Consider the following 44,496-nt stretch of genomic DNA (forward strand, 5'->3'; position numbering starts at 1 on the left):
GTCTTCGGCCACCTCGGGCCGGGACGGCGGATTCGCCTGGCCGCGGCCGGCGCGGCGGATTCACCTGCCGCGGCCGGCGTGGCGGATTCACCTGCCGCGGCCGGCGCGGCGGAGGCGGTGAGCAGGATGCGGGCCGCCTCGGCGGCCGGGGGCCGGTCGGCGGGATCGCGGGCCAGGCACCAGCGGTAGAGCCGGTGGATCTCGGCCGGCACACCGTCGATCTCCGGCAGCGGGTCCGGTTCGACGTGGACGTTGGCGCGCAGCATCCCGGTCTGCGCCTCGGTGGCCCAGGGCAGCCGACCGGTGAGCGCCCGGTACAGGAGCAGGCCGAGCGCGTACACGTCGCAGGCCGGCAGCACGTCGCCGGCCGCCAGCCGCTCCGGGGCGAGGTAGGCCGGCGTGCCGAGCAGCCGCCCCTCGAAATCGATTTCCGGATCGCCGACGGCAGCCGCGATGCCGAAGTCGAGCACCTTCGCGCCGGTGGGGGTGAGCATCACGTTGGCCGGTTTGATGTCGCGGTGCACCAGCCCCTGGGCGTGCGCGGCCTCGAGCGCCGACGCCACCTCGGCGCAGACCCGCAGGGCGGCACGGGGTGGCAGTGGCCCGGCGGCCAGCCGTTGTTCGAGGGTGTCGCCGCTGAGCAGCTCCAGCACCACGAACGGAACCTGCGCACCGTCGAGAACCGACTCTCCGAAGTCGTAGACGCCGGTGACGTGCGGGTGCGACAGCCGGGCCGCCGCCTTGGCCTCGGCGCGGATGCGCTGCCGGGCGTTGGCGTCCGAGCCGACGAGCACCTTCACGGCGACGTCCCGTTCGAGCACCTCGTCGTACGCCCGGTGCACCGCGGACATGCCGCCGCTGCCCAGGCGCTCCAGAAGTCGGTAGCGGCCCGCAAGCAACTCATTACGCTGCACGACGGACAGCCTGCCGTACCACCCGGGTCAGCCACCAGCCGGGTATCGAGATTGTCGAATGGCGGTGGCCGAGCGCACGTCGACAGTTCGATCACGAAGGCCGCACGGCAGACGCGGTCAGCCGTCGGTCGGCCGCCAGGCGAAGCGGGGCTGGCGCCGCTCGGTGACCGCCGCGACCCCTTCCCGGGGCTCGCCGGTGGTCGCCACCTTCCGGTGCCACCAGGCGATCCGAGCTGGTCCGGCCCGGTCGTCGATGATCTCCTTGGCGGCGGCGACGCTCAGCGGCGAGCGCTGGGCGATCGTGGCGGTGAGGTCGTCCACCCGCGCGACGAGCCGGTCGCCCGGCAGCACCTCGTCGACCAGACCGATCCGCAGGGCGCGCTGGGCGTCGATCAACTCGGCGGTGAACAGCAGGTGCTTCGCGGCGGACGGGCCGACCAGCCGGGACAGCCGGCGGGTGGTCGGCGCCGGATAGACCAGCCCGAGCCGGGCCGGGGGTACGCCGAACCGGGCGTCGTCGGCCGCGATCCGCAGGTCGCAGGCGACCGCGAGTTGGGCTCCGCCCCCGACGCAGGCACCCCGGATGGAGGCCACGGTCGGTTTGGCGAAGCTGGCGAGCCGCTCCTCGGCGGCCACCGCGATGCTGGTGTCGCCGGCGTCCAGCAGCTCGGCCAGGTCGCCGAGGTCCGCGCCGGCGCAGAAGGCGTCGCCCGCGCCGGTGAGCACCAGCGCCCGTACGTCGGGGTCGGGTTCCAGGTGGTCGAGCAGTTCGGGAAGCTGCCGCCACATGGCGGCGGTCATCGCGTTGCGGCGGGCCGGGTTGTGGATCGTCACGGTCGCCACCGGTCCGGTCACCTCGACGGTCAACTCCGCGTCCGACACGTCCACCTCCATCCGCGCCGGCCGTCCGACGCCACCGACCTGCCCCCGGCGTCGTACGCCGTGCGGCGACCATAACGGCGCGGACCCGGCGGGCGCCGTCGAGGGGTCGCCGCCGGGCCGCGCGACGGTCAGGTCTCGGCTGAACTGGCTCCCGGGCATCGGCACGGGCCGGCTCGGATGGGCGCGTGACGAGGGAACCGACGTGGAGGGCCGCGCGTCCGACGGACATGAGACCCGCCTCGACAACCGGCGTCACCATCGCGCTGCTGGTCGCCCTCCTGTCCGGCTGCACCAGCACCGACCGCGGCGGCAACCCCCCGGACCAACCGCAGGGCACTTCCGGCCCGGCCCCGACCGGCGTGGCCACCGATGTCCCACCGACCATCGCCTCCCCGGGCGCCCCCACGCCCAGCGGCGCGGCCCCCCGGGTGATGCTGCGGCGCTCCGGCGGTTTCGCCGGGCGCGGCGACGCCGTCACGGTCGAGCCGGACGGCCGGTGGACGGCCGTCGACCGAGCCGGCAGCCGGCGTACCGGCCAGCTCGGCACCGCCGACCTCGGCCGGTTGGTTGGGCTCGTCGCCGACCCCCGCCTAGCCGCCGAGGCACGCCAGACAGCCGCCCCGAGCGGATGCGCGGACGCGTTCAGCTACCGACTGACCGTCGGCGCCATCGAGACCGGGTACGTCGACTGCCCGAGCGAGGTGACCCCGCCACCGGCCACCCGCGCGGTGGTCGAGCTGGTCCTGCGGGCCACCGACTGATGCCGGTGCTCAGACCAGGTAGTCCGCGGGCAGGCCGGTGCCCCGCAGCTCCGACGGCAGGTGCGCCACGTCGTTGAAGGCGACCAGGTTCGGCGGGCCGGCCGGCCCGTACCGGATCACGGTCAGCCCCGCGTTGTGCGAGTTCAAGCCCAGCCACCGCCGCTCGGGCGCGTCGAGCGCGTGCCGGACCAGCCAGCCGATCAGGAAGTTGTGCGTCACGATCAGCTCGCGGACCGGCTCGTCATCTGCGTCACCGTCGACGGCGGGCCCGGCGAAACGCCGTACCGTCGCCGCCGTCACCCGCGGCCCGTCGACCCGCGCGGCCGCCGGAAACTGCGCCAGAAACTCGGCGTACGCGGGCGGCAGGTCGGCCGGATCCGTGTCGTGCGGGAGGTGGTCACCGGCCAACTCCGTCGCGTACACCGGAACCCCCGGCAGCGACGCGGCAACCAGCTCGGCGGTCTGCGCGGCCCGGAGCAGCGGCCCGTGGTGAACGGCGGCGAAGCGGCGGCCCCGCAGTCGCTCGCCGAGCAGCGTGGCCTGCCGCCGGCCGCGCGCCGACAGGCCGGAATCCGGCTCCCCCGGCTCGGCCGGGTCGGACCCAGCGGGCTCGGTCAGGTCCTGCTCACCGTGTCGGGCCAGGTACAACAGGCGGGTGATCATGCCCCCACCCCAACACACCGAAAGGCGCGGGGTCGACCCCGCGCCTCCGGTCCCGCAGCGGTGCGCCGACTAGGCGCGCGGGAACATCTGGCCAATACGGATCCGGTTGCCGAACGGGTCCCGGATGCCGAAGTCGATCCCGTACGGGCGCTCCGTCGGCTCGTCGGTGATCTCCACGCCCTTCGCCACGAGATCCTCGTGCGTCTTGCGGGCGTCGTCGGTGGTCATGAAGAGGTACCCACCGAGGGCACCCTTGGTGAGCAGCTCCCGGACCTGCTCGGCGGTGGCCGGGTCCAGCGCCGGCGGGCCCGGCTTCTCCAGCAGGATCTCGCGCTCCGGGTCGCCGGGCAGGTTGACCGTCAACCAGCGCATGAAACCGAGGTCCTGGTCGGTGTTGACCTCCATGCCGAGCTTGTTCACGTAGAAGTCGAGCGCCTCGTCCTGGTCGAGGACGTAGATCTGGGAGCGGCTGATCGCGTTCATCGTCATGGCAATCACGCTAGCCGTGCACCGTGACCTGCTGCTTATCCAAAACTGCTGGGTCTGGTCCAGGCCTTGGCGAAGCACGACGGCACGTTGGTCGGTGTGGCCCGCCGGCGGAAGCTCGTCGGTGACTCCCCGACGATCTCCCGGAACGTCCGGCTGAACGTGCCCAGGCTGCTGAAGCCGACCGCGAAGCAGATGTCGGTCACGTCCCGCCCGGTCTCCACCAGGAACGACATCGCCCGCTCCACCCGGCGACGTTGCAGGTAGCGGTGCGGGGTCTCGCCGAACGTGGCCCGGAAGGTCCGGATGAAATGGGCCTCCGAGACGTGCGCGATCCGGGCCAACGCCGGAATGTCCAGCGGCTCGGCGTACGCCCGGTCCATCGCGTCCCGGGCACGCAGCATCGCCCGGTTCGACTCCTCCACGGCGCGACTCATCAGGCCTCGTCTCGCTCTGTCCGCTGGCAGGCCCAGGTTACTTGCGCTCGCGGCGGGGCGGCTCTCCGGCCGGTCCGGTGCTGCGCTCGACTCAAGTCGTCGACCCGGCTGCCGTCAGCCCCGGCTGACCTCTGCTCATTGGTCGCGTGCGAATTTCCCGGCCACGGCGTGCTCGGTGTGCGTCACCACTCCGTCCTCCAGCAACTCCTTCAGCCGTTGCAGATTCGACTGCACCTCGCCGGCCGGAGGTCTCCCCATCAGAGCGAGGCCGACGCGGCCCAACCTCCCGAAAGGTGTCTTTATCACCTCACGGACCTCCGTCTGCCCGGCCTCGGGCCCAGGCCTGAAAGAGACTTCCCAGCAGGTGCTCAGGCCGGTCGAAGCTACCGTCTCGTAGCGAATCAACTCGTTCGCGCGCTCCTCGAGCACCCTTATCGTCCACTTGATTGGAATACCCAGCGGGCCCTGGATCGTCCACCGAGAGACGCCCGGCCCGGTCTCTTCCACATTCATGACGTCACCCAGGAAGCGCGGGAGATTCGTGAAGTCCCGATAGAACCCGAAGGTGTCCTCCACGGTGCGCCGAATCGTCACGCAAGCCTCGGCCGCATTGAGGTCCCGGAGTGCGCGTGAACTCCGCTGCATGGTGATCTCCCGTTGGTTCGGGCAACTCTGCCTCGTGCTCGACGGGGCGAGTACCCGGCTCGCCCCCGTCGACCCCCTACCGCCCGGTCTTTCCCGGCGGTCTCAGTCGGTGCTCGATCGTCTCGCGCCGACCGCCCGCAGGTGGGCCAGCGCCTGCATCCAGGACTGGATCAAAGTGGTTTCGTGGTAGGCGATGGCGTGGTCGGCGCAGAACTGGCGGATCAGTGGCTGGGCGTGGCGCAGGTTCGGTCGGGGCATGCTGGGGAAGAGGTGGTGTTCGATCTGGTAGTTGAGCCCACCGAGCAGTGCGTCGAGGAGTCGACCGCCGCGCACGTTGCGTGAGGTGAGGACCTGCCGGCGTAGGTAGTCGAGGTCGTCGGCCTCGGTCAGGATGGGCATCCCCTTGTGGTTCGGGGCGAAGGAGCTGCCCAGGTAAAGGCCGAAGAGCGCCTGATTGACCAGGATGAACACGATCGCCTGCGGAACGCTCAGGACCAGGAACACGGCACCGAGGTAACCGGCGACGTGCAGGACGAGCAGTCCGGCCTCCACCGGTCGGTGCCGGATCCCACGGCGGGTGATGATCGCCCGGACGCTGGCGGCGTGCAGATGCAAACCCTCGACCATCAGCAGGGGGAAGAACAGCGCCGCCTGGTGCCGGACGAACAGCGCCCGCAGGCCACGCTGCGTCGCGGCCTGCCCCGGGGTGAAGGACAGTGGCACCACATTGATGTCGGGGTCGTGGCCCTCGGTGTTCGGGTGGGCGTGGTGACGGTTGTGCTTGTCGACCCACCAGCCATAACTGATCCCGGTCAGCAGGTTGCCACAGACCAGACCAACCACATCGTTCGCCCGGCGAGAGCTGAAGATCTGCCGATGCCCGGCGTCGTGACCAAGAAACGCCAGTTGTGCGAGGAGTCCCGCGACGACGGCGGCGGTGGCGGTCTGCCACCAGGACGGCCCGAGCAGGACGAACACCACCCCCATCACCCCGAGGCTGCCCAGCACCACCGTCACCCGCGCCGCGTAGCGGCGGGGCTGCCGGTCGAGAAGGCCGGCGCCTCGAACCAGGCGGGAGAGATCGGCGTATTCACTGCCCCGGTCACTGCGGGCACCAAGATCCGTATCGCTCACCCTCGCCACTCCTCATCAGCCACGCCGGACAGCTCGCCGGCTGCGCCCTCAGCCACGACCAAGCAGGTACACGACCTCCCGTGGTGCCGTGGAGGTCGAAAAGCGAACCGCCGCTGATGGGTCCAGTCTCCCTGACAGCGGGCTCTCGCAGGAGGGAACCGCAGCTCAGGGCGACAGGTCAGTTCGGATCCAGAACACTCATCCTCGCCTTCGAAGACGCCGCTCGAGAGCCGGTCGAGGGTGCGGGCGAGGGCGCGCGGGTCCGAGACCCGCCCGCCCCCAGCGATTCCGGCACAGCAGCGCGCGTCCGAGCTGCCGGCCCAGCGCTCGTTACCGCCGTCGGCGGCTGGGCTCCGGGATGTTCGCCTCAACCTCTTCGTGGCGGACCCGGTCGTCGACGGCCTGGTCCTGGACCACCTCGTCCTTGGCCAGACGAACTCGCTCGACGGGCACCTGTTCCTTGCCGACCACCGGCCGCTCGGCCCGCAGGGTCATCTCCTGCTCGCTCTCGCCGATATCGGCGCGCGCGTTGCCCGCGTTCGCCGCGGTGATCGGCTCGCGCTGCACATAGGCCTCGTCGTGCTCAACGGGCACCGTGGTGTGCACATCTTCGGTAACCACATACTTGTGCAGCACCGCCTTGCCCGCCGGCTGGCTTTCCGTGCCGACACGCAGCCGCTCCTCCGAGCGGATCACGTCGCCACCGCTCTGCGGAGCCTGTCGCGGCGCCTGCTGCTGAATCCGGTAGTGCGCAAACAACTGCGCGGTCTGGTCGGCGTTCAGCGGCTGGTCGGTGTCCGGCTGCACGGTCGGTGCGCTCTTAACCATCGCCTTGTCGTAGGCGACCATCAACCGCCCGTCCTGCATCCGCGCGTCACCCAACGGAGCCATCGACTCGTGATGACCCATGACGCCAGTCTTCACACTGACCCACGTCGGACGCCCCTCGGCGTCGGCCCACACCTGGCCGACCTTACCGATCTTGGCACCGGAGCGGTCCTGGACGTCCTGCCCGTACAGCGAACGCACCTGCTGATCAGTGAGTCGCATCGGTCGTCCTTCCTCTCGCGTGTCAACCCGCCGCGTACCCGGCCACGTCCACGCCATGCACCACCCCTGATCTCGGCTGACGGCGCTGGCCGGGTGTCAGTCGGGGTGAACGTGCCCTGCTGGCATAACCGCCGACAGATCGGGTAGTCCCGGCCGACCTGCCGCCGGTGCGCGGCCGATGCGCGGAGACGAGGTAGCTATGGCGGCGTCAAACCCACCGGCGGGTGCTTCCCCCAACCAACCGATCCATCCCATTCCTCACCCGACGAGCGAATCCGGAACCGCTGTCAAGACCAGCTCCGCAGCCGCATTCGCGCTCGTGTTCGGAGTCGCCGCCCTGTTCAGCGTCCTCACCGTGATCCTGTCAGCGGTCGGACTACTGCTCGGGATCATCGGCATCATCCTCGCCATCATCGGAATGCGAATGTCGCGACGCCCCGGTGTCACCGGCCGCGGACTCGCGATCGGTGGCCTCATCCTCAGCATCCTGGCGGTGCTGGTAGCCCTCGCGTTCGCCGCTGGAATCACCACCTTCCTCAACAACGAGGACGCCGTGGACCGGCTCGACCGCCGCGTCGAAGACCTCCGCGACAAATTGCCTCGCTGAGCAGAAATCCCGGAAGGCTGCGGCAGCTCGCCGAGACGCGGAAGGACCACAGCCTCGTCCTTCCTTCGCGGCAGAGCCGGTCGGGAGAAGCCTGGTGCAATTGGAGCCCCCGGCCGGGATCGAACCGGCGACATCTCGCTTACAAGGCGAGTGCTCTGGCCAGCTGAGCTACAGGGGCGCGTGCGTCGTGGTCAGCATAGCGAGTGACGTCCGGATATCCCGCTCGCGAGGGCTCCCGAGCACGGGAAACGTCAACAACCCGACGCACGCCGGTTTGGCGCGGCGTCGATTGATGTGTGACCGTGCCCGACTGACCGGAATGCGTAGGTGATGGGCCACGTTCGGCCCTCCCCGCCTTGGCAGCGCGGGGAAACCCGTTTACGGTGCAGTGACACGGACGACATCCAGGCCGCCCCCCGCGGCCGGGCCACCGTTCGCTGACCGGCACGGACACGTGCCGGTCGCTCCTTCACTCGGATCGTCCGGCACGTTCCTGCCGGTGAAAGGAAGCGCTTCACCATGGCTACGGTCACCTATTCCAAGGCGTCCCGGATTTACCCGGGCCAAGAGCGTCCCGCCGTCAACGAGCTGGACCTCGAGATCGGCGACGGGGAGTTCCTCGTTCTGGTCGGCCCCTCCGGTTGCGGCAAGTCCACCAGCCTGCGGATGCTCGCCGGCCTGGAGGACGTCGACGCCGGTTCGATCTACATCGACCAGCGTGACGTCACCCACCTCCCCCCGAAGGCCCGCGACATCGCGATGGTCTTCCAGAACTACGCCCTCTACCCGCACATGACGGTGTACGAGAACATGGCGTTCGCCCTCAAGCTGCGCAAGACCTCCAAGTCGGAAATCGACCGGCGGGTCAAGGAGGCGGCCGGGCTGCTCCAGTTGGAGGAGTACCTGAGCCGCAAGCCAAAGGCGCTCTCCGGTGGTCAGCGTCAGCGTGTCGCGATGGGTCGGGCGATCGTCCGCGAGCCGCAGGTCTTCCTCATGGACGAGCCGCTGTCGAACCTCGACGCCAAGCTGCGTGTGCAGACCCGTACCCAGATCGCCTCGCTGCAGGCCAAGCTGGGGGTCACCACGGTCTACGTCACGCACGACCAGGTCGAGGCCATGACCATGGGCCACCGGGTCGCCGTGCTGCTCGACGGTGTCCTCCAGCAGGTGGACACCCCGCGGGCGCTCTACGACACCCCGGCCAACGTCTTCGTCGCCGGCTTCATGGGCTCCCCCGCCATGAACATCAAGACCGTCCCGCTGAACGAGCAGGGCGCCGAGTTCGCCGAGCTGCACATCCCGCTGACCCGCGAGCAGGTCGCGGCGGCCCGCGCCGAGGGTGGCGACGGCAAGGTGACCGTGGGCTTCCGCCCGGAGGACTGCGACCTGGTCAGCCCGACCGAGGGCGGCATGCCCGTCGTCGTCGAGCTCGTCGAGGACCTCGGCTCGGACGCGAACGTCTACGGCCACGCCGCGCTGGGTGGCAACTCGGAGCGGTTCGTCGTCCGCACCGACCGGCGCACCATGCCGAACATGGGTGACACCGTGTTCGTCAAGCCGCGCACCGGCCGCAGCCACGTCTTCCACGCCGCCACCGGCAGCCGGATCTGACGTAACGCCGCACCGGAAGGGGCGGTCCGCTTCGGCGGGCCGCCCCTTCCGTCGTACCGGCGGTCGGTTCTCACCCCGCGGAGCCAGCGCGGAGATGGCTCTGTGGAATGACTCGGCTCGGCAGGTCGCGCTCGTACCGTCACGGCTTCCCGACCCGAGGAGACGCCGTGCCCACCGTTCCCGCCACCTCCGCCGCTCACCCCACCGGGCGTTCCCGGCCGTACCGGACGGCCCGCCTGGCCGGCCGCAGCCTCGCCTACTGCGCGACGCTGGTGCCGGTCGCCCTGTTCGCGCTGGTGACCGCCCCGCTGGGCGGAGCCGGTGCCGCCGTCGCACGGTGGCGGGCCCTGCGTAGCGGGCTGCTCGGGATGCCGCCGTCAGCCACGCCCGGCCGACGAACCGGTCCCGTCGCGGTGCTGGGCCACGCGCTGCTCAGCCTGCTCCTCGGTGCCGTGGCGCTGCTGCCGCTCGGCGTGGAGCTGCTGACGGTGTTGCGCGGCGTGCTGTACGGGGTGGTGGACCCCGGCCCGTACACCCATTCCTGGGGTGGTCCGACCCGGGCCGGAGCGTGGCTGGCGCACTTCCTCGTCGGCCTGCCGCTGTCCGCCGCCGGGCTGGCCGCGCTGATCGGCATCGCCGCCGTGCACCAACGGCTGACCCGGAGCCTCGACGGGGAACCGCGTCCACGCTGGCTGATCCCGACCGCGCTGCTGATGGCGTTGGCCGGGGCGCTGCTCTTCGTCGCGTGGACCCGTCAGATCTGACGGAACGACGAGGCCCCCTCCCGCTGGTGCGGGAAGGGGCCTCGTGGACGTCGTTACAGCTCGACGGCCCGCCGGCGGGCGACCTCGGCCAGGGTGACCGCGGCGGCCACGCTGGCGTTCAGCGACTCCACCTCGGAGATCATCGGAATGCTGACGGTCAGGTCACAGGTCTCCCCGACCAGCCGGGACAGCCCGCGCCCCTCGGAGCCGACCACCACCACCAGCGGACCGACCGCGGCCTCCAGGTCGTACAGGTCGGTGTCGCCGTCGGCGTCCAGGCCGACCACCATGAAGCCGGCCTCACGGCACGCCTTCAACGACCGGGTCAGGTTGGTCACCTGCGCCACCGGCACCCGCGCGGCCGCTCCGGCGCTGGTCCGCCAGGCGGTCGCGGTGATCCCGGCGGCCCGCCGCTCGGGTACGAAGACACCCTGCGCGCCGAACGCGGCGGCCGAACGGATCACGGCACCCAGGTTGCGCGGGTCGGTGACGCCGTCCAGCGCGACCAGCAGCGGCGCCTGCTGCTCCAGGGCGGCGGCGACCATGTCGTCGAACGGCTGGTACGCGAAGGGCGGCACCTGCAACCCGACGCCCTGGTGCAGCACCCCGCCGGTCATCCGGTCCAGTTCGGCCCGGCTGATCTCCAGGTTGGCGATGCCTCGGTCGGCGGCGGTCCGGATGATCTCGTTGATCCGGTCGTCCATGTCGATGCCCTGCGCGGTGTAGAGCGCCGTTGCCGGCACCTGGGCGCGCAGCGCCTCCAGCACCGGGTTGCGCCCGACCAGCAGCTCCGGGGTGTCCTTGGAAGGGTTCGACTTGCGCCCCGGCGCGACCCGCGGACCGGTCCGGCCGGCGGGCTTACCACCCCGACCGGCGGCACCACCCCGACCGGCAGCGCCACCCCGGCCGCCCGGCACACCCCGGCCGCCGCCCTTGCCCCAGGTGGTGTCCTTGCTGCCCGGCTGACCGATCTTCGGGGGACGCCCCTCCTCGGCCGCCGCCCGACGCTCCTTGTCCTGCTTCCAGGCGGTGCGCTGGGGCAGCTTCTCGGTGCCCGAGTAACCCTTGTGCCACGGTCGCTCGTCGGCGGGCAGCGTGCGCCCCCGCCCGGCGAGGGAGTCCTTGTTCTTGCCGCCGGAGCCCTTGGGGGCACCCGCCTTCGGCGTCAGTCGCCGGCCACGGCGCTGTGAGTTGCCGGCCATCAGTCCTGCTCTCCAATAGTCCAACGGGGGCCCTGGGGGGTGTCCTCGACCACCACGCCGGCCAGCTTGAGCTGGTCGCGTACCGCGTCGGCGGCGGTCCAGTCCTTGCGGCCCCGGGCCTGCGCGCGCTGCTCCAGGGCCAGCGCGATCAGGGAGTCCACCACGGCACGCAGGTCATCCGAGCGGCCGCCACCGGTCCAGGCCGGGTCGAGGGGGTCGATGCCGAGGATATCCAGCATTGCCCGCACCGCGGCCAGGGTGGTGCGGACGGTCACATCGTCGCCGGCGCTGAGCGCCGTGTTGCCGTCCCGGATGTGCTGTTGCAGCACGGCCAGGGCGGCGGACGTGTTGAGGTCGTCGTCCATGGCGGCGACGAAGCCGGCCGGAAGCTCGCCGAACTGCCCGGCACCGACCTGCTCGGCGGCTCGCTGCACGAAACCCTCGATCCGGCGGTACGCGGTGGCCGCGTCGCGCAGCGAATCCTCCGAGTAGTCGATCACGGAGCGGTAGTGGGCGGCGGCGTAGTAGTAGCGCAGCTCCACCGGCCGCACCCCCAGCGACTCCACGTACGCCAGGCCCAGCGCGTTCCCCGCCGACTTGCCCATCTTGGCCCCGCCGATGTTGAGCAGCCCGTGGTGCACCCAGTAGCGGGCGAACGGCAGCCCGGCCGCCTGGGACTGGGCGATCTCGTTCTCGTGGTGCGGGAACGTCAGGTCCAGTCCGCCGCCGTGGATGTCGAACTCGGCGCCCAGGTACCGCCAGCACATGGCAGAGCACTCGATGTGCCAGCCCGGGCGACCCAGCCCCCACGGCGACGGCCAGTAGGCGTCGGCCGGCTCCTCCGGCTTGGCGCCCTTCCAGAGCGCGAAGTCGCGCGGATCCCGTTTGCCCCGGTCGGGGGCGTCGCCGGCCGACTGCATCGCGTCCGGGGACTGACCTGACAACGACCCGTACGCCGGCCAGGACGCCACGTCGAAGTAGACGTCACCGGAGCCGTCGGTGGCCGGGTAGGCGTGCCCGTCACCGATCAATTTTGTGATCAGCTCGTGCATCTCCGGGATGTGGCCGGTGGCGCGCGGCTCGTAGGTGGGGGCCAGCACGTTCAGCGCCCGGTACGACTCGGCGAGGATCAACTCGTTGGCGTACGCGATCGACCAGAACGGCCGGCCCTGCTCACCAGCCTTGACCAGGATCTTGTCGTCGATGTCGGTCAGGTTGCGGATGAAGGTGACCTCGTAACCGGCGGCCAGCAGCCAGCGGCGCAGCACGTCATAGTTGACGCCGGAGCGAAGGTGGCCGATGTGCGGCGGAGACTGAAGGGTGAGACCACACAAGTAGACCCCCACCTTGCCGGCTTCCCGCGGGACGAAGTCCCGCACCGATCGGGTGGCGGTGTCATACATGCGTAGCGTCACCGTACAAGGGTAGCCGTCCACGCCTGTCCGGGTCCGCCGGTGCCGGGTCGTACGCTGCCAGGCGTGGATGCGACCGCACGCTCCGGTGAACCACCCGCCCGCGCCGGCAACTCCGACGCCGACGCGGGCCTGGCCGACGCGGTCGCGGGTCCGGTCGTTGCGACCGTCGGGCGGGGCGGGGAGATGGCGCAGACGCTGGACCGGGGACTGCGGCTGCTGCACCTGGTCGCCGACGCACCGGGCGGGCTGACCGTCACCGAGGTCGCGACCCGGCTCGGCATCGGCCGGGCCGCCGTCTACCGGCTGGTCGGTCCACTGACCGGGCACGGGATGCTGCGCCGCGACGCCGACGGGCGGCTCCGCCTCGGCGCCGGGGTGCTGCACCTGGCCCGACGTGCCCAACCCCTGCTCGCCGAGGGTGCCCTGCCGGCCCTGCGTCGGCTCGCCGAGCAGGCCGGTGCGACCGCGCACCTGACCGTGGTCGAGGGTGGAGAGGGCGTCGCACTGGCCGTGGTCGAGCCCAGCTGGACGTCGTTCCACGTCGCGTACCGCACGGGGGCGCGGCATCCGCTGGAGCGGGGGGGCGGCAGGGCGGGCCATCCTGGCCGGCCGCGCCGGGGTGGCGGAACCGGTGAGCAGCAGTGGCGAGTTGCAGTCCGGGGCGTACGGGGTGGCCGCGCCGGTGCTCGGCGTACCCGGGCTGGAGGCGAGCGTCGGCGTGGTCGCGCTCGCCCCGTTGGACGTCGGCCTGGTCGGCCCCCAGGTGTTGGCCGCCGCCACGGCCGTCGCCGCCGCCCTCCGCTGACCACCCGATCAACTGCCCGAGGCTTTGATCAACTCGGGTTCATGGAAAGCGGGGCGTCGCAGCGCTCGCGACAGCCCGATTTCCATGAACGCGAGTGGATCAAAGCCGCTGCCATACCACGATCGGCAGGTGGTCTCGCGGTTGTCCACAGGTGCCGCTGAGGGCTCAGGTCGGGTTGTCCACAAGGGTTTCGACGGGTGGGAGGCGTTCGGCACGCTGCTCGACATGCCACCTCGTCCGCACCGACCCGACGCCCTGACCTGGCAGGTCTTCCGCGGCTCCGACGCTGTCCGGGACGGCCTTCTCAGCGAGCATCAGTTGCGCAGCGCCGCGTGGGTGCGGCTACGCCACGACATCTACGCCGACGCGCGACTGGAACGCGACCACGCCCTGGCCTGTCGCGCCACCCTCCTTCGGCTACCGCCCGGCGTGGTGGTCGGGGGCCCGTCGGCCGCCTACCTGCACGGCATCGAACACGCCGCCACCTTCACCGATGACGTGCACGTCGTCGTGCCCCGGCAACTGCGGGTCGGCGCACAGCGTGGCCTCCGCGTACACGTCAACGCCTTCACCCCGCCCTTCGACATCGGGCCGAGACAGCCGGCCGAGTTCCCCTCGGGCGCCAGCCGGCCGACGAGCACGGCCCGACCACCGAGCGCGTCGCATCCACCGAGCACGCCCCGGCGAAGCACGGCCCGCCCTCCGATCACGGCACGTCTGGCGGGGCAATTACCGAACGTCGGGACGTCCCCACGCCCGGCCGGGCCGCCGCCCCGACAGGACGCCGTGGTGGCCGAGCCGGGCAGCACCGTGGCACCCGGCCACGGCCTGATGCCGGCCCCCACGCTGACGCCCGTCTGCGGTCCGGGTGGACCGATTCCCCGCTCCGACCCCGGCCGGGCCGCCTGGGAGACGGCCGTCTGGCTCGATCCGGTCCGCGCGGTCACGATCGTCGACTCGCTGCTCGGACAAGGGTTGACCGACCGCGCCGCACTGACCGGGATCGCCGCGCGCAACGCGAATCGGCCTGGCGGACGACGCGCACAGTGGCTCTTCGATCTGACTGACGCCGGAGCCCAGTCCCCGCCGGAATCGCAGTTGCGGGTGCGGTTGGTACTCGGCGGGCTGCCGCGCCCCAGCGTCCAACATCCGGTACGCCTGCCCAACGGCGTCGTACTGCACCCCGATCTGGCGTGGCCGGAGTATCGGGTAGCGGTCGAGTACGACGGACAATGGCATGCGGACGCGGATCAGCTGCACCGCGACCGCCGGCGGCTGAACCTGCTCGTCAGCGCGGGTTGGCTGGTGCTGCATGTGACCAGCCGACGCCTGCACGCCGAGTTCCCGGCAGTGCTCCGCGAGGTGCGCGCCGCTTTGGTCGCCCGCGGCTGGCGTCGGTGATCCCCCGGACCCGACCAGGCGGAATCATCTCGCGTTCCTGGAAACCGTGCTGTCCCGCGAGGGTTGACACCCCGTCCTCAAGGAATCCGAGTCGATCAAGGTTGGGGCCCGGTCGACCGTGGTCGACCGGGCCCCGAGGCGGTGCCTTACGGGCGGGCGCTCGGCTTGAGCGGGGTGTTCACCGCCGCGTAGGCGTCGACGATGCCGTACCCGTAGAAGCCGTTGAAGTTGACCCCACCGGCGCAGTACGCGTCGTAGGTCTCGTCACGGCCCTCGTTGCGGTACTGCTGCAGGCGCGGCTCCGGGCAGGCGTGCTCGGCGGCCGTGCGGTAGAGGTGCTGCTCGACCAGGTCCGGCGACATCCCGAAGCCACCCCGGCTCTGCGGCTTGCCGTACCGGCTGACGATCAGCGCGGCCACCCCGGCGGCGTGCGGGGACGCCATCGAGGTGCCCTGGAGATAGGTGTAGTAGCCGCACTCACCGTTGGCCTTGCACTGCTTGAAGACCTCATTGGCGATCCGCGGGTCGATGTTGCCGTCCGCGTCCACCCGGGGGTCCGGGATGGTCGGCGAGATCGGCTCCTCCTGGAGCACCTTCAGCGGGTACGTGGAGAGGATCATGTTGGCCGGGCTCCGGGAGGTGTCCGTGCCGAAGCCGTCCCGGAACCAACCGCCCGGCGCGGCGACCGAGATCTGCTCGGTGCCGTAGTTGGAGAAGTCCGACTTCTTGCCGGACGGGCCGACCGACGACACCCCGATCACGTGCGGGCCCTCGGTGGGCATGTCCCAGCAGCTCTCGTTGTCGATAGGCCGGGGGTACGGGACGGCGCCGTAGTCGGGGCTCGTCACGTCGGTGCGGGGTGCGCCCAGGTCCTCGTTGTTGTTGCCGAGCGCGCCGACCAGGGTGACGCCCTTGTTGTGGGCGAAGACCAGGGCCCGCTTCATCGCCTTGATGATGGCCCGCTGCTCGGCCTGGTCCTCGGGAGAGTCCGCCGGGTTGGCGGTGCAGTTGTAGAGCCACGGGTCGACGTAGAACGACATGTTGACCACGTCGATCCCGGTCCGGCCGGCGTAGACGAGGGCGTTGACGACCGGGTCGAGGAAGAAGTAGCCGGAGTCCTGGCCACCCTTCAGCTCGACCAGCGAGACGTTCGGGGCGACACCGGAGAGGCCGAAGCCGTTGGCGGCGGCGCCGATGGTGCCCGCCACGTGGGTGCCGTGCCCGCCGTCGTCGGTGCCCACCGCGTCGAGGCAGCTCGGCACCTCGCAGGGACCGTCCACGTCGGTCAGGTCCGGCGCGAAGTTGCGCGACAGCGCCCAGTTGAAGTTCGGCGCGATGTCCGGGTTGCTGGCGTCGACGCCGGTGTCCAGCACGCCGACGGTCACCCGACGGTCGCCCGGCTCGATCTTGCGCGCCTTGTCGGCCCGGATCATCTCCAGGCCCCACAGCTTCTCGTCGAGCGGGTCCAGCTTGGCGCCCTTCCGGGCAGCGGCACCGGCGGCGGCCGTGGCGGCCGTCAGGTGCTCCTGCTCGACGCGGTCCAGCTTCGGCTTGCGGCCGATGGCCTTCTGCTCGGCGGCGCCGATCAGGCTCGGGGCGGCGGTCGCCCGGGTCGCGAAGTCGGCCCGGTCGCTGGTCACCTGGAACATGCCGACCTCGTCGGACCGGGACACCACCGTGCCACCGGCTGCCCGGATCGCGGCGACGGCCGTGTCGGCGGCGACGCCGTCCTCCGCGACGACGGTGAAGGTGCGGGAGTTGCTCGGCGCGGCGCTGGCTGGTACGCCCAGGCCCGCTGCCGTAATTGCCAGCACTGCCGCGGTCGCGACGGCGCCGGCGGTGAAGCGCTTGCTCACCACATCGGATCCTCTCGTTGAGGGACGTGGCAGCCATCACACAGCACCCGGCGGGTTTATGCCAGGTGAACGTCCGTTATAGCGGTGAATCTCTCGTTCATCCGCCCGGCTCGATAGACGCTTCCACCCGGTCGGACGGCCTCGCCGGTAGATCGGCGAGCGCTGCCGGCAGGTCGGCCAGGGTGGACACCTCGGCGTCCGGTGGGCGTCCGGCCGGGCGCGGCAGGCCGTGCCGGTTCAACCACACCGAGCGCAGGCCGGCTCGCCGGGGCGCCACCACGTCGTGCTCCCACGAGTCACCGACGTACACGATCTGCGCGGCCGGCACGCCGGCCGCCGCGACCACCGCCGCGTAGAACTCGGGGGCGGGTTTCTTGGGCACGCCGTTCTCGTGCGCGTACACCTCGAAGGCGAACTGGCCGGCGAGCCCGCAGCGTTCGGCGCGGCTGTTGCCGTTGGTGGCGAAGCCCAGCGTGTACCGGGAGCGCAGGGCGGTCAGCGCCGTTGGCACGTCCGGGAAGGGCCGGGTGAGGGCGAACCGCCGGGCGAAGAAGAGGGCGGCGGCCTCGTCCAGGTGGTCGTCGTTCAGGCCGGCTCGGGCCAGCGACCGGGCCAGCGCGGCACGGCGGATCTCGGCGACCGGGGCGGCGCTCAGCTCGCCGAAGACCGCGCCCCAGTCCGACTCCAGTTCGGCGAGGGACACGTCGGCCGCCACCGGCGTGCGCCGCCGCATCTCGTCGAGGACGGCCATCAGCCCACCGGTCACCGCCGGGCGCAGATCGAGCAGGGTCTCGTCGGCGTCGAACACCACGGTGGTCAGCACGGCATCCACCGTCTCACCGAGCGTTGGCCGCGAGCGCGGGCTCGGGCGTGGCAGGCACGGGCGTTGTGCGTAGTTCGTCGAGGCGCACCAGCGCGACCCCGGCGACGATCAACGCGCCGCCGAACAGCTGCCAGGCGGTGGGCAGCTCGTCGAGGATCAGCCAGGCGATCAGCACCGCGAAGAGCACCTCGGTCAACCCCACGAACGACGACAGCCGGGGGCCGAGGATCCGGGTACCGGCGATCCCGGCCAGGTACGCGACCACGGCGGCGACCAGGGAGAGTCCGACGATGGGCAGGAGCCAGGTGGTGCGCTGCCCGGCGAAGGTGACCTCGCCGAAGGTGGCGTGCAGCGGCAGCAGACCGGTCAGCCCGATCAGGAGCAGCACGGCGGCGCCGACGGCCATCCCGCCGCTGGCCATCGCCACCGAGGGCAGCCGTGGATCGACCCGACCGGCGAGCACGAAGTAGCCCGCCAGTCCGAGCGCGGCACCCAATCCCCAGAGCACGCCCACCGGGTGGAGGTCGGCGGTGCCGGCGAGGTCCAGCACGAACACCAGCCCGGCCAGGGCGGCCACCGAGCCGGCCACGGTGAGCCGGCGGGGACGCTGCCCGTGACGCAGCCACATCCAGCCCACGACCAGGATGATGCCGAGGTATTCCAGCAGCAGCGCGACGCCGACCGGCAGGTAGCGCACGGCGTTGAAGTAGCAGACCTGGGCCAGCGCGACCCCGAGCAGCCCGAACATCGCGATCGCCGTGGTGTTCCGGCGCAGCACGCCCCACCTGCCCCGCAGCGACAGCAGGGCGGGGATCGCCAGCACCAGGGCGGCGATGCCGACCCGGGCGATGACGGCGGACTCGGCCGACCAGCCGGCCTCGATGAGCGAGCGCGCGAAGGTGCCCGAGGTGGCGAAGGTGACCGCGGAGAGCAGCGCCAGCGCGACGCCTGCGGCGGGTCGTGGTTGCATCTCGCGCTCCTCGGGACAAAGGGTGTCATGGGCAAACTATCCTTGTGCCCATGACGCTAGGCGGAGCCCGTGACAGGAGTCAAGTTGCTTTTCGCTCATGACACCGAATGCTCACTGATCGCCGCGGCCGCGCTCGTCAACACGGCGGGCCGCGACGGCGAGTTGCTCCCCGACGTCGCCGCGCTGGACGCGTTCTTCGTCCGGCACGCCTACAGCGGGCGGCACGAGCACACCGACGACGAGTTGCGCGCCGTGCGGGAGCTGCGGCCCCGCCTGCGCCGCATCTGGTACGCCGAACCACCCGAGATCGTCGCCCTGGTCAACGGCCTGCTGCTGGAGCACAGGGCGCTGCCGCAGCTCATCGAGCACGACGACGAGCCGTACCACCTGCACGCCGTACCCCGTGATGCCCCGCTGGCGACCCGCATCGCGGTGGAGGCGGCGATGGCCATGGCCGACCTGGTCCGCACCGGCGAGCTGCGTCGGCTGCGGATCTGCGAGTACCCGGACTGCGACAATGTGGTCGTCGACCTGTCCCGCAACCGGTCGCGTCGCTTCTGCGAGGCCGGCTGCGGCAACCGTGCCGCGGTGACCGCCTACCGGGCGCGCAGGGCCGCCGGCCGCTCCTGATCGGTCCACTCCTCGGCCCGCAACTCGTACTCCACCTCCCCGTGCTCGGTCCCCGGAATCGGGTCGTTCCACTGGAGGTGGAAGGTGCGCACGTAACGCAGCCCCGCCTTCGCCATCACCCGCCGGGACCGCTCGTTGACCGCCATCGTCTCGGCCCACACCCGGCGCACCCCGACCGCCTCGAAGGCGTACCGGACCAGCGCCCGGGACCCCTCGGTGGCCAGGCCGCGCCCCCACGTCGAGCGGCGCAGCCGGTAGCCCAACTCGGCCTCGGCGCCGTCCGCCGACGGGTCGAGCGCGAACCAGCCCAGGAAGTCGCCGGTCGCCCGGTCGAGCGCCGCCCACCGGCCGAGCCCCGGATGCCGCTCGTACTGCGCGAGGAGCTTCGGCAACTGCTCGTCCCGAACCGTCGCCAGCGGCGTTGCGACGCCACCGGCGAGGAACCGCATCACCTCGGGATCGCTGTCCAGCTCGACCAGCGCGTCCACATCGCCCATCGTCAACCGCCGCAGCCGCAACCGCTCGGTCGCTGGAGGAACCACCAGGTCATCGCCACCCATGACGGGATCATCCCGCCGGCCGGCGGCACCGTCGAGCCGTTTACCCCGTCGCGGGCGAGGCGGTCGCGTCAGCGCGGGGGCGCGGCCACGAAGAGCCGCCAGGAGTACGCGTCGACGGCGAGCACGGGTCCGTCCGGGTCCTTGCTGTCTCGCACCCCGACCACGTCCCCCAGATTCGTCGCCACCTCGACGCACTGGTCGTTGGAACCACTCCGGCTGCTCTTGCGCCACCGGGCTCGGGTCAACTCCACGACTCCGCCACTTCCCTCAGCAACTCGATCGACTCCTGCGGTGGCAACGCCTGCCCGAGGGTAGCTTCCCAGGTCCGTTGTAGACGCAACAGATCCGCAGGCCGATCAAGCTCCTGACCACCGATCTGGGCCCCCAGGTAGGCAAGGTCGCTGTGGTCGGCGACGGTGGCAAGGATGAACGGCCCATTCAAGCCGGGATACTCCTCCGCCGAGCGAGGCACGACATGCAGTTGAACCCGCGGGTGCTCGGTCGCCAGGCGCGCCAGGTGCAGAGCCTGCTCGCACATCACCTTCCGACCGCCGACGCGACGCCGCAGCACCAACTCGTCGAGCACCGCGACGAGGTGCGGGGGTCGATCCTCGTAGAGCACCCGCTGGCTGTCCATCCGGTCCGTCAGCCGACGCTCAACCTCGTCGGCGTCGAGCAGTCGGTCCGATTCGAAGATGGCGCGGGCATAGCCTTCGGTTTGCAGCAGCCCAGGGACGTGCAGCGGGTCGAACCATCGCAGCGCCCGCGCCTCCGCGAGGATCGCACGCCAACCCCGCAGCCAAACCTGGGCTTTGTCTAGGCTGACCAGCTCCGTGGACATGCGGCCGAAGAGGCCGCCGGTTTCCAGGGCACGGTCGACGAGTTCCAGGTACTTGGCGGTGGGCGGCTGTTGGCCCAGCTCGACGGCGCTGACGGCGCCGCACGGGACCGCCCGCTCCCCCGGCCGGGCGGTCCCACCGGCGGGGGCGGGCGAGCGGGGTGATGCCCCAAACGATTCAGCTCGACAGGAAGGCCCCAGCATGTCCCGGACCTCCCCGGACAACCGCGCCACGAGGCCGTGCCGACCGCACCTGCCGTTGCGCCCGCTCTGGCTCTGCCGGGTCTGCGCCGCGCCCTGGCCGTGCCCGGTCGCGCGGCTCACCCTCCGCCAGGAGTACGCCCACGACCGGATCGCGTTGAGCATCTACCTCTGCACGGTCCTGCACGACGCGGCGGCCGACCTGTACCGGCTCAACCCGCACGACGGCCCGGACCGGGCAGCGCTGTACGCCCGCTTCCTCGGCTGGGCGGCACCGCGCGGCGACCCGGACTCAGGGGTGGGTCATTCGGAGTAGGTCCAGGGTTTCGTCCAGCTGGGTTTCGGTGAGCTTGCCGGAGTCGACGTGACCCCGGGAGATCACCACCTCGCGGATCGAGGTCTGCTTGGCCAGCGCCTCCTTGGCGATCGAGGCGGCCTCGTCGTACCCGAGGTAGCGGTTGAGCGGGGTGACGATCGACGGCGAGCCCTCGGCGTACGCCAGGCAGACCTCGGCGTCCGCGACAAGGCCGGCCACCAGGCGGTCGGCGAACAGTCGACTCGCGGCGGCCAGCAGCCGGATCGACTCCAGCAGGTTGCGGCCCATCACCGGGAGCATCACGTTCAGCTCGAAGTCGCCCTGCGAGCCGGCGAAGGCGACCGTCGCGTCGTTGCCGATCACCTGGGCGCACACCTGCCGCATCGCCTCGGCGACCACCGGGTTGACCTTGCCCGGCATGATCGACGAGCCGGGCTGGAGGTCGGGGATGCGCAGCTCGCGCAGCCCGCACGGGGGCCGGAGCCCATCCAGCGGATGTCGTTGGCCACCTTGTACAGGCCGACCGCCACGGTCCGCAGCTGACCCGACGTCTCCACCAGCGCGTCCCGGGCGCCCTGCGCCTCGAAGTGGTTGCGCGCCTCGGACAGCGGCAACCCGGTCGATTCGCGCAGCTTGCCGATGACGGCGGCGGCGAAGCCGAGCGGGGTGTTGATCCCGGTGCCGACGGCGGTGCCGCCCAACGGCAGCTCCGCCAGCCGGGGCAGCGAACCCTCCAGCCGCTCCACGCCGTAGCGGACCTGGGCGGCGTACCCGCCGAACTCCTGCCCCAGCGTGACCGGGGTGGCGTCCATCAGGTGGGTACGCCCGGCCTTCACCACCGTCTCGAACTCCGACGCCTTGGCCTCCAACGCCGCGGCGAGGTGATTCAGCGACGGCAGCAGATCCTCCACGATGAACTGGGTGGCGGCCAGGTGGATCGACGACGGGAAGACGTCGTTGCTCGACTGGGACGCGTTGACGTGGTCGTTGGGGTGCACCGGCGAGCCCAGCTCACGGCTCGCCAGGGTGGCGATCACCTCATTGGTGTTCATGTTCGACGAGGTGCCCGAGCCGGTCTGGAACACGTCCACCGGGAACTGGTCGTCGTAACCACCGTCGGCCACGTGGGCGGCCGCGGCGGCAATGGCGGCGGCCACGTTCGCGTCGATCACGCCCAGCTCGCCGTTGACCTCGGCCGCCGCGCCCTTGATCTGCGCGAGCGCCTTGATCTGGGCCGGCTCGATGCCCCGCCCGGAGATAGGGAAGTTCTGCACCGCACGCTGGGTCTGTGCCCGCCACAACGCCTCGGCGGGCACCTCCACCTCGCCCATCGAGTCGCGTTCGATCCGGTAACCGGTCGCCTCTGGAGTCGTCACGCGTACCATCCTGCCGCGCCCATGGCCGACTCGCAGATGATCCGTCAGCCCAACTCGTTGAGCAGCCGTTCCACCTCGTGCTGGTTCGGCGACTCGACCTGCCGGTACAGCGCCAGCGCCCGGGTCAGGTGAGCACGGGTCTCCGCCGGGTCGGTCGATCGGAGGCAGCGGGCGATGCCCTCCAGGGCTCGTGCCTGCTCGTAACGAGCCGCCAGGGCGGTGGAATCGACAAGCACCCGGCGGTGCAGGTCGAGCGCGCTGGTCACGTCCCCCTGGTCGAGCATCGCGCGGGCCAGCAGGTTGCGTGAGGCGCACTGCCCGATCCGATCGCCGACCTCGATCATCGCGACCAACGCCTCCCGGTGCAGGGCGGCGGCACGTTGCGGCTCTCCGGCGACGCGCTCCATCACCCCGGTCTCGTTGAGCACCTCGCCCTCGCCGAACCGATTGCCTCCCCGGCGCTTCAGGTACAAGGCGACGCGCAACAGGCGACGGGCCGGACCCAGGTGGCCCATCCGGTGCCGGACCATGGCGAGGTGCCCGATCGCGTTGTCGGTCTGCCGTTCGTCCTTCGTCTGCCGGGCCAGCAGGAGGTGCAGCCGGACCAGGCGCAGCGCCTCGTCGTACCGACCCCAACCGATCAACGTGTAGGACAGGTTGTTCAACAGATTGGTCAGCTCATGCGCGTCGGCGAGGCCGCTGATCATGCCGAGTGCCTCGTCGAACTTCGCCTTGCCCTGCCGGAAGTCACCGTTCGCGGCATACGAGATGCCCAGGTTCCACAGCGTGCTGAGCACGTCGCCCCGTAGCCCGAGCCGCCGACGCAACTTGAGCGCCACCTCCATCGACGTGATCGCTTCCGGGAAGCGGGCCAGCCGGAAGTACGCCGAGGAGAGGTAGTTCAGCATCGCGGCGACCGCCGCCTCGTCGCCCAGCCGTTCGGCGACCCGAAGCCCGATCGTGTGTGTCTCGATCAGCTCGTCCAGGTGCCCGCCGTCGAAGTTGAGCCGCCAACAGGCCCGGGTCAGCTGCCAGCACTGAACCGGGAAGCCCTCCTCCTCGGCCAGCCGGACCAGGGCGGTGAGCCCCGCGAGGTTCTCCTCGAACCACGCCCGCCCCTCGGCCACCGGCACGGCCACCAGGTCGGGCCGAGCGGGCGCACCGGCGGGAATGTTGCGGCGACTGCCGGCCGCCTCGATCGTCCGAGCGATCGCCAACGTGACGGAGAGGTGATAGTTCAGCAGCCGTTCCACGGCGGCTCGGCGCTCGGTCTGCCGCTCCGGGCCGACGAGGAGCAGCCGGGCGTACTCGCGGAGCAGGTCGTGCAACCGGTACCGGCCCGGCTGCACCTCCTCCACCAGGTGCGCGTCGACCAGCTCGTCCAGCAGATCCTGGGTGGCGGCCAGGGGCAGCTCGGCGAGGGCGGCAGCCACCCGGCCGTCCAGCCGGCCGCCGGGGTGCAGCCCGAGCAACGGAAACAGCCGCTGCGCTGGCGGCGAGACCTGCGCGTACGACAGGGCGAACGCCTGCCCCACCGAGCGCTGCCCGGCCGTCAGCTCGGCCAGCGCGCCCGTCCCGGCGAGCAACCGCTCGGCGAGGTCGCGACCCGCCAGTTGGACCGGTGCGCCAGGCGGGCGCCGGCCAGGCGGATCGCCAGCGGAAGGTGACCACAGCGGCGCGCCACCTCGGCTGCCGCCTCTGGTTCGGCGGTGATCCGCTCCACGCCGGCCACCCGAGCGAGCAGCTCGATCGCCTCGTCGGCGTCGAGCACGGGCAGCGACGACGGCCGACCCTCGTCCAGCCCGACCAGTCGGCGACGACTGGTGATCAGGACCAGGCAGTGCGAGCCGTTGGGCAGCAGCGGCGCCACCTGGTCGGCGGTGGCCGCGTTGTCCAGCACCACCAGGGCGCGCAGGCCGGCCAGCTCCGTGCGCCACAGCGCCAACCGGTCGTCCAAATTTTCCGGCATCCGCTCGGCCGGTACGCCGAGCTGGCGCAGCAGGGCAGCCACGGCCGTGGTCGGCGTCAGCGGTCGGCGTTCACTGTGTCCATGCAGGTCGATGAAGAGCTGGGCGTCCGGGTAGCGGTCGGCGAGAGCGGTGGCGACGTGCACGGCGAGCGTCGTCTTGCCGCTGCCGGCCATCCCGTCGATCAACTGGATCCGGGTGCCGTCCTCCTCGATCTCCTTGACCAGGCGGGCCAGCGTCTCCTGCCGACCGGTGAAGTCGCCGATCGCCCGGGGCAGTGAGCGGACCGGGCCGACGGGCCGGGTTTCCCGGCCGGCCAGTGCCAGGTCACCGGCGAGCACCCGCTGGTGCAGCTCCTGCAGTTCGGCGCCCGGTTCGATGCCCAACTCCTCGGCGTAGAACCGTCGACCCTCTCGGTAGACCGCGAGCGCGTCGGCCTGCCGGCCAACCGAGGACAGGGCGAGCATCAGTTGGCCGCGCAGACGCTCCCGTAGCGGATGCTGGTCGACGCTCTCGGTCAGCTCCTCGATCAGCTCGGCGGCCCGCCCGAGGCGCAGCTCGACCTCGACGCACTCCTCCAGCACGGTGAGGCGCTGCTCGTCGAGCGCCTGGGCGCGACGGCGGATGCTGCGACTCGGGATGCCGCCGAGCGCCGGTCCCCGCCAGAGGGCCAGGGCCGCACGGAACCGCTCGCCCGCGTCGCCCAAACGGCCGGCCGCGACGGCGGCGCGGGCTGCCTCCACCGTGCGGGCGAAGACCTCGGCGTCCAGGTCGCTCGGCGTCGTACGGACGCCGTACCCGGCCGGGTCGGTGATGATGGTTTCCGGGGCCAACTCGAGTTCGGTGAACCGCCGACGCAGCCGCGACACGCAGGTCTGCAACTGGGCCCGGGCGGTGGCCGGCGGGTGTTCCTCCCACACCGCGTCGACCAGCTCCTCGACCGGCACGAGCCGACCGCAACGCAGCAGCAGCATGGCGAGCACGATCCGGTCGCGACCGGCGGTGACAGTGGACTCGCCACCGCCGATCCGCAGAGGCCCCAGGATCCCGAACCGCATCTACTCCCCCGCATCAGTGCCGCAACTTCCAGCAGAGTAGCCCGGCGATCACAGATCGCCTCCGTCAGGCGATAGTGATCTGAGAGCGGATCGACAGCGGCGCGCCGCAGACTCGCTCGGGGTTGTCGGTGACGGCATCCGACGGGGGGCGGTGCGCCCGCCCCACCCCAGCGGGGCGGGCGCACCGATGTCGGTTGAGCACGGACGACAGGAGGGGCGTCGGGCGATCCGCCCGGCGCCCCTCCGCGTACCTGTTGGTCAGCGGCGGCCGACGGTGAGCACGGGCTTGGTGACCTCGGCGAAGAAGTCGTTGCCCTTGTCGTCGACCACGATGAAGGCGGGGAAGTCCTCCACCTCGATCTTCCAGACCGCCTCCATGCCCAGCTCCGCGTATTCGAGCACCTCGACGTGCTTGATGCAGTCTTGGGCGAGACGGGCGGCGGGGCCGCCGATCGAGCCGAGGTAGAAGCCGCCGTGCTGCTGGCAGGAGCGGGTCACCTGCCCCGACCGGTTGCCCTTGGCCAGCATCACGTACGAGCCTCCGGCGGCCTGGAACTTCTCCACATAGGCGTCCATCCGGCCGGCGGTGGTCGGGCCGAAGGAGCCGGAAGCGTACCCCTCGGGGGTCTTCGCGGGGCCGGCGTAGTAGACCGCGTGGTCGCGGAGGTACTGCGGCATGGGCTCGCCGGCGTCCAACCGCTCAGCGATCTTGGCGTGGGCGATGTCGCGGGCCACGACCAGCGGGCCGGACAGGGACAGCCGGGTCTTCACCGGGTACTTGGACAGCTCGGCGCGGATCTCGTTCATCGGCCGGTTGAGGTCGACCCGGACGACCAGCTCGGCGTCGAGGGAGTCGTCGGTGACGTCGGGCAGGAACCGCGCCGGGTCGGTTTCGAGGCGCTCCAGCCAGACGCCCGACGGGGTGATCTTGGCGACGGCCTGCCGGTCGGCCGAGCAGGAGACGGCGATCGCCACCGGGCAGGAGGCGCCGTGCCGGGGCAACCGGACCACCCGCACGTCATGGCAGAAGTAGCGGCCGCCGAACTGCGCGCCGATGCCGAAGTTGCGGGTCAACTCCAGCACCTGCGCCTCCAGCTCCAGGTCACGGAACCCGTGTCCGCTCATCGAGCCGGCGGTGGGCAGCGCGTCGAGGTACTTGGCGCTGGCGTACTTCGCGGTCTTCAGCGCGTACTCGGCGGAGGTGCCGCCGATGACGATGGCCAGGTGGTACGGCGGGCAGGCGGCGGTGCCGATCAGCCGCAGCTTCTCCTCCAGGAACTGCATCATCCGCGTCGGGTTGAGCAGCGCCTTGGTCTCCTGGTAGAGGTACGACTTGTTGGCCGAGCCACCGCCCTTGGCCATGAACAGGAACTTGTACGCGTCGGGGTGCCCGTCCGGGTCCTCGGCGTACAGGTCCACCTGGGCGGGCAGGTTGCTGCCGGTGTTCCGCTCGTCCCACATGGTCAGCGGCGCGAGCTGCGAGTAGCGCAGGTTCAGCCTGGTGTACGCCTGGTAGACGCCGCGCGAGATGGCCTCGGCGTCGGCCCCGTCGGTCAGCACGTGCCGGCCGCGCTTGCCCATCACGATCGCGGTCCCGGTGTCCTGGCACATCGGCAGGACCCCACCGGCGGCGATGTTGGCGTTGCGCAGCAGGTCCAGTGCGACGAACCGGTCGTTCGGCGAGGCGGCCGGGTCGTCGATGATCGACCGGAGCTGGGCCAGGTGCGCCGGGCGCAGGAAGTGCGCGATGTCGTGCATCGCCTCGGCGGTCAGCGCCGTGAGCGCGGCCGGCTCCACGGTGAGGAACCGGCGGCCCCCGGGGCCGTGTACGACGTCCACGCCCTCGTCGGTGACCAGGCGGTAGTCCGTCTGGTCGGGGCCGGTCGGCAGGAGGGGGGCGTACGAGAATGCGGCGGCACTGCTCATGAGCGGCAAGCCTAGGGCAGACCGGTCGATCATTCCCACCCGCCGGGCTGGCTCTGGGACGCCGCTCTCATCGGGCTGGGTCCGCGACGCTCCGGCGTCGTCTCGAGCACGGCCGCACAGCCGGGGCGAGGGTGTGGTCAGCCGTCCTTGTCGCGGCCCGGGTCGGGGCAGAGTTCCCGTTTGGGCCCGCAGGTGTCGTCGTCCGGTCCGGCGGGGCCGGTGCCGCCCGGTCGGGGGGCACCGCCGTCGCCGGGCGGTCGACCGGAGGTGCCACCGGTCGCGCCGAAGCGGATGTAACCGATCTCCCGCCCCTCCCCGATGATCATGCCTTGTGGCCCGACCGCGAGGGCGTTCGCAGAGGTCCGCACCACGGCCAACTCCCGGCCGCTGCGTGGATCCAGCGCGGTCAACCGGGACGGCTTCTCGTCGGCGATCACCGCCGCGTACGGCGTGAGCGCCGCACCGGCCTTGCCGCTGGCGGGCCGGTTCCACAGAACCCGGTCGGTGCCGAGTTCACGGGCCACGACCGAGCGCTTGTCGGCGGCCCGGAACACCGCGTAGCGGTCGTCGACCGCGACCAGCCTGGTGTTCGATTCACCGACCCAGAGCAGCCGTCCGTCGTACCCGTCGATGACCGCCTCGCGGCCGTCCGCGCCGACGCCGATCAGCACGTTCCGCGCGCCCTGCGGGTCCTCGCGCTGCGCGCAGCCGGCGTTGTCGGCGGTCCGCAGGTTGACTCCGGCCCGCTGCCACGCCTCCTGCCCGGTCGCCGGGTCGCGGGCGGAGATGGCGAAGTAGCAGGATCCGTCCTGCGAGCGGGCGGCGATCCGCAACATCCGGCCGCCCACCACCGAGAGCCGCTCGTCCTGGCCGGGCTCGACGTTCTGCAGGACCCGACCGGTGGCGGTGTCGACCACGTGCACCCGGCCGTCGACCGGGAAGCCGAGCAGCGGCGGTACCGACTCGGGTCCGGCGACCCCGTCGTCGACCCGGGTGGCGGTGAGCCGGCGGGTGCCGCGCAGGCCGGGGTTGTCGGCGAGCAGGCCGCTGTGCACTCCGGGCAGGAACGCCGTCCACAGTGGGGCGGTGCCGCGCGGGTCCCAGGCGCTCAGGGTGCAGTCGGTGGCGTCCGTGCAGCTGGCGTCCAGCAGCAGGTTGCGGTACGTCCACACGGCCACCGCGTCGTCGTCGCGCCGCCGGGTCGCCCCGGTGGTCGGGTCGAGCAGCTCGTACCCCTTGACCAGCAGCTTGCCCACCGCGACGACCGGGTCACGGTCACCGCCGGCGACCGCCGCCCAGTCCGCCTTGCGCTCCCAGAGCTGGGTGCCGGTGGCCAGGCTGCGGGCCTCGACCCGGGTGCGCTGCTCGACCACGACCGTGTCGCCGGCGATGGTCACGCTGCGCGGGGTGCCGCCGATCCGCTGCTGCCAGACCACGTCCGGCTCGGAGATCGGGTCGCTGCGGTCGACCCAGTCCCACAGGCCGGGGAAGGGATTCCAGACGCCGGTGGCGGCGAGGGCGACGACCACGGCGAGGCCGAGCAGCAGCCCACCGCGCACGCTCCCCTTCGCCACCCGCACACCGTAGCCACGATCACGGATCTTCCGTACGCCCGCGCCGCCGTGTCGCCGCGCTTTCTGGGCGTGAAGGTGTTACGAGGGGTTTCGCCCCTCGGCGTGTACGGCACTGCGTACCAGGGGAAGCGTGCGATAGGGGATCTGCTCGGCCAGCGCGATGATCGTCGACGCCCGGGTGATCCCGGCGGACGAGACGATCTGGTCGATGACCCGTTGCAGGTCGGTGTTGGAGCGGGCCACGATCCGGCAGAGCAGGTCACTGGAGCCGGTGATGGTGTGCGCCTCCAGCACCTCGGGGATCGCCGCGAGGTGGGCGGTGACCGGGTCGTGGCCGTGCCGTTGACTGATCTCCAGGGTGACGAAGCTGGTCACCCCGAACCCGATCGCGGCCGGGGAGATCTCCGGGCCGAAGCCACCGATGACGGCCCGGTCGACCAGCTTGTCGAGACGGGCCTGCACGGTGCCCCGGGCCACGCCGAGCCGCCGCGAGCACTCCAGCACCCCGATCCGTGGCTCCTCGGCGAGCAGTTCGATCAAGCGAACGTCGAGCACGTCGAGCTGTACAGCCTGCTCACCCTTCATGGGTTCAGACCATACTGAATGCGCAACCTGACCAGCGTTTACACCGACGGTTGCCCACCCGATGCCGGCACCGCGATCCTTCGGTCAGAAACCGGCCCACGAGGCCGGCCGGTACGCGAGGGAGGCCACCATGACCCAGGCGATCGACCGACCCCAGTCGACCGAGGACGTCGACGTCGACCAGCTCGTCGGCGCTGTCGACCACGACATCAGCCACGACCCGTTCCCGGTCCGGGGCCTCGACCACGTGCACTTCCTGGTCGGCAACGCCAAGCAGGCCGCGCACTACTACTCCACCGCGTTCGGCATGACCTGCGTGGCGTACCGGGGCCCGGAGCAGGGCTACCGCGATCACGCCCAGTACGTGCTGACCAGCGGCTCGGCCCGGTTCGTCCTGACCGGCGCGGTACGCCCGGACGCCCACGGCGCCGAGCACGTGGCGAAGCACAGCGACGGGGTCAGCGACATCGCGCTGGAGGTGCCGGACGTGGACGCCGCGTACGCGCACGCCATCGCGCAGGGCGCCACCGGCGTCGTCGAGCCGCACGAGGTGAGCGACGAGCACGGCACGGTCCGGATGGCCTCCATCGCGGCGTACGGCGACACCCGGCACACGCTGGTCGACCGGTCCCGCTACAGCGGCCCGTTCCTGCCCGGCTTCGTGGCCCGCGGCCCGATCGTGGACCGGCAGCCGATGATCGACGCCGGTGTCCAGCCGAAGCGCTTCTTCCAGGCCGTCGACCACGTGGTCGGCAACGTGGAGCTGGGCCGGATGGACGAGTGGGTCGAGTTCTACAAGCGGGTGATGGGCTTCTCCAACATGGCGGAGTTCATCGGTGACGACATCGCCACCGACTACTCGGCGCTGATGAGCAAGGTCGTGGCGAACGGCACCCGCAAGGTGAAGTTCCCGCTCAACGAGCCGGCGGTGGCCCGCAAGAAGTCGCAGATCGACGAGTACCTGGAGTTCTACCAGGGCCCGGGCGCCCAGCACATCGCGGTGGCCACCAACGACATCCTGGGCAGCGTCGACGCGATGCGTGCCGCCGGTGTCGAGTTCCTGGACACCCCGGACTCGTACTACGACGACCCGGAGCTGCGCGCCCGGATCGGCAACGTGCGGGTGCCGATCGAGGAGCTGAAGGCCCGCAAGATCCTGGTCGACCGCGACGAGGACGGCTACCTGCTCCAGATCTTCACCAAGCCCGTGCAGGACCGCCCCACCGTCTTCTTCGAGCTGATCGAGCGGCACGGCTCGCTGGGCTTCGGCAAGGGCAACTTCAAGGCGCTGTTCGAGGCGATCGAGCGGGAGCAGGAAGCACGCGGCAACCTGTAACACTTGCGGGCGTGACGCAGCCTCCGTCGTACCCGATGCCGCCGGCCGGTGGGCCTCAGCCCACGGTCGGCGGCTTCGCGCCGCCCGGACCACACCCCCAGGGGTACGCCGTGCCGCCGCGGTACGCCCCGCCCGGGTACGCCGCGCCACCCCGGTACGCGGGCCGCCCCGGCCGGTGGCCCCACCCCCGACGCTGACCCCCGGTGGGCAGCCGCTGGCCAGCTTCAGCGACCGGCTGCTCGCCACGCTGATCGACACCGGGGTCTTCCTGGCGATCGGCATGGTGCTCGCGATACCCGCGGTGATCATTCTCCTGGCCGTCACCCTGCCCGACCTCATCCACGTGCAGGCGGACGGCACCATCGGTCAGCCCGACGTCCTGCACGACTTCCTGCTGCCGTTCCTGTGGATGGAACTCGTCGTCCTCGCCATCTCGCTGGCGATCGGGTGGGTCTACTACGTCGAGATGATGTTCAGGACCGGCCAGACCTTCGGCAAGAAGAGCATGAAGCTGCGGATCGTTCCGCTCGACCCGACCCACACTCTCGACCGCTGGACCGCCGCCAAGCGGTACCTCGTGCAGCAGTCCGTCGGTCTGGTACCCGGGCTGGGCTACCTCGACGGGTTGTGGCAGCTCTGGGACAAGCCCTGGCAGCAGTGCATCCACGACAAGGCCGCCGGCACGGTCGTCGTTAAGGTGGCTTCGTGAGCGAGCGCAGTGAGCGAACCATCAGGCTCAGTAGTGTGGCGCCTCACGTCGGCGCGCGGCGAAGCGGAGCGGCGGCGTGAGTGTGCAACCCGGCTGGTACGTCGACCCTGCGACCCTGAGACCCGGCGGTATTGGGACGGCGAGGGTTGGCTCGGTGCGCCCATCCCCGTCGACGCCACCCCACCGGACGGGCCGCCACCGGCCGAGCCGCCGCCCGTCCCGGTCGCCCCGGCGGCCCCCGAGGCGACGGCCGCCCCGGGCTGGTCGCCGTACCCCGGGTCGGGCTCCGCGCCGGGGGCACGGCACCCTGGCCAGGGCAGGGTCCTCAGCCGGGGCAGGGGCCGGGCTGGGGACCGCAGGCCGGTCCTCCCGGCTGGGCGCCGCAGGGCACTCCCCCCGGTTGGACACCGCAGGGCGCTCCTCCCGGCTGGGCACCGCAGGGCGCGCCATCCAGCTGGCCCGGACGGCCACCCGAGCCACGCCCACACGGCCTGAGGCTGGCCGGCTACGGCCGCCGGTTCGCCGCCCGGCTGATCGACTTCACCGTAGTCTTCGCGCTGAACGCCCTGGTCAACGGCTGGTTCGTCTGGCGGCTGATCGAGGAGATGCTGCCGTACTGGCGGGAGGTGTTCCGGCGGGCGTTCGCGGGCGACACCTCCACCGACAACCTGCCGCAGATCGGCGAGCAGGCGGGGCTCCTCCAGGTGGTGATCCTCCTGATCGCCACGGCGCTCTGGCTGGCGTACGAGGTGCCTTCCATGGCGGCCCACGGGCAGACCTTCGGCAAGAGGGTGATGCGGATCCGCGCCGTCCCGCTCGCCGCCGACCAGCCGTTGGGCTTCGCCCGGGCGTTCGGCCGGTGGACCACGATGGGTCTGCCCACCCTGCTCTGGTACTGCGCCGGCCTCGGCCTGGTGCTGCAACTGGTCGACGCCCTCTCGCCCCTCTTCGACCACCCGCTGCGTCAGGCGCTGCACGACAAGCGCGTGCAGACGGTGGTGGTCGAGGTCCCCATCAGCATTGGCTCCGTCCCCTCGAACGACCGCGACCAGCCCCCGGGAGACACCCCATGACCGACTCCGGACGTCACCAGCCGGCGCTGCGGCTGACCCGCGCCGATCTGGACGCGCTGCCCAGCTACGTGCCGGGCCGCAGTCCCGCCGATCTCGCCCGGGAGCTGGGTCTGACCGAGGCGATCAAGCTGGCCAGCAACGAGGTGCCGTACGGCCCGCTGCCCGGCGTGGTCGAGGCGGTCACCGAGGCGGTCACCGCCTCGCACCGCTACCCGGACATGGGCGTGGTCGCACTGCGCGACGCGCTGGCCCAGCGGTACGGCGTGGACGCCGACCGGATCGCCACCGGCTGCGGGTCGGTGGCGCTCGCCGAGCACCTGGTCCGGGCCACCTGCCTGCCCGGCGACGAGTTGCTCTACTCGTGGCGGTCCTTCGAGGCGTACCCGATCATCGCGGCGACCAGCGGCGCGACGAGCGTGCGGGTGCCCAACGACGCCGGGCACGGGCACGACCTGGCGGCGCTGGCCGCAGCGGTGACCGACCGGACCCGGGTGATCCTGGTCTGCAACCCGAACAACCCGACCGGAACCGCGGTGCGCCGGGCCGAGCTGGACCGGTTCCTGGACGCGGTGCCGGACGACGTGCTGGTGGTCATCGACGAGGCGTACCGGGAGTTCGTGACCGACGCGGAGGTGCCGGACGGGCTCGACTACCTGGACCGACCGAACGTGGCGGTGCTGCGCACCCTGTCCAAGGCGTGGGGTCTGGCCGGGTTGCGGATCGGCTGGCTTGTCGCGCAGCCGGTGGTGGCAGCGGCGATCCGCAAGGTGGTGACGCCATTCTCCACGAGCACAGTCGCCCAGGCCGGCGCGCTGGCGGCGCTGACCCAGGTCGCGGAGATGGAACGCCGCTGCGCGCTGGTCGTCGCCGAACGGGACCGGGTCACCGAGGCGCTGCGCAAGTTCGTGCCCGACGTGCCGACGAGCCAGGCCAACTTCGTCTGGCTGCCGCTGGGCGACCGGTCGGTGGCGTTCGGCAGGGCGTGCGAGGCGCGCGGGGTGATCGTCCGGCCGTTCGCCGGGGATGGGGTCCGGGTCACCATCGGCACCCCGGTCGAGAACGACGCCTTCCTCGTCGCGGCGGAGGCGGCACTGGCCTGACGAGTTCGTACCGGCCTGTGCGCATCCGGTGCCGCCTCGGTCCACCCAGACCGAGGCGGCCCGGGTGGACGTCAGGCGGCCGGTACCGGATGCCGCAGCCGCCTCCGGTACGCGTACAGCATGAGCAGGACCAGCACCAGACCCGAGCCGACCAGACCTCCGGTGAAGACCTGATTGGAGCGGTCGGTGGTGTCGCTGACCGCGGCCGGAACGGGGCCGAAGGTGAGCGTTCCGCTGGCGTCGCGCTTGGTCCAGCCGCTGGCCAGATCGAGCTTTCCGGTCCACGGGCCGTCCGGAAGGCGACGGTCCAGGACCACCCGGACGGTGGTGGTACCGCCCAGGGCGAGGGTCTGTGCCTCGGAACGGACCGGGCCGATCGACAGCCCACCGGGGCCGTCGCGCAACCGCAGCTCCCCAGCGAGATCCAGCGCCCGCTTGCCGGTGTTCCGCACGTCGGCGGTAACGACGGGGGTGCCGTCCGAGGTCCGCAATCCGGTCAGCGAATCGATCTCGAAGCCGGAGACCGGTTCGCCGCCGGGGCCGACGGACAGGTAGACCCGGATGCCGACCCGGCCGACGTTGCGGATGTTCTGCCCGCCATCCCCGGAGACCTCGGCCCAAATGACCGCGTACCGCTCACGCTGCTCGGCCTTCGCCGGCACCGCGATGGTCACCAGCAGTTCGGCCTCCTCGTCGGCATCGAGCTGCAACGCTCCGTCGTCGATTTGGATCCAACTGCTCAGCTCGTTCTCGGTCCGCTCCGGAGCGAAGACGAAGCCCTCCTTCGTGACATCGGCGGCCGCTGCGTAGACGGCGATCGGACGACGCACCTCGGACGTGTTCTGCACGATGATGCGCCGCTTGATCGTCGTGCCGGGATGCACGTGGTCGACGATGTACTTGCGCGCCCGGCTGTCGGCACGACGCTCGACCGGGGCGTCCAGGAGGCGGATGCCGACCGAGGAAGCTGGCCCGGTGGCGGCGGGGTCGGGCGAGGAACGCGCCTCCCGGTCCGGGCCGCGCTCCCCGTCCGGTGCCTCCTGGCCGGCCTCCGGCAGGTCGGGTGCGTGGACGCCGGCCGGCGTGGCCGACGCATACGGTGTGACCAGCGCGGTCGCCCCGACCGTGACCAGTGCGGTCACGGCCAGGGCGAGGGCGCGAGCCCGATCATGCCACCGAATGGGTGATCACTCCCGTGTAGGTGCCGGCGACGGCGGCGTCCGGGATCTCGATTTCGATCGTCGGGTTCCAGGTCGCCGAGTTGTTGCCGCTACCGCTCGTCTTGGAGAAGGCGGTGCGGGGAAGGTTCAACGACACCGCCTGGGCAGAGGTGAGCTGGCCGGGCACGAAGGTGCCGGTACCGGTGGTGGCGGTCGCCGGCCCGGACCAGTAGTCCACCAGGCCGGGAGTGATGCTCTCACTCGGCCCTCCGCCGCCGGTGTTGAAGGCGGTGCTGGACACCGTGGCCGTCCAGGTGGCGCTCAGCGCCGCCCGCTGGTCGGTGACCGTCACCGGACCGATCTGGCCGGTCAGTGTGTCGCCGGCGAACGCCGCCCCCAGGTTGACCGCCGGCGGAGCGGTGATGTCCAGGTTGGCGGTGCCGATGGTGAAGGTGACGATCGTGTCGTCGGTGGGCGCGGCCGCAGCCGGTGCAGCGAGGGTCAGCACAGTGGCTGCCGACGCGGTCAGGGTAAGAAGTGTCTTCCGCATGAGTCAGACAATATTCAGTCAGGTGCCTCAAAGGGTTCGGTATCGGACAAATCACGCCTCAGGCGACAGAGTGGGTGACGGTGCCCGTATAGGTGCCGGCGACGAGGCCGGCCGGCAGGTTGATTCGCAGGGTGGGGCGCCAACTGACCGTATTGTTGCCATTGCCGCTGGCCTTGCGGAAGGCGACCCGACTCACGTTGAGGGGAACCGCCTGGGCGGCGGTGAGCTGACCCGGAACGAGAGTCCCCCCGCCGGTGCTCTTGACGACCGGCCCCGACCAGTACGACACCAGCGAGTTCGCGACCGTCCGGTTGACTCCACCCGCTCCCGTCACGAACGCGGTCGAGGTGACGGTGGCAACCCACATGGTCGTCTGGTTCCCCCGAAAGTCGGCCACCTCGACGGTGCCGAGGGAGCCCGTCAGCAGGCCACCCGGGAAGCCCGCGCCAAGATTGACGGCCGGGGGCACGGTGATGTCCAACCCGACCGCCAGCGGGGCGGCCGGCACCTCCTCCACGACGGTCGGCGAGCCGCTCGTGACGGGTGTCGGAGCCGCGCCAGATGCCCGACCGCGATCCAGCGCCGGAGACCGGGGAGTGCTGCCGCTCGGCGAGGAAGCAGCCGTCGGTGAGGACAAGCCGCTGGATGTCGGCACGGGAGAACCAGCGGGCGACGGTGACGCGGAGGGCACCGTCGACCCCGGACCCGGCGCGAGGAGGCCGACGCCGAGCAGGGACGACAGGAAGGCAGCTAGCATGGGCATGTTATGAACTATAAGTCCGTATTTTCCTTATTGCTGAACCTCGGCTAACTCACCAAGCAGCCCCGGAACCGCTCCCCGTCGGTCAACTCGGCCGCGAACGACGGGCCACCAACAGCCAGCCGAGGAGTAGCAAGCCCCCGCCCAGCCCGGCGATCGACCAGATGAATCCACCATCATCGCCGGTCACCGGCAGGTGACTGTGGGTGGGCTCCGGGGTGGGATGCGTGGGAGGCGGGGTGGGTTGCACCGTGGGCGACATGGTCGGAGAGGCGGACGGCGAGGCCGACAGCACCTCGAAGATCACATCGGTTCCCGCCGACGGTGCCGCCTGGACAGCGGCCACCGCGGTCAGCGACGCGGCGTCCGGGATGAGCATGGGCGACACCGCGAACACGAGGCCGGCCACAGCGGCGAGGATTCCACCGACGAGCACAGACCTACCGACGGCCTTTGCCATGACGACCCCTCTCCCCGGAGAAACCCGATCCCGAGAAAAGTACCTTTTTCGGTCACCCATGGCGGGCGTTTCATTCCCCTTGCGGCAAACCTGACCTGATCAGGTGGCGGCCAGGATCACCGCCTCTGCCGTCAGGTAGTAGCGCTTGTCGTCGCCGTCCGGGTCGACCGGCCTGCGGAGCCGTTCCACCGCGACGTAGCCGCCCTCGGCCCCCACCGCCCCGGGCGCCCAGCCCGTTCCGTCCCGTCCGACGCTGAGCGAGAAGCGGGACAGTTGCCTACCGGTCACCGGGTCCAGCGTCACCAGGTCGTTCGCCTCGGTCAACAGGTGCACCCGGCCAGGCTGCGCGGCCAGCACGCGTGCCGTACCCAGATCCGCGGACCGCCACAGCTCGGTGCCCGTACGCGCCGACCGACCCACCGCCACTCCGTCGAGCACCACGACGGCCTGGTCACCGACCGCCATGGCGCCGGCCGGATCCAGGGCGGGGGCAGCGACCGGCTCGCCGGTGCCCACCAGCCAGCCCCGGCCGCCCGCGTCGCCCGCCCCGGCGGTGCGCAGGGCCGGGCAGGCCGACCGGCCGGCACGACAACCGAGCGGAGTCACCACCAACTCGTCCGGCCCGCCCGGCGGTCGCCAACGTTCACGCACCGCACCGGTCGCCGCGTCGCGGAACTCGACCGTCGCGGGCCCGGCACACCTGTCCAGACCGATCAGCTGCCCGGAAGCGGTGGTGCCGACGTCGGTGCGGCAACTGCCGGGCAGGTCGGCCCGCCACAACTCCCGACCGCCGCTCACATCGACCCCGCGCGCCTCGGCGTCTCCACTGACCACCACCACCGTGCGGCCGTCCGGAAGGTCGGTGAGGTGAAGCCCGCGCGGGTCCCAAACGATGGCTGCACCGGTACGCACCGCCGTCCCACTCCCGGCGGGCTCCGGGCCGTCGGTCCTCCAGAGCACCCGGCCGGTCGGGGCGTCGAGCGCGACCAGCTCACCGTCGGACCAACGGCTGACCACCACGCTGCCGCTGGCCACCACCCCGCTCAACTCCGCAGGCCAGCGGCGGTACGACCAGAACGGCGTGGTCCGGTACCGCCCGTCGACGGGCCGGTCGGCGTAGACCTGCCGGTGCGCGGCGTACACCCGCAGTCGGGCGTCCACGATCAACGGTGCGGCGGCAGCCGGCCGACCACGCCGGCGGCCGGCCGGGCCGCGGCCGGGTACTCGCCACGGGCCACCGTGCTCACCTCGGCCGGCGCGAGCACCCGGTGGACGATGACCGCGACGGCCACGGTCGCGAGCAGCGCCGCGGCCGCCATCACGAGCCGCCGCCGACCCTTCGGGAACCCCATGCCGCACCTCCGCCCGGCACCCTACCCAGCGGAGGAGGCCGCGCCCCTCTGAGGTCAGGCCGCCCGCGACGACGGGCAACGGAGCAGGTGGCCCCCGAGCGGTCAGGCGGCGTCGACGGAACCGACGGCGGCGGCCGCCGCGACGGTCAGGTCGGCGAGATCACGCCGCAGCGCCACCTCGACCGCCCGGGCGGCTAACCCGCCGAGCAGCAGCGCAACCACCCGAGGGTACGGAGCGGTCGGCACCGCCTCCTGGGTGACGGTGACCGCCGTGCAACCTCGACGGCGGCGCCGAACCGGCCGCAGACTCCAGGTGATCCGGTAATCCACGTCCGCGCCGGACGAACAGAGCACCAGCCGATGTGGGGCGAGCGCCTCCACCACCAGGAACTCCTCGGTCAGCGTGCCGCCGCCCGGCTGGACGCGCTCCTCACGCCACGCGGTGCCCGGCCCGAACGGGCCCGGAGTGAGCAGTTCGGTGGGGCCGGCAGCGGTCATTCGGGCCGCGCGGCCGGGCAGGTCGGTCAGCAGACGCCAGACATCGACCGCGTGCGCCTGGATGAACCCGGTAACCGCCACCGTCGACATGCCACCCTCCCGTGTTGTCGACGGTACGCGGGGTGAGCGCCGGACGGGGCCCCCGGGACGGAATTTCCACCACCCGGAGGCCCCACTGTCCGTTTCGGCGGCCAATTCGCACCGGACGACCGGTGCGGCGCCGCTCAGTGTGCGAAGCGACCGGCCCGGATCGCTCCGATGAACGCTGTCCATCCCGGCGGGCTGACGGCCAGTGTGGGGCCCGCCTGGTCCTTCGAGTCGCGGACCGCGACCAGACCGAGGACGTCGACCAGGTTGTCGGCCACCTCCACGCAGAGCCCCTGGTCGTTGGAGCGGCTACTGGTACGCCAAACCGCGCGCGCGAGATCGTGCATCGTCGTCTACCTCCGTGTGCGATGGGTTGCCCCACCGCGGGCACCCGGGCGGGGGGCCCGGCCCGTACCGCGCGGTGGGGCGACGGAATCCGCGACGATCAACGCGGCAACCTGGCCTGTTCATCGCACAGTCGGTGCGATCATCAGTCCCACCGACGAGACAGGAAGCCGACCCTGCCCGGGACGGCGCTCAGCGGGCCGGACGGACCGTTCCGGTGACCTCGCCGAGGACGATGGTGGTGCCGTCCGGGCCGGGCGCGGTGGCGGTGATGGTCACCGTGTCGCCGTCGGCGAGGAAGGTGCGGGTCTCGTCGCCGAGCTTCACCGGCTCGGCCCCTCCCCAGGTCAGCTCCAGGAACGATCCGACCTGTCCCCGGTCCGGGCCGGAAACGGTGCCCGAGGCGTACAGATCGCCGGTACGCAGGGACGCGCCGTTGACGGTGAGGTGCGCCAACTGCTGGGCCGGCGTCCAGTACATGGAGGCGAACGGCGGCTCGCTGACCCGTTCGCCGTTCCACTCGACCGTGAGGCGGAGGTCGAGCCCCAGGTGCGGCACGTCGCGCAGGTAGTTGACCACCGGCGGGTCCTGGTCGGGAGCCGGAACGAACGCGGCGGCGAGCGCGTCCAGCGGCGTCACCCAGGCCGAGATCGAGGTGGCGAAGGACTTGCCCAGGAAGGGGCCGAGGGGCTGGTACTCCCAGGCCTGGATGTCCCGGGCCGACCAGTCGTTGACCAGCACCACGCCGAAGACGTGATCGGCGAAGTCGTCGACGGAGACCCGGTCGCCCAGCGCGCTCGGCACACCCACCACGAAGCCGACCTCGGCCTCGATGTCGAGGCGTACCGACGGGCCGGTGACCGGGCCCTCGGCGGAGGCGCGCTGGCCCGTCGGCCGGGTCACCGGCGTGCCGGAGACGACGACAGTGCCGGCCCGACCGTGGTAGCCGATCGGCAGGTGCTTCCAGTTCGGCAGCAGCGGCGGCTGGCCCGGGCGGAAGATCTGCCCGACGTTCGACGCGTGGTGTTCGGAGGAGTAGAAGTCGACGTAGTCGGCCACCTCGATCGGCAGCAGCAACTCCACCTCGTCCAGCGGCACCAGGAGGGGCTCCACCACGGGGCGGTGCGCGGAGTCGGTCAGCAGCTCGGTGATTCGCTGCCGCACCGACGTCCACTGGGGACGACCCAGCGCCATGAAGTCGTTGAGGGTGGGTCGGCACAACGTGCCGGCCGCCAGCACGAGATCCGCGGCCTCCGCCCCGGCCAGGTCGAACACCCACGACCCGATCCGTACGCCGATCCGCGGCTGGCCCCCGTTGGACCGGAACACCCCGTACGGCAGGTTCGTCACCCCGTACGGCGAACCGTCAGCGCCGGTCACCCAGGTCATGCGTCGTAGCCCCCGTTCACCAGCCCCAGCCGGATCAGATCGGTCAGTGGTTCCAGGATGCTGCACGAGCCGAAGCCGACCCACAGGGGGCGGGGCGCGTCCAGCCGCCCGTTCAGGCGCTCCAGCAGCGGGCGCGGATCGGCCGCGGTCAGCAGCTCGGCGACGGGGCGCACACCGTCGCCTCCGGCGGCCGCGAGCGTCGCGGCCAGCACGTTGGCGTAGCCGTGGTGGGTGAACCCGGTCTCCGGGTCGAGGTGCCGGACCGCCTCGTGCAGCCCGGCGGTGAGCTTGAACGGCAGGTCCCGGTCCCGGCAGGCGCAGATCACGGCGGCCAGCTCGGCCGGAGTGGGGAAGAGTTCGGCGGCCAGGCCGCCGGTGCGGAACTTGGCGGCGATCGGCACCCCGTCGGCGCGGGCGGCGACGAGCGCGTCCAGCGCGCCCATCAACCCGAAGGTCAGCGGCAACTCGGCGTAGACGGCCTCGACGCCTGGCATCGTGTCGATCAGCCGCAGCAGCTCGGTGAGGCCGGGCAGCGGGTCCTCGCCACGCTTGGCGACCGACACCTCGACCTGCCGGGCGGTGACGCCGTCCGGCGCCAGGAACGAGAGCGCGAACGGCAGGTTACCGATCCCGGTGTCACCGATCACGCCGACCACCAGGCCCTCGCCGGGGTCGACGAGACCGCTGAGCTCGCCCGCCGCGACGGCAGAGGCGGGGACGAGCAGCGGGCCGACCAGGTCGGCGTACCAGGCGGTGCGGTGTCGGCGGTGGGCGGTCAGCGCTTCGGGGAGCGCGGCGCTGCCCGGAGGGAAGACGGCGGCGTCGTCCACCAGGCTGTCGAGGAGTGCGGGCACCTGCGTTGACACGGAACAAGAATGTACGGGACGCTACGAGGAACGGACAACAGCGTCCGATTATCGGACGCCTTCGGCCGGTGAACGGGACATATCGGGAGGCGAGATGCCGTACTACCGCAGCGTCGGAGAGGTGCCCCGCAAGCGCCACACCCAGTTCCGCCAGCCCGACGGCAGCCTCTACGCCGAGGAGCTGATGGGCCAGGAGGGCTTTTCCTCCGACTCGTCCCTGCTCTACCACCGGCACGCGCCCACCGCGATCCTCGCCGCCGACGAGTTCACCCCGCCCGCGTTCACCAGGGCGCCGAACCTGCCGCTCAAGCCCCGCCACCTGCGCACCCACAAGCTCGACGCGGGCGGCGCCGACCCGATCCTCGGCCGGCAGTACCTGCTCGCCAACGACGACGTGCGGATCGGATACGTGCTCGCCGGCCGGCCCTCGCCGCTGTTCCGCGACGCCACCGGCGACCACTGCCTCTACGTCGAGGCGGGCACCCTGCGGGTCGAGTCGCCGTTCGGGGCCCTCGACGCGGTCGCCGGCGACTACGTCGTCATCCCCACCTCGACCATCCACCGGCTGGTGCCCACCGGCGACCAGCCCGTCCGACTGCTCACCGTCGAGGCGACCGGGCACATCGGCCCACCCAAGCGCTACCTCTCCGTCCGGGGCCAGTTCCTGGAGCACTCGCCGTACTGCGAACGCGACGTCCGCGGACCGGACGTGCCGCTGCTCGTCGACGGCGAGGAGGTCGAGGTGCTGGTCCGCCACCGCCGCGGCTGGACCCGCTACGTCTACGCGAACCACCCGTTCGACGTGGTCGGCTGGGACGGGCATCTCTACCCGTGGGCGTTCTCCATCCACGACTTCGAACCGATCACCGGCCGCATCCACCAGCCCCCGCCCGTGCACCAGACCTTCCAGGGGCCCAACTTCGTCATCTGCTCCTTCGTGCCCCGCAAGGTCGACTACCACCCCGACTCGATCCCGGTGCCGTACAACCACCACAACGTCGACTCCGACGAGATGCTCTTCTACACCGGCGGCAACTACGAGGCTCGGCGCGGCTCCGGCATCGAGCAGGGGTCGATCTCCCTGCACCCGTCCGGCTTCACCCACGGCCCGCAGCCGGGCGCCGCCGAACGCTCCATCGGCGCGGACTACTTCGACGAGCTGGCCGTCATGGTCGACACGTTCCGCCCGCTGGACCTCTGCGACGCGGCCCGCACCTGCGAGGACGAGGGCTACGCCTGGACGTGGGCGCGTCGCTAGTCGCTCTTTGGGTTTTCGCCGGAGCCCGCCCGCTCTGGGCGGTCAGGCTTGATCCCGACGCGGGCGGGCTCCGGCGAAAACCCTGACCTGGTCGAGCTGGGCGACGCTTGTCGATCTGTTGTGGTGCTGCCGGAGGTGGGTCAGCGGATGGCGGTTCTGGTGAAGATGGCGAACTCGGCTATCGCCGTCATCACGATGGCCAGCACCAGCGGCCATGGCGAGCCGACCACCGCGTACACCAGGAGCAGCACCGGCGCGGCGGCCACCGAGTAGACGGCCAGGGCCATCGCCCGGTCCGAGTGCAGCAGGGTGGGCAGGACGGTACGGGTCAGCCCCGGCAGGCGCGCGGCGAGCTGCCACACCACGACCCCACCGGTCAACGCGGCGAGCACCGCGACGATACGGGAGAACCCGTCGTTGGCCGACGCCGCGAACGCCACCAGCACCGCGGCCACCAGCGACCAGCCCGCGCCGTAGAGCACCAGGCGGTGCAGGCCGTACGCGATGGTCCGCCCGGAGTCCATCCGGCTCGGGCTGACCGTGACCGCCTCGGCGATGTGTTCCAACGCCTGCGCCCAGCGGCGCTGCTCCAGGCGGATGACACCCACATCGTCCGGGGCGTCGGCGAGCCGCGGATCGAGCCGCAACGCCTCCCGGTAGGCGCGTTCGGCCAGGTCGAACAACTCCAACCGGGCGGCGACCAGACCGAGCACGAGGTGCGACTGCGGTTCGTTCGGCGCCAGCTCGACCCCGCGCCAGGCCGCGTTCAGCGCCGGCTGGCCGTTGCGCGAGTCGGCGAGGATCGCCGCCGCGCTGCGCTGGGCGTACGCGTCGTCGGCGCCGAGTGCGAGGAGCCGGTCGGCGGTGGCGGCCGACTCCTGGTACCGCTCCAGGTCGGCCAGCGCCATGGCGCGGGTGACCAGCGGAGGAAGGGCGTCCGGAGCGGCGGCCACGGCCGCGTCGGCGGCGGTGAGCGCGTCCGCCGGTCGACCGGCGGCGAGGTGCACCCGGGCCAGCATGGTGAGCGCCTCCGGGGCGTCGGGTCGCAGGGCGAGCCCGTGGGTCAACTCACCGGCCGCCTCGTCGTGGCGGCCGAGTTCGGCGAGGAGCTGGGCCCGCTGCAGGTAGCCGTCGGCGGCGGACTGGTCGGGGGTGGGGTCGGTGGACATCGCGGCGAGCCTAGGCGGCCGGGGCGTCGTACACCAGCGCCACCGCGATGCCGGCCAGCCCTTCCTCACGGCCGGTGAAACCGAGGCCGTCGGTGGTCGCGGCGGAAAGGGTCACCGGGGCGCCGACAGCGGCGGAGAGCACCTGCTGGGCCTCCGCCCGGCGGCGACCGATTTTGGGCCGGTTGCCGACGACCTGCACGGAGACGTTGCCGATCTCCAGGCCGACGGCCCGCACCCGGCGGGCCGTCTCGGTCAGCAGAGCCACCCCGGACGCGCCGGCCCACTCCGGCTGGCCGACCCCGAAGACCGACCCGAGATCACCGAGGCCGGCGGCGGAGAGCAGCGCGTTGCAGGCGGCGTGCGCGGCCACGTCGGCGTCCGAGTGCCCGGCGAGGCCATCCTGGTCGGGCCAGAGCAGGCCCGCGACCCAGCAGGGCCGGCCGGGCTCGAACGCGTGCACGTCGGTGCCGATGGCGACCCTGGGAACGATCATGACCAGAGGGTACGCGTCAACCGGCGGCGGCGAGCAGATGCTCCGCCAGCGCCAGGTCGAAGGGTCGGGTGATCTTCAGCGCGTACTCCGAGCCGGGCACGCAGGTCACGGTGACGCCCTGCTTCTCGACCAGACCGGCGTCGTCGGTGAGTGGGTTGCCGGCCGCGGCGTGCGCGGCGGCGAGCACCGCCCGACGGAAACCCTGCGGGGTCTGCACCGCGCGCAGGGCGGATCGGTCGACGGTGCCGAGCACCACCTCACCAGCGCCGACCTCCTTGATCGTGTCGACGACCGGCAGCACCGGGATCACCGCGTCCCGGCCGGCCCGGACCGCCGCGGCGACGGACTCGACCAACTCGGGCGGAGTGAGGGGCGCGGGCGGCGTCGTGCACCAGGACGATCGTCGGGCCGGCGGGCACCGCGGCCAGCGCGGC

General features: G+C 71.6%; 41 protein-coding genes, 1 tRNA gene and 6 pseudogenes. 13 read left to right on the forward strand and 35 right to left on the reverse strand.

All coding sequences use genetic code 11. The features are described from left to right. Positions 1 to 914 (reverse strand): serine/threonine-protein kinase (locus tag JNW91_RS09220; protein WP_309244295.1); only part of this gene is annotated, 914 nt, incomplete at its 3' end. 117 nt (positions 915 to 1,031) lie between these two features. Next, on the reverse strand, positions 1,032 to 1,802 hold the full coding sequence (locus tag JNW91_RS09225) for an enoyl-CoA hydratase/isomerase family protein (RefSeq protein WP_203174509.1): 771 nt from the start codon (positions 1,800 to 1,802) through the stop codon (positions 1,032 to 1,034). A 221-nt stretch (positions 1,803 to 2,023) separates the two neighbouring features. Between JNW91_RS09225 and JNW91_RS09230 the strand changes: the two genes are divergently transcribed. Further along, on the forward strand, positions 2,024 to 2,557 hold the full coding sequence (locus JNW91_RS09230; protein ID WP_203174475.1) for a protealysin inhibitor emfourin: 534 nt from the start codon (positions 2,024 to 2,026) through the stop codon (positions 2,555 to 2,557). Positions 2,558 to 2,566: 9 nt separating this feature from the next. On the opposite strand, the gene JNW91_RS09235 is transcribed toward JNW91_RS09230, so the two are convergent. The 6 genes from JNW91_RS09235 to JNW91_RS09260 all read right to left on the reverse strand — a co-directional run bounded on the left by JNW91_RS09235 (position 2,567) and on the right by JNW91_RS09260 (position 6,972). Further along, positions 2,567 to 3,220 (reverse strand): histidine phosphatase family protein, encoded by a 654-nt coding sequence (locus tag JNW91_RS09235; RefSeq protein ID WP_203174476.1) that lies wholly within the window; start codon positions 3,218 to 3,220, stop codon positions 2,567 to 2,569. Between the two features lie 69 nt (positions 3,221 to 3,289). Continuing rightward, positions 3,290 to 3,709 (reverse strand): VOC family protein, encoded by a 420-nt coding sequence (locus JNW91_RS09240; protein ID WP_151490521.1) that lies wholly within the window; start codon positions 3,707 to 3,709, stop codon positions 3,290 to 3,292. 35 nt (positions 3,710 to 3,744) lie between these two features. Further along, positions 3,745 to 4,143 carry a helix-turn-helix domain-containing protein gene (locus JNW91_RS09245; RefSeq protein WP_203174477.1) on the reverse strand — a complete coding sequence of 133 codons (399 nt, stop codon included), beginning with the start codon at positions 4,141 to 4,143 and terminating at the stop codon, positions 3,745 to 3,747. Positions 4,144 to 4,278: 135 nt separating this feature from the next. Further along, positions 4,279 to 4,788 (reverse strand): SRPBCC family protein, encoded by a 510-nt coding sequence (locus JNW91_RS09250; RefSeq protein WP_203174478.1) that lies wholly within the window; start codon positions 4,786 to 4,788, stop codon positions 4,279 to 4,281. 102 nt (positions 4,789 to 4,890) lie between these two features. Continuing rightward, positions 4,891 to 5,922 (reverse strand): fatty acid desaturase family protein, encoded by a 1,032-nt coding sequence (locus JNW91_RS09255; RefSeq protein ID WP_407664287.1) that lies wholly within the window; start codon positions 5,920 to 5,922, stop codon positions 4,891 to 4,893. 330 nt (positions 5,923 to 6,252) lie between these two features. Next, positions 6,253 to 6,972 carry a PRC and DUF2382 domain-containing protein gene (locus JNW91_RS09260; protein ID WP_203174480.1) on the reverse strand — a complete coding sequence of 240 codons (720 nt, stop codon included), beginning with the start codon at positions 6,970 to 6,972 and terminating at the stop codon, positions 6,253 to 6,255. Between the two features lie 199 nt (positions 6,973 to 7,171). Here JNW91_RS09260 and JNW91_RS09265 point away from each other — a divergent pair, with 199 nt between their 5' ends. Continuing rightward, positions 7,172 to 7,579, forward strand: coding sequence for a hypothetical protein (locus JNW91_RS09265; RefSeq protein WP_203174481.1), 408 nt, complete (start codon positions 7,172 to 7,174; stop codon positions 7,577 to 7,579). Positions 7,580 to 7,680: 101 nt separating this feature from the next. On the opposite strand, the gene JNW91_RS09270 is transcribed toward JNW91_RS09265, so the two are convergent. After that, positions 7,681 to 7,757, reverse strand: a tRNA-Thr gene (locus JNW91_RS09270). A gap of 341 nt (positions 7,758 to 8,098) precedes the next feature. Here JNW91_RS09270 and JNW91_RS09275 point away from each other — a divergent pair. Beyond that, positions 8,099 to 9,190 carry an ABC transporter ATP-binding protein gene (locus JNW91_RS09275; protein ID WP_203174482.1) on the forward strand — a complete coding sequence of 364 codons (1,092 nt, stop codon included), beginning with the start codon at positions 8,099 to 8,101 and terminating at the stop codon, positions 9,188 to 9,190. Between the two features lie 167 nt (positions 9,191 to 9,357). Next, positions 9,358 to 9,954: a hypothetical protein gene (locus JNW91_RS09280; RefSeq protein ID WP_203174483.1), complete on the forward strand. Its 597-nt coding sequence runs from the start codon at positions 9,358 to 9,360 to the stop codon at positions 9,952 to 9,954. Positions 9,955 to 10,007: 53 nt separating this feature from the next. On the opposite strand, the gene rlmB is transcribed toward JNW91_RS09280, so the two are convergent. Both rlmB and cysS read right to left on the reverse strand, forming a co-directional pair. Beyond that, complete coding sequence (gene rlmB, locus JNW91_RS09285; RefSeq protein WP_203174484.1) at positions 10,008 to 11,156, reverse strand: 23S rRNA (guanosine(2251)-2'-O)-methyltransferase RlmB; 1,149 nt, start codon at positions 11,154 to 11,156, stop codon at positions 10,008 to 10,010. Continuing rightward, the gene (gene cysS, locus JNW91_RS09290) at positions 11,156 to 12,571 is read right to left on the reverse strand and encodes a cysteine--tRNA ligase (protein ID WP_203174485.1); all 1,416 of its coding nucleotides are present in this window, start codon (positions 12,569 to 12,571) and stop codon (positions 11,156 to 11,158) included. Before cysS ends, rlmB begins: the two co-directional genes overlap by 1 nt. Positions 12,572 to 12,634: 63 nt before the next feature. Here cysS and JNW91_RS09295 point away from each other — a divergent pair. Next, positions 12,635 to 13,376 (forward strand): annotated as a pseudogene (locus tag JNW91_RS09295) (IclR family transcriptional regulator). A 129-nt stretch (positions 13,377 to 13,505) separates the two neighbouring features. Next, positions 13,506 to 14,777: a DUF559 domain-containing protein gene (locus tag JNW91_RS09300; protein WP_309244296.1), complete on the forward strand. Its 1,272-nt coding sequence runs from the start codon at positions 13,506 to 13,508 to the stop codon at positions 14,775 to 14,777. Positions 14,778 to 14,923: 146 nt separating this feature from the next. Here the strand turns inward: JNW91_RS09300 and JNW91_RS09305 are convergent, their stop codons facing one another. From JNW91_RS09305 to JNW91_RS09315, 3 genes are all read right to left on the reverse strand, one after another. Further along, on the reverse strand, positions 14,924 to 16,633 hold the full coding sequence (locus tag JNW91_RS09305; RefSeq protein WP_203174486.1) for a S8 family serine peptidase: 1,710 nt from the start codon (positions 16,631 to 16,633) through the stop codon (positions 14,924 to 14,926). A gap of 97 nt (positions 16,634 to 16,730) precedes the next feature. Then, positions 16,731 to 17,456: an HAD family hydrolase gene (locus JNW91_RS09310; RefSeq protein WP_203174487.1), complete on the reverse strand. Its 726-nt coding sequence runs from the start codon at positions 17,454 to 17,456 to the stop codon at positions 16,731 to 16,733. 13 nt (positions 17,457 to 17,469) lie between these two features. Beyond that, on the reverse strand, positions 17,470 to 18,426 hold the full coding sequence (locus JNW91_RS09315) for an EamA family transporter (protein WP_203174488.1): 957 nt from the start codon (positions 18,424 to 18,426) through the stop codon (positions 17,470 to 17,472). Positions 18,427 to 18,510: 84 nt separating this feature from the next. On the opposite strand from JNW91_RS09315, the gene JNW91_RS09320 reads away from it, so the two are divergent. Beyond that, complete coding sequence (locus tag JNW91_RS09320; protein WP_203174489.1) at positions 18,511 to 19,056, forward strand: CGNR zinc finger domain-containing protein; 546 nt, start codon at positions 18,511 to 18,513, stop codon at positions 19,054 to 19,056. On the opposite strand, the gene JNW91_RS09325 is transcribed toward JNW91_RS09320, so the two are convergent. The 3 genes from JNW91_RS09325 to JNW91_RS09335 form a co-directional block, all read right to left on the reverse strand. Continuing rightward, positions 19,023 to 19,616, reverse strand: a complete 594-nt coding sequence (locus JNW91_RS09325; RefSeq protein WP_203174490.1) for a GNAT family N-acetyltransferase — start codon at positions 19,614 to 19,616, stop codon at positions 19,023 to 19,025. The two genes, JNW91_RS09320 and JNW91_RS09325, sit on opposite strands and share 34 nt — an antisense overlap. A gap of 68 nt (positions 19,617 to 19,684) precedes the next feature. Continuing rightward, positions 19,685 to 19,867 carry a DUF397 domain-containing protein gene (locus tag JNW91_RS09330; RefSeq protein WP_203174491.1) on the reverse strand — a complete coding sequence of 61 codons (183 nt, stop codon included), beginning with the start codon at positions 19,865 to 19,867 and terminating at the stop codon, positions 19,685 to 19,687. Next, positions 19,858 to 20,658 (reverse strand): DUF5753 domain-containing protein, encoded by an 801-nt coding sequence (locus JNW91_RS09335; RefSeq protein WP_238424659.1) that lies wholly within the window; start codon positions 20,656 to 20,658, stop codon positions 19,858 to 19,860. Before JNW91_RS09335 ends, JNW91_RS09330 begins: the two co-directional genes overlap by 10 nt. On the opposite strand from JNW91_RS09335, the gene JNW91_RS09340 reads away from it, so the two are divergent. Further along, the gene (locus JNW91_RS09340; RefSeq protein ID WP_203174492.1) at positions 20,657 to 20,971 is read left to right on the forward strand and encodes a hypothetical protein; all 315 of its coding nucleotides are present in this window, start codon (positions 20,657 to 20,659) and stop codon (positions 20,969 to 20,971) included. The genes JNW91_RS09335 and JNW91_RS09340 overlap by 2 nt on opposite strands. Here the strand turns inward: JNW91_RS09340 and JNW91_RS33910 are convergent. The 6 genes and pseudogenes from JNW91_RS33910 to JNW91_RS09365 form a co-directional block, all read right to left on the reverse strand. After that, a complete protein-coding gene (locus JNW91_RS33910) occupies positions 20,948 to 21,391 on the reverse strand; it encodes a lyase family protein (RefSeq protein ID WP_407664291.1) in 444 nt (147 codons plus the stop codon). The two genes, JNW91_RS09340 and JNW91_RS33910, sit on opposite strands and share 24 nt — an antisense overlap. After that, a pseudogene (locus JNW91_RS09345) lies at positions 21,386 to 22,356 on the reverse strand (class II fumarate hydratase); the annotation flags it as partial. The gene JNW91_RS33910 and the pseudogene JNW91_RS09345, both read right to left, overlap by 6 nt. A gap of 35 nt (positions 22,357 to 22,391) precedes the next feature. Continuing rightward, positions 22,392 to 25,372: pseudogene (locus JNW91_RS09350) on the reverse strand (BTAD domain-containing putative transcriptional regulator). 258 nt (positions 25,373 to 25,630) lie between these two features. Continuing rightward, a complete protein-coding gene (locus JNW91_RS09355; protein WP_203174493.1) occupies positions 25,631 to 27,298 on the reverse strand; it encodes a fumarate hydratase in 1,668 nt (555 codons plus the stop codon). Positions 27,299 to 27,435: 137 nt separating this feature from the next. After that, positions 27,436 to 28,878 (reverse strand): outer membrane protein assembly factor BamB family protein, encoded by a 1,443-nt coding sequence (locus JNW91_RS09360; RefSeq protein ID WP_407664288.1) that lies wholly within the window; start codon positions 28,876 to 28,878, stop codon positions 27,436 to 27,438. A gap of 72 nt (positions 28,879 to 28,950) precedes the next feature. Continuing rightward, positions 28,951 to 29,457 carry an Lrp/AsnC family transcriptional regulator gene (locus tag JNW91_RS09365; RefSeq protein ID WP_203174494.1) on the reverse strand — a complete coding sequence of 169 codons (507 nt, stop codon included), beginning with the start codon at positions 29,455 to 29,457 and terminating at the stop codon, positions 28,951 to 28,953. Positions 29,458 to 29,587: 130 nt separating this feature from the next. Between JNW91_RS09365 and hppD the strand changes: the two genes are divergently transcribed. The 4 genes and pseudogenes from hppD to hisC all read left to right on the forward strand — a co-directional run bounded on the left by hppD (position 29,588) and on the right by hisC (position 33,675). Next, positions 29,588 to 30,793, forward strand: coding sequence for a 4-hydroxyphenylpyruvate dioxygenase (gene hppD / locus JNW91_RS09370; RefSeq protein WP_203174495.1), 1,206 nt, complete (start codon positions 29,588 to 29,590; stop codon positions 30,791 to 30,793). 175 nt (positions 30,794 to 30,968) lie between these two features. Next, complete coding sequence (locus tag JNW91_RS09375) at positions 30,969 to 31,502, forward strand: RDD family protein (protein ID WP_309244298.1); 534 nt, start codon at positions 30,969 to 30,971, stop codon at positions 31,500 to 31,502. A 76-nt stretch (positions 31,503 to 31,578) separates the two neighbouring features. Next, positions 31,579 to 32,575 (forward strand): annotated as a pseudogene (locus JNW91_RS09380) (RDD family protein). Beyond that, entirely contained in the window at positions 32,572 to 33,675 is a 1,104-nt protein-coding gene (hisC, locus tag JNW91_RS09385) for a histidinol-phosphate transaminase (protein WP_203174496.1), read from the forward strand. Before JNW91_RS09380 ends, hisC begins: the two are co-directional and overlap by 4 nt. Before the next feature lie 71 nt (positions 33,676 to 33,746). Here the strand turns inward: hisC and JNW91_RS09390 are convergent, their stop codons facing one another. The 9 genes and pseudogenes from JNW91_RS09390 to JNW91_RS09430 all read right to left on the reverse strand — a co-directional run bounded on the left by JNW91_RS09390 (position 33,747) and on the right by JNW91_RS09430 (position 41,142). After that, positions 33,747 to 34,817, reverse strand: a complete 1,071-nt coding sequence (locus tag JNW91_RS09390; protein WP_203174497.1) for a COG1361 family protein — start codon at positions 34,815 to 34,817, stop codon at positions 33,747 to 33,749. Between the two features lie 25 nt (positions 34,818 to 34,842). After that, the gene (locus tag JNW91_RS09395; RefSeq protein WP_203174498.1) at positions 34,843 to 35,385 is read right to left on the reverse strand and encodes a hypothetical protein; all 543 of its coding nucleotides are present in this window, start codon (positions 35,383 to 35,385) and stop codon (positions 34,843 to 34,845) included. A gap of 58 nt (positions 35,386 to 35,443) precedes the next feature. Next, positions 35,444 to 35,902 carry a hypothetical protein gene (locus JNW91_RS09400; protein ID WP_203174499.1) on the reverse strand — a complete coding sequence of 153 codons (459 nt, stop codon included), beginning with the start codon at positions 35,900 to 35,902 and terminating at the stop codon, positions 35,444 to 35,446. 328 nt (positions 35,903 to 36,230) lie between these two features. Continuing rightward, the gene (locus JNW91_RS09405) at positions 36,231 to 36,605 is read right to left on the reverse strand and encodes an LPXTG cell wall anchor domain-containing protein (RefSeq protein WP_203174500.1); all 375 of its coding nucleotides are present in this window, start codon (positions 36,603 to 36,605) and stop codon (positions 36,231 to 36,233) included. Between the two features lie 99 nt (positions 36,606 to 36,704). Further along, positions 36,705 to 37,957, reverse strand: a pseudogene (locus tag JNW91_RS09410) (outer membrane protein assembly factor BamB family protein). A 102-nt stretch (positions 37,958 to 38,059) separates the two neighbouring features. After that, positions 38,060 to 38,545 carry an SRPBCC family protein gene (locus tag JNW91_RS09415; RefSeq protein WP_203174501.1) on the reverse strand — a complete coding sequence of 162 codons (486 nt, stop codon included), beginning with the start codon at positions 38,543 to 38,545 and terminating at the stop codon, positions 38,060 to 38,062. A gap of 134 nt (positions 38,546 to 38,679) precedes the next feature. Beyond that, positions 38,680 to 38,889: a DUF397 domain-containing protein gene (locus tag JNW91_RS09420; RefSeq protein ID WP_203174502.1), complete on the reverse strand. Its 210-nt coding sequence runs from the start codon at positions 38,887 to 38,889 to the stop codon at positions 38,680 to 38,682. Between the two features lie 190 nt (positions 38,890 to 39,079). After that, positions 39,080 to 40,276 (reverse strand): fumarylacetoacetase, encoded by a 1,197-nt coding sequence (gene fahA, locus JNW91_RS09425; protein WP_203174503.1) that lies wholly within the window; start codon positions 40,274 to 40,276, stop codon positions 39,080 to 39,082. Then, complete coding sequence (locus tag JNW91_RS09430; RefSeq protein ID WP_203174504.1) at positions 40,273 to 41,142, reverse strand: hypothetical protein; 870 nt, start codon at positions 41,140 to 41,142, stop codon at positions 40,273 to 40,275. The genes fahA and JNW91_RS09430 overlap by 4 nt, the downstream gene beginning before the upstream one ends. Positions 41,143 to 41,236: 94 nt before the next feature. Between JNW91_RS09430 and JNW91_RS09435 the strand changes: the two genes are divergently transcribed. Further along, the gene (locus JNW91_RS09435; RefSeq protein ID WP_203174505.1) at positions 41,237 to 42,400 is read left to right on the forward strand and encodes a homogentisate 1,2-dioxygenase; all 1,164 of its coding nucleotides are present in this window, start codon (positions 41,237 to 41,239) and stop codon (positions 42,398 to 42,400) included. Positions 42,401 to 42,540: 140 nt separating this feature from the next. Here JNW91_RS09435 and JNW91_RS09440 read toward each other — a convergent pair whose 3' ends face one another. From JNW91_RS09440 to JNW91_RS09450, 3 genes and pseudogenes are all read right to left on the reverse strand, one after another. Beyond that, positions 42,541 to 43,569 carry a tetratricopeptide repeat protein gene (locus tag JNW91_RS09440; protein ID WP_203174506.1) on the reverse strand — a complete coding sequence of 343 codons (1,029 nt, stop codon included), beginning with the start codon at positions 43,567 to 43,569 and terminating at the stop codon, positions 42,541 to 42,543. Between the two features lie 10 nt (positions 43,570 to 43,579). Beyond that, entirely contained in the window at positions 43,580 to 44,062 is a 483-nt protein-coding gene (gene ispF, locus JNW91_RS09445) for a 2-C-methyl-D-erythritol 2,4-cyclodiphosphate synthase (RefSeq protein ID WP_203174507.1), read from the reverse strand. Between the two features lie 16 nt (positions 44,063 to 44,078). Continuing rightward, positions 44,079 to 44,496, reverse strand: a pseudogene (locus tag JNW91_RS09450) (IspD/TarI family cytidylyltransferase); the annotation flags it as partial.

Source organism: Micromonospora parastrephiae (genome assembly GCF_016802865.1).
GTDB lineage: Bacteria > Actinomycetota > Actinomycetes > Mycobacteriales > Micromonosporaceae > Micromonospora > Micromonospora parastrephiae.

Bases quoted from the DNA above. Each gene is read 5' to 3' on its own strand.
- JNW91_RS09230 (WP_203174475.1), top strand. From the start codon at position 2,024: ATGAGACCCGCCTCGACAACCGGCGTCACCATCGCGCTGCTGGTCGCC.
- JNW91_RS09235 (WP_203174476.1), bottom strand. From the start codon at position 3,220: ATGATCACCCGCCTGTTGTACCTGGCCCGACACGGTGAGCAGGACCTG.
- JNW91_RS09240 (WP_151490521.1), bottom strand. From the start codon at position 3,709: ATGACGATGAACGCGATCAGCCGCTCCCAGATCTACGTCCTCGACCAG.
- JNW91_RS09245 (WP_203174477.1), bottom strand. From the start codon at position 4,143: ATGAGTCGCGCCGTGGAGGAGTCGAACCGGGCGATGCTGCGTGCCCGG.
- JNW91_RS09250 (WP_203174478.1), bottom strand. From the start codon at position 4,788: ATGCAGCGGAGTTCACGCGCACTCCGGGACCTCAATGCGGCCGAGGCT.
- JNW91_RS09260 (WP_203174480.1), bottom strand. From the start codon at position 6,972: ATGCGACTCACTGATCAGCAGGTGCGTTCGCTGTACGGGCAGGACGTC.
- JNW91_RS09265 (WP_203174481.1), top strand. From the start codon at position 7,172: ATGGCGGCGTCAAACCCACCGGCGGGTGCTTCCCCCAACCAACCGATC.
- JNW91_RS09275 (WP_203174482.1), top strand. From the start codon at position 8,099: ATGGCTACGGTCACCTATTCCAAGGCGTCCCGGATTTACCCGGGCCAA.
- rlmB (WP_203174484.1), bottom strand. From the start codon at position 11,156: ATGGCCGGCAACTCACAGCGCCGTGGCCGGCGACTGACGCCGAAGGCG.
- JNW91_RS09315 (WP_203174488.1), bottom strand. From the start codon at position 18,426: ATGCAACCACGACCCGCCGCAGGCGTCGCGCTGGCGCTGCTCTCCGCG.
- JNW91_RS09325 (WP_203174490.1), bottom strand. From the start codon at position 19,616: ATGGGTGGCGATGACCTGGTGGTTCCTCCAGCGACCGAGCGGTTGCGG.
- JNW91_RS09340 (WP_203174492.1), top strand. From the start codon at position 20,657: ATGTCCCGGACCTCCCCGGACAACCGCGCCACGAGGCCGTGCCGACCG.
- JNW91_RS09335 (WP_238424659.1), bottom strand. From the start codon at position 20,658: ATGCTGGGGCCTTCCTGTCGAGCTGAATCGTTTGGGGCATCACCCCGC.
- JNW91_RS33910 (WP_407664291.1), bottom strand. From the start codon at position 21,391: ATGCCGGGCAAGGTCAACCCGGTGGTCGCCGAGGCGATGCGGCAGGTG.
- JNW91_RS09355 (WP_203174493.1), bottom strand. From the start codon at position 27,298: ATGAGCAGTGCCGCCGCATTCTCGTACGCCCCCCTCCTGCCGACCGGC.
- JNW91_RS09365 (WP_203174494.1), bottom strand. From the start codon at position 29,457: ATGAAGGGTGAGCAGGCTGTACAGCTCGACGTGCTCGACGTTCGCTTG.
- hppD (WP_203174495.1), top strand. From the start codon at position 29,588: ATGACCCAGGCGATCGACCGACCCCAGTCGACCGAGGACGTCGACGTC.
- hisC (WP_203174496.1), top strand. From the start codon at position 32,572: ATGACCGACTCCGGACGTCACCAGCCGGCGCTGCGGCTGACCCGCGCC.
- JNW91_RS09395 (WP_203174498.1), bottom strand. From the start codon at position 35,385: ATGCGGAAGACACTTCTTACCCTGACCGCGTCGGCAGCCACTGTGCTG.
- JNW91_RS09405 (WP_203174500.1), bottom strand. From the start codon at position 36,605: ATGGCAAAGGCCGTCGGTAGGTCTGTGCTCGTCGGTGGAATCCTCGCC.
- JNW91_RS09415 (WP_203174501.1), bottom strand. From the start codon at position 38,545: ATGTCGACGGTGGCGGTTACCGGGTTCATCCAGGCGCACGCGGTCGAT.
- JNW91_RS09420 (WP_203174502.1), bottom strand. From the start codon at position 38,889: ATGCACGATCTCGCGCGCGCGGTTTGGCGTACCAGTAGCCGCTCCAAC.
- fahA (WP_203174503.1), bottom strand. From the start codon at position 40,276: ATGACCTGGGTGACCGGCGCTGACGGTTCGCCGTACGGGGTGACGAAC.
- JNW91_RS09435 (WP_203174505.1), top strand. From the start codon at position 41,237: ATGCCGTACTACCGCAGCGTCGGAGAGGTGCCCCGCAAGCGCCACACC.
- JNW91_RS09440 (WP_203174506.1), bottom strand. From the start codon at position 43,569: ATGTCCACCGACCCCACCCCCGACCAGTCCGCCGCCGACGGCTACCTG.
- ispF (WP_203174507.1), bottom strand. From the start codon at position 44,062: ATGATCGTTCCCAGGGTCGCCATCGGCACCGACGTGCACGCGTTCGAG.